Genomic DNA, 47,027 nt, shown 5'->3' with positions numbered 1-47,027 from the left:
CATCACAACATACAAACAGGGCTGTATGTTAATTCCTGATGTTTGACAATCGTAGATCACGCACCGTAAGGCCGCAATCCACCCCAATCACGGATTCGTGATGAGGGACCTCAACGTATCGCCCGGCCATTGGCGTCGAAACGATGCGTCTGGCCGGCCGCCGGCGTGGCATAGACCACGTCGTCGACGGCATAGTGATGCTCGCCGAACAGGCGGACGGTGATGAGGCCGACCTTCTCCGATTCGATATAAACGATCGTGTCGGCGCCGAGGTGCTCGACATGCACCACCTTGCCCTTCCACTCGCCGGCGTCGCGCGAAAGCGCCAGGTGTTCCGGGCGAACACCGATGGTCTTGGCGTCGGTCACGCCAAGGCGGCTTGCGTCGATGAAATTCATGGCAGGCGAGCCGATGAAGCCTGCGACGAACAGGTTGGCCGGCTTGTTGTAAAGCTCCATCGGCGAGCCGACCTGCTGGATGACACCGGCATCGAGCACCACGATCTTGTCCGCCAGCGTCATCGCCTCGACTTGGTCATGCGTGACGTAGATCATGGTTGCCTTCAGCTCGCGATGCAGCCTGGCGATCTCGAGGCGGGTGTTGACGCGCAGCGCCGCATCGAGATTGGAGAGCGGCTCGTCGAACAGGAAGAGCTTCGGTTCACGCACGATGGCGCGGCCGATGGCGACGCGCTGACGCTGACCGCCGGACATTTCCGCCGGGCGACGGCCGAGATACTTTTCAAGCGACAGCATGGCCGAGGCCTTGGCGACACGCTTCTCGATCTCCTCCTTCGGAGCGCCGGCCTGCTTGAGGCCGAGACCCATATTGTCCTTGACCGTCAGGTGCGGATAGAGCGCGTAGGACTGGAACACCATGGCGATGCCGCGCTTGGCCGGCGGCACGGTGACGACGTCGGCGCCGTCGATGGTGATCGAGCCCGACGTCGCGTCCTCGAGACCGGCGATGATGCGCAGCAGCGTGGACTTACCGCAGCCCGAGGGCCCGACGAAGATGACGAATTCGCCGTCCTTCACGTCGAGGTCGATACCCTTGATGACATCGACGTTGCCGAAGGACTTGCGTATGGATTTAAGTTGAAGAGAGCCCATTCGATTTCCCCTTAAAGCTTGACCGTCTGACCGGTTCTGACACTTTCATCGGCCGCCAGGCAGATCCTGAGCGACTGCACCGCGTCGTCCATGTGCCGCGTAAGGTCGATGTCTTCGCGAATGGCCTTCAGCACGAAGGCCTGTTCACGATCGCAGAGTTCCTGGTGGCCGGGCTCGCCCGCCATCTTCAGGTCCTCGTCCGGTGACAGGAACTTGCCGTCGGGGCCGGTGGCCGCGTTGTGAACGCGGATGACCGCGGTCTTGGTGTGCGTGTCGATATCGTCGGACTTTGCATTCGGGTCCATGACGATCGAAACGGAGCCATTCGGTGACATGACATCCTTCACGAAGAATGCGGTTTCGGAGATCATCGGACCCCAGCCCGCCTCGTACCAGCCGAGCGAACCGTCGTCGAACAGCACCTGGAGATGGCCGTAATTGTACATGTCCGGCTTGATCTCGTTCGACAGGCGCAGGCCCATGCCGCGTACCTCGACGGGCTTGGCATCGGTGATCTGGCACATCACGTCGAGATAGTGCACGCCGCAGTCGACGATCGGCGGGGTCGTGTCCATCAGCGCCTTGTGGGTCGCCCAGGTCGGGCCGCTCGACTGCTGGTTCAGGTTCATGCGGAACACGTAGGGACCGCCCAGCTTGCGGGCTTCCTCGATGAGGCGGATCCACGAGGGATGGTGGCGCAGGATATAGCCGACGACCAGCTTGCGACCGTTCGCCTTGGCGCAGGCCACCACCCGTTCGGCGTCGGCGACCGTGGTCGCCAGCGGCTTTTCGAGGAAGACATGTGAACCGGCTTCGAGGGCTGCGATCGCATATTCGGCATGGCTGTCCGAATAGGTGCTGATCGAGCAGAGTTCCGGCTTGAATTCATGCAGCGCATCGAGGAACGACGGGTGGATCTCGTAGCCTTCCAGCCCGGCCGGGACCGGAACCTTGGAGCGGTTGACGAGGCCGACGATCTCGTAGCCGGGGTTTTCGTGATAGGCGAGCGCATGGCTTCTGCCCATGTTGCCGAGGCCGGCGGAAAGAACGCGAATGGGGGTCATGGCTGAACTCACTTGACTGCTCCGGAGGTGATGCCGCGGATCAACTGCCGCGAGAAGACGAGGTAAAGGACGAGGACGGGGAAGATCGCCAGCGACAGGGCTGCGAGAACCGCGTTCCAGTTGGTGACGAACTGGCCGATGAAGATCTGCGAGCCGAGCGTCACCGTCTTGGTCGCCTCGCTCGGCGCCAGGATGAGCGGGAACCACAGGTCGTTCCAGATCGGGATCATCGTGAAGACCGCGACCGTCGCCATGGCCGGGCGCACCAGCGGCAGGACCAGGCGGAAGAAGATCGAGTATTCCGAGAGCCCGTCGATACGCCCGGCATTCTTGAGGTCGTCGGAGACGGTCCGCATGAACTCCGAGAGGATGAAGACGGCGAGCGGAATGCCCTGCGCGGTATAGACCAGGACCAGCGCCGTCAGCGTGTTGACGAGGCCGGTCGCCACCATGCCCTGCAGGATCGCCACCGTGCCGAGACGGATCGGGATCATGATGCCGATGGCGAGGTAGAGCCCCATCAGCGTGTTACCGCGGAAACGGTATTCCGAGAGCGCGAAGGCGGCCATGGCGCCGAACAGCAGCACGAGAGCGATTGCCGCCACCGTGACGATGAAGCTATTCTGGAAGTAGGTCGCAAAGTCGCCCTGCCCCAGCACCGTATAGTAACCGACGAGATCGAAGGTCTTCGGGCTCGGCAGTTGCATCGGGTTGCGGAAGATCGCGTTGCGATCCTTCATCGAGTTGATGATCGTCAGGAACACCGGGAAGACGGAGATGATCGCATAGCTGATCAGCGCCAGGTGAACGAGAGACGAGCGGGTGAGAGAAGCGCGTGCTTTAGACATGGTTTGCCCTCCCGATCAGAACTGGTAGCGACGCATGCGCCGCTGGATGACGAAGAGATAAAGCGAGACGCCGGCGAGGATGATGAGGAACATGACCGTCGCGATCGTGGCACCCATCGAGCGGTCGCCGAGCTGGAGCTGGAAACCGAAGAAGGTGCGGTAGAGCAGCGTGCCAAGGATATCCGTCGAACCGTCAGGCCCGGCCAACGCGCCCTGCACGGTGTAGACCAGGTCGAAGGCGTTGAAGTTGCCGACGAAGGTCAGGATCGAGATGATGCCGATGGCCGGCAGGATCAGCGGCAGCTTGATCTTGAAGAACTGGCTCCAGCCGGTGACGCCATCGCATTCGGCCGCCTCGATGACCTCCTCGGGAATGTTGAGGAGAGCCGCATAGATCAGCATCATGGGGATGCCGACATATTGCCAGACCGAGATCAGCGACACGGCGATGAGGGCCGAGCCGGGCCTGCCGAGCCAGGGCGAAAACAGCGACTTCAGGCCGACGAGATCCAGAAGGAAGGGCGAAACGCCCCAGATCGGCGAGAGGATCAGCTTCCAGATGAAGCCGACGATCACGAAGGACAAGAGCGTCGGCAGGAAGATCGCTGTGCGGTAGAACGAGGCGAAGCGCAGCTTCGGCAGCGAGAGCATCGCGGCAAGCGCCACGCCCATCGGGTTCTGCACCAGCATGTGGATCACGAAGAAGACGAAGTTGTTCTTCAGCGCGTTCCAGAAGTCATGCGCCCAGCGCTCGTCGCCGAACAGGACCTTGAAATTGCCAAGGCCCACGAAGGTCGACTGGCCGTCCACGGTGTTGAACAGCGACAGACGCAGCGTTTCGATGAGCGGCAGGATCATGACCGCCGAATAGACGATGAAAGCCGGCAGCAGGAAGACGACGATATGCCAGCGCGTCGGGCGCTTGATCACAGGTCCTGTTGCATCATGGGTAGAAGGTGTGTTGCTCATGGCCCAGCCTGCCCCTCCGTTTGTTGTCGTTAAATCCGCATGCGCGAACGCCCTGCGCGGCAGCGTCAGCCGCACATGACAAAATCAGCATACACATTAGTGACGGGGTCGCGCCCCGAATTTGCCCTTCGGCACCCTCTGTCCACCGGGACGAAAAGGGACAACGCAGGCGCAGGACAGTTCAAGCCGCGCCGCCTGGAATTCCTCCCCCCGATTTTTATGGGGGGAGGATCGGAACGGGGCGATGCCCGCGCCTCAAGCAGAATTCAGCAGCCGGAAACCGGGCTTACTTGGCTGGCTTGTACCAGCTGTCGAGGCCCTTCTGGAGCTTCTCGCCAGCCACTTCCGGCGTATCCGTGCCGTTGATGACGTTGGCCGATTCCGTCCAGGTCTCGTTTTCGAGGTTCGGCGTGCCGCGCGACAGAATCTGGTAGGTCGAGCGGATCGTCGGCTTGCACTTCTCACGCCAGGAAACGAATTCCTGCGCCAGCGGGTCGGCCATCTTCACGGCCGTCGAGTTCAGGCTGAAGAAGCCCGGCAGCGAGTTGGCGTAGATGTCGGCGAACTCGGGCGAAGCGACGAAGGTCAGGAACTTCTTGGCAGCTTCCGGGTTCGCACCCTTGGCGTTCAGGCCGACGCCGATGTCGTTGTGGTCAGAGATGTAGCAGGTGTCGCCAGCATTCTTCACCGGCGGCGGGAAGGCGCCCATCTTGAACTGGGCCTGCGTGTTGAACAGGCCGATTTCCCACGAGCCGGCCGGATAGATGGCAGCGCGGCCGAGCGTGAAGAGGTTCTGGCTGTCCGGATAGGTCTGAGCTTCGAAACCGTCGCCGAGATAGTCCTTCCACTTGGCGAGAACGCGGTAAGGCTCGACCCAGGCGTCGTCGGTCAGCTTCTGCTCACCCTTGATGAGGGCAGCGCGGCCTTCTTCACCCTTCCAATAGGTCGGGCCGATGTTCTGGTAGCCCATGGTCGCGGCTTCCCAGAGATCCTTCGTGCCCATGGCCATCGGGATGTAGCTGCCTTCAGCCTTGATCTTGTCGAGGGCGGCGAAGAATTCGGCTTCCGTCGTCGGAACCGAGATGCCGAGCGTGTCGAAGGCATCCTTGTTGTAGATGAAGCCGTGGATAACCGAAGCCATCGGTACGCAGAACGTCGTCGCACCGTCGTCCGTCGTCCAGGCGGACTTGGCGACCGGCGAGAAGTTCTCCATGCCCGGCAGATCGTTCAGGCTGGCCAGGTGCCCCTTCTTGAAGAGTTCCAGCGAGGCGTCGAACGGACGGCAGGTGATGAGGTCACCGGCCGAACCGGCGTCCAGCTTGGCGTTCAGCGCGGCATTGTATTCGGTCGGCGCGGTCGGCGCGAAGACGACCTTGATGCCGGGGTTCTTGGCTTCGAAGGCCGGAATGATCTTTTCCTGCCAGATGGCAAGGTCGTCGTTGCGCCAGCTTTCGACGGTCAGCGTGACGTCGGCCGCCTGGGCAAGCCCGGCCGTGCCGAGGATGCTCGTGGCGAGCAGCAGACCCTTGATTGCGTTGCGTGTCATTGCATTCTCCCCTTTTATGCGCCGCAGCGCGTTTTGAGACTTGAATTATCCGAGAGCCTTGAGGGCGCGCCGGAGACTTTGCCCCGACCGGGTGAGCGCCGCCTTCGCGGCACTGGCATCCGGAACCCCCGCAGCCAACAGCACGGCTTCCTTGACCGAGCCTTCGGAGCGCGTGAGAAGGCGTTCTGCCTCGTCCAGACCGACACCCGAGATATCGGAGACGATGCGGCAGGCACGCCCTTTCAATTTGATATTGTCGGCCTTGAGATTGACCATGTGGCCGTCATGCACGTGGCCGAGCAGGATGCCGACCAGCGTGGAAAACATGTTGAAGGCGATCTTCTGCGCCGTGCCGGCGCCCATGCGCGTCGATCCGGAAATCACTTCCGGCGGCGTCTGCAAGAGGATCGAGACATCGGCGCCGTCGAAGAGAGCTGCACCCGGATTGTTGGCCATCGCCACGACCTTGGCGCCCTTCCCTTTCGCATAGGCCGCGATGGCCAGCGCATAGGGCGTGCTGCCGCTCGCCGAAACGGCGATCACACAGTCCTTGGCATCGACGTCAGCCGTTTCGGCATCGCCGACGGCGAGCGCACGGTCGTCTTCATAGCCGCCGGCCAGGTCTTCCAGGCTTGCGGCGCCGCCGGCGAGCAGGATGACGATGCGGTCGCGGGCAATGCCGTAGGTACCGGGAAGCTCGAGCGCATCGGCCATGGCCATCAGGCCGGAGCTGCCGGCGCCGACATAGACAAGGCGGCCGCCGGAAAGCAGCACATCGGCGGCAAGACGGGCAGCGGCGGCGATATCGGCAAGCGCGCCGTCGACCACGGCGGCTGCAGCCTTCTGGCCATCCGCAAGCACTTTCAGCGCGTCGAGAGGCTGACTTTCGTCCAGCCCCCTCGCCTGATCGTGCCTGCCTTCTGTCCTGCCTGCAGCCATCGTTCGCTCTCCTCTGGCCCAAATTAATGCCAAAAAAATACCAATTGTCCATAGGAAATTAATTTTTAGGACCACTTTTTTGCAGTCAATTATTTTTATAATTTAAAATCAATAATTTGTCGAAAAGCTCATGTTCGATACCACCATACCCCTTGGTTAATGGTATTTTTTTGGTATCGTTGCGCTCGGAGGTGCCCATGACAGATTACATTCTCGGTATCGACGGTGGGGGAACGAGTTGCCGTGCGGCGGTCGCAAGACCCGACGGTATTATTCTCGGGCGCGGCAAGAGCGGCGCGGCCAATATCCTGACCGACCCCAACAATGCCATCATCTCCATCACGGAGGCCGCCAAGGCCGCCTATCGTGACGCAGGGCTCGACGAGGCCGGCGTCAACGGCGCCACCGCGTTTCTCGGTCTGGCCGGCACCAATGTCGGCGATCTCACGCGCTATGTGCATGACCGCCTGCCCTTCCGCCGCACGGCCATCGACTCGGACGGCCTGATTGCCTTGCAAGGCGCGATCGGCGACGAGGACGGCGCGGTTGCGATCCTAGGCACCGGCTCCATCTATATGGGCCGCAAGGACGGCACCGTCCGCTATATCGGCGGCTGGGGCTTTACGGTCGGCGATCTCGGCGGCGGCGCGCGGCTCGGCCACGCCCTGCTCCAGGAAGCGCTGCTCGCCCATGATGGCGTGCATCCGCGCTCGCGCGTCACCGATGCGGTTATCAAGGAATTTAAGCACGATCCGCGCGGCATCGTCGAATTCGCCCGCCTGTCCAAGCCCGGCGATTTCGGCCGCTTCGCCCCCCTGCTGTTCGATCACGCCAGACAGGGCGACGCTCAGGCGATCGCCATCGTCAAGACGGGCGCTACCGCAGTCAACGAATCCCTCGACGCCATCATGGCGCTGGCCGGCGCGCCGCGGCTGTGCCTGCTCGGCGGGCTTGCGCCGCTCTATCCGCAATGGCTTTCGGAAAAGCACCGCTCGATCCTGGTGGAAGCCGAGGCCGATGCGCTGACGGGTGCCGTGGCGCTGGCCGCCAAGGGCTATAAAGAGCGTCAGGGAGCGGCGGCATGAGCACCTCCCTTTCCGCAATCCTGACGCCGGAGAGCCTGCAATCGGGCGTACCCGGCCCGCTCTACCTGAAACTGCGCCAGACGCTGGAAGAGGCGATCACCTCCGGCAAGCTGAACTATGGCGATGCCCTGCCCGCCGAGCGCGATCTCGCCGATCACGCCCAGGTCAGCCGCGTCACGGTGCGCAAGGCCGTCGACGATCTCGTCAAGGACGGCCTTTTGATCCGCCGCCACGGCTCCGGCACCTTCGTCGCCAAGCCGGTCTCTAAGGTGCAGCAGTCGCTGTCCCGCCTCACCTCGTTCACTGAAGACATGGCGCGGCGCGGCCTGACGACCCGCGCGGAATGGCTCGACCGCGGCCTGTTCCACCCCTCGCCGGACGAGATGATGATGCTCGGCCTGCCTGCCGATGCGCTGGTTGCCCGGCTCGGGCGCCTGCGCGTCGCCGACGACATGCCGCTCGCCATCGAGCGCGCCTGCATTTCCTCCGAATTCCTGCCGGACCCCATGCAGGTCCAGGGTTCGCTCTATGCGGCACTGGAAAAACACGGCTGCCGCCCGGTGCGCGCCGTGCAGCGCATCTCCGCCCATAACATGAAGGATCCGGATGCCTCGGTGCTCGGCGTGCCGCCTGGCTCGGCCGGGCTTTCCATCGAGCGTGTTTCCTATCTTCGCACCGGCCGGGTGGTCGAATTCACCCGCTCCATCTATCGCGGCGACGCCTATGACTTCGTCGCCGAACTGACATTGTCCGAGACGTGACTGTCTAATCGCAAAGGGAATTCCATGCAGACCAACATGCGCCGTGAAATCAATGAAATCCCCGAAGCGGCAGCCCGCGTCCTGGCAAATTCGTCAAGCGCCATCGCGGCCGCCGGCAAGGCACTGCGGGAGCGTGATCCGCAGTTCTTCGTCACCGTCGCGCGCGGCTCTTCCGACCATGCCGCACTCTTCCTGAAATACGCAATCGAACTCACCGCCGGCCGGCCGGTCGCATCGCTTGGGCCCTCGCTCGCCTCGATCTACGGCGCCAAGCTGAAGCTCGGCGGTGCGGCCGCCATCGCGATCTCGCAGTCGGGCAAGAGCCCCGACATCGTCGCCATGGCCGACGGTGCCACGAAGGGCGGCGCCATTTCTATCGCGCTCACCAACACGCTGCCCTCGCCGCTGGCCGACGCCTGCTCCTACTCGCTCGACCTTTCGGCCGGCCCGGAACTCTCGGTCGCCGCCACGAAATCCTATGTGAACTCCATCGTCGCCGGCCTTGCCGTGCTCGCCGAATGGACGGGCGACGCCGATCTCGATCGCGCCGTGAAGGGCCTGCCCGAGCAGTTCGCCAAGGCCGTCGCCCTCGACTGGTCCGACCTTGCGGGCGATCTCAAGGATGCGCAGTCGCTCTACGTGCTCGGCCGCGGCCCCGGCCTCGCCATTGCCAGCGAGGCTGCACTGAAGTTCAAGGAAACCTCCGGCATGCATGCCGAGGCCTATTCCTCCGCGGAAGTGCTGCATGGCCCGGTCGCTCTCGTCGGCCCGTCCTTCCCGGTGATCGCGCTTGCCGCCCGCGACGCGGCGGAAGCCTCCGTCACCGGCATGGCGGATAGCCTGGCCGACCGCGGCGCCTATGCCTGCGTCACCGCTTCCGGCGGCAAGAGTGCGCGAAAACTGCCGTTCGTCGCGACCGGCCACCCGATCACCGATGCGCTGGCGCTCATCGTGCCGTTCTATGGCTTCGTCGAAGCCTGGTCGCGCGGCAAGGGTCTCGATCCCGACAAGCCGGTCAACCTGAAGAAAGTGACGGAAACCCGATGACAGCGCTCACCGCCATTACCGGCGCCCGCATTTTCGACGGCGATCTCTGGCACGACGGCAGCGCGCTGCTGATCGAGGACGGCAAGGTCGCCGCCATCGCGGGCCACCGCGACGTGCCGACGGACGCCCGCACGGTGCCGATGGACGGGCTGTCGCTCGTCCCCGGCTTCATCGACCTGCAGGTGAATGGCGGTGGCGGCGTGCTGCTCAACGAGCGGCCCGATCTCGACGGCATCCGCACCATCTGCGCCGCACACGCCCGCTTCGGCACGACGGGCCTGCTGCCAACGCTGATCACCGACAATGTCGAGGTCACGACACGGACCATCGCCGCCGGCCTTGCCGCGCAAGCGGCCGATGTTCCGGGCTTCCTCGGCCTGCATCTCGAAGGCCCGCATCTTTCCGTCGCCCGCAAGGGCGCGCACGATCCGGCGCTCATCCGCCCGATGGAACAGGCCGATCTCGACCGCACCATCGCCGCCCGTAAGGGATTGACGGCGCTTTTGATGACGCTTGCGCCCGAAAACGCCACGAACGCCCAGATCGCCGCTCTCCATGCGGCCGGCGTCACCGTCAGCCTCGGTCATTCCGATTGCAGCTACAAGACGGCTGCCGGTGCCGTCGAAGCCGGCGCACGCATGATGACCCATCTCTTCAACGCCATGAGCCCGCTTGGCCATCGCGAGCCGGGCATGGTGGGTGCCGCCCTCGATCTCGGCCCCCTCAATGCCGGCCTGATCGCCGATGGCTTCCATGTCGATCCGGCCTCCATCCGCGTGGCGCTTCGGGCCAAGCGCGGCCCCGGCCGCATCTTCCTCGTCACCGATGCCATGTCGACCATCGGCACCGACATGACGAGCTTCTTCCTCAACGGCCGCGAAATTTTCCGCGAGGGCGGCCGCCTGACGCTCGCCGACGGCACGCTCGCCGGCGCCGATATCGATATGGCCTCCTGCATCCGCTATATGCGCGACGAAGTCGGCCTCGATCTGGAGGAAGCCCTGCGCATGGCGGCACTCTATCCCGCCGAAGCCATCGGCATGACCGGCCGCAAGGGCCGCCTCACCCATGGCCACGATGCCGACTTCGCCGTCATCGACGGCGACGTCAACGTCGTCTCCACCTGGATCGCGGGCACGCCGGTTTTCGCAGCCTGATGGGTGAACCGCCACAGTCCTTGCAGGCTGTGGCGGAATCGGTTCTACCCAACGCAAAGGATGCGTTTCGATCCGGGAGCGGTACATGCAATTGATCTTCGATGGCCACAACGACGTTCTCCTGCGTCTATGGGAGCATGCAAAAAAGGGCGCGGACCCGATCGCCGAATTCGTCGACGGCACGGACAAGGGCCATATCGACGCCCCGCGCGCCAAAAAGGGCGGCCTTGCCGGCGGCTTCTGCGCCATGTTCATCCCGCCGAACGAGGATTATCCGCCGCGTGAGGTCGATGAGAACGGCCATTACAACATCCGCATGGTCGGCCCGCTGGAGCAGCCCGCCGCCCTCCACACCGCGCTCGAAATGGCCGCCATCGCCTTCCGCCTGGAACGGGCCGGCGCGCTGTCGATCTGCCGCTCCACCGCCGATATCCGCGCCGCCTTCGCAGCCGGCCGCTTCGCCGCGATCCTGCATATCGAAGGCTGCGAGCCGATTGCCGAAGACCTCTCGACGCTCGAAACGCTCTATGCCGCCGGCCTGCGTTCGCTCGGCCCGGTCTGGAGCCGCCACAACACGTTCGGCCATGGCGTGCCCTTCGCCTACCCCTCCTCGCCCGACACCGCGCCCGGCCTTACGGAAGCCGGCGTCGATCTGGTCAAGGCCTGCGACAGCCTCGGCGTCATGGTCGATCTTGCCCATATCACCGAGCAGGGCTTCTGGGATGTCGCGCGCGTCAGCACGGCGCCGCTCGTCGCCACCCATTCCAATGCGCATGCTCTGACGCCGATCTCGCGCAACCTCACCGATCGGCAGCTCGACGCGATCAGTGAGCGCAAGGGCATTGCCGGCCTCAACTACGCCACGACAATGCTGCGCGCCGACGGCATGGAGAGCGCCGATACGCCGCTCTCCGACATGGTGCGCCACATCGATTACATGGTCGAGCGCATGGGCATCGATTGCGTGGCGCTGGGCTCGGATTTCGACGGCGCGACCATTCCCGCCGCCATCGGCGATGCCGCCGGCAACCAGGCGCTGGTCGAGGCGCTGCGTTCGGCCGGCTATGGCGAAGACGACCTTGCAAAACTCTGCCGCGAAAACTGGCTGCGGCTCCTGAAAACCGTCTGGCACGAAGCCTGACCAACCTGCGGATTCTCTCATGACCAAGCCCCTCATCGAACTTTGCGTCGAAGGCATCGACGGTTTCCTCGCCGCCCAGGAGGCCGGCGCCGACCGTGTGGAGCTCTGCGCAAGCCTGGTCGAGGGCGGCCTGACGCCGAGCCTGGCAACCATCCGCGCCGCGGTGAAAGCGGCCAAGATTCCCGTCCACGTCATCATCCGCCCGCGCGGCGGCGATTTCCTCTATTCCGAGACGGAATTCGAGACGATGGTCGAGGACATCAAGGCGCTGCGCAGCGAAGGCGTTGCCGGCGTCGTCATCGGCTGCCTGACGCCGGATGGCCGCATCGACGAGGCACGGACGACGGCGCTGGTCGAGGCCGCCCGCCCAATGTCCGTCACCTGCCACCGCGCCTTCGACATGACGGAAAATGCCCATGCGGCGCTGGAAGCGCTGATCCGCTGCGGCGTCAACCGCGTGCTGACCTCGGGCCAGCGCGAAACCGCCGTGGACGGCATCGCCATCCTGAAGGCCGCCGTCGAGCAGGGCGCAGGGCGCATCGTCATCATGGGCTGCGGGGCGCTCGACGCGGGCAATATCCGCACGGTGCGCGACGCGACCGGTCTTGTGGAAATGCATTTCGCCGCACTGACCACCGTGCCGAGCGGCATGGCCTTCCGCAACCCGCATGTCGGCATGGGCGGCACGGAAAAGGACCGCGAATACGAAATGACGCTGACCGACAGGGACGCCGTGCGCGCCACGATCGCAGCGGCAAAATCGTAAGTTCGGGTCTTGCAAGCGGCAGGCGGGCATCCTTACGTGTAAAGCGAACAAGGAGACCCGCCATGTCGCTGAAGACTTTCGTGCCCTCGCCGCTCCGCACGGCCATCGCTGCCGGCGTGATTGCGCTCGCCGCCCTGCCCGCAGCCGCCGAAACGGTCGGCAAGGTCGGCGTCGACTGGATCGGCAACGATATCTATATCGACGCCGTCACCGACCCCGAGGTGACGGGCGTCACCTGCCACGTCACCTATTTCGACCGCTCCGTCATCGATCGCCTCAAGAAGGGCAACTGGTTCGAGGACCCGTCGAACAACGCGATTTCCTGCCAGCAGACCGGCCCGATCAGCATCGGCGACATCGATCTGGGCAAGGGCGGCGAAGAGGTCTTCAAGTCGGGCCTGTCGCTGATCTGGAAGTCGCTGATCGTTACGCGCATCTACGACAAGAAGAACGACACGCTGATCTATCTCGCCCATTCGCGCGAACTGACCGAGGGATCGGCCAAGATGTCGATCTCCACCGTGCCGCTCTACGGCCAGACGGTGACCTGGACGAACGGCAAGCCGTAACCCCCATAGATACGCGAAAGCACCCGGCCGGAAACCGGCCAGGTGCTTCAAAACCCGAGATCCTTCCCCAAGTCGCGATCAGGCGGCCTGGGCGAGTTCGTCGGCGATGACTGTGTCGAGGTTGAGGAAGCAGACCATCGACTTCTCGAGCGCCACGATGCCGCGGCAGAAGGCGCGCTGGGCCTCCGGAATGATTTCCGGCGCCGGCTGCAAAGCCTCGCTCTTGATGGTCATCATGTCCGAAACCTGTTCGACCAGCAGGCCGACCAGCTTGCCGGCGATGTCGGTGACGATGATCGCCGAGCGCTCGGACGGTTCCGTCATCTTCATGCCGAGGCGGCAGGCCATGTCGATGACCGGGATCACGGCACCGCGCAGGTTGATAAGGCCGAGCACATAGGGCGGCGTGTGGGGCATCGGCGTCACGGGCGCCCAGCCGCGGATTTCGCGGATGGCCATGATGTCGATACAGAATTCCTGTTCTCCCAGGTGGAAGGAGACGATTTCGAGATAGGCGCCGGACTGTTTGATGGCATTGGACATTTTCAGAACTCTTCCCAGTTCTCTGCGGCGGCTTGGGCATTGCCCCTGACCGCTGCACTGCTGCTGAAAGCCCCGGCAACCTTGGAAACAAGGCTTCTTGCCGGAGACGGGGCGGGACGGGAGGCGGCGGAAACCGCCCTCGGGCTACCGACGGAGGCGCGCACGCCTTCGTGGATCTGGAACTGGCCGACAAGGCGCGTGAGGTTTTCCGCGTCCTGCGCCAGCGTATGGCTTGCCGCATTGGTCTCCTCGACCATCGCGGCGTTCTGCTGCGTCACCTGGTCCATCTGGTTGACGGCGACGTTGATCTCCTGAAGGCCGGCCGCCTGCTCGCGGGCGGCGGTGACGATGGAGGCCATGTGCTCATGAATGCGCAGCACGTCGCCGCCGATGCGGCCGAGCGATTCGCCGGTCGCCTGCACGAGGCGCGAGCCGGTCTTCACCTCGTCCGACGAGCGGGTGACGAGGCTCTTGATATCCTTGGCGGCGCCGGCGGCACGCTGCGCCAGCTCACGCACTTCCTGCGCGACGACCGCAAAGCCCTTGCCGGCTTCGCCGGCGCGCGCCGCCTCGACGCCGGCATTGAGCGCCAAGAGGTTGGTCTGGAAGGCGATCTCGTCGATGACGTTGATGATCTTGCCGATCTCGCTGGAGGCGCCTTCGATTCGGTCCATCGCAGCCATGGCATCGCTGACGATACGCTCGGATTCCACCGCGCTCGCCTTGGTCGAATCGACCATGCGGCCGGCTTCCTCGGCACGCGCGGTCGCCGTGCGCACCGTGGTCATGATTTCGTCGAGGGCGGCGGAGGTCTCTTCGAGTGACGCTGCCTGCTGTTCGGTGCGGCGGGCGAGATCGTCCGCGGCAGCGCGCATCTGGCCGCTGTTCGACTGGATGGAGCCGGTATTGTCCTTCACCTCGGCCATGACATTGCGCAGGCGTTCGACGGTGCCGTTGAAGTCGATGCGCAGCTGTTCGAGGTCGGCGCGGAAGGGTTCGAGGATGGCAACGCTGAGATCGCCGTCCGAAAGACGCGTCAAGCCACGGCCCAGCGCCTCGACCGCGGCACGAATCTGCCGCTCATCTTCGCGCGCCAACGCTTCCCGGTTGTGCCGCTCCGCGTCGTTGCGCGAGCGGCTTTCTTCGCTCGCCTGCTCCAGGCCGCGCTTTTCGACGGCGGCAAGGCGGAAGGCCTCCGCCGAGCGGGCCATGTCACCAATCTCGTCGCCGCGCGCCGTGGCGGCGACCACCGTATTGAGGTCACCGGAGAGAATGCGCTGCATGCTGTCGCGCACCGCGAAAATGCCCCGGCGCAGCATGTTGCCGTGATAGACGATCATGCCGAGCAGCGTGCCCATACCGAGAAGGCCGATGACGATCTGGTAGAACATGGATTGCCCGGAGGCGACTTGTGCATCGTTGACGCGCGCTTCCAGGAGCGCCGAGCCCTCTTCGGCCAGCGCACCGAGGGCTGCCGTCATGCGCTCGCCGCCGGCATCGACGGCGTCGTCGAGCGACGAGAACGCTTCCATGGGCGCACCGGCCTCGATCATCGTCTTGAGATCGACGGCAACGGCCTTTTCCATCATCTGCAAATCGCCGTCGAATGTTTCAAGCAACGCCGGCTTGCCGATTTCGGTGGCGAGCCTCCGGGCCGAGGCCGTGCCCTCCTTCAAGGTCTTCAGCGATTTCGCGATGATCTCAACGCGCTCCGGCTGGATGACCTTCTCGTCGCGATCGATGATGCTATCCATCGCCACGAGCACGAGATCGACATTGGCAAGCCGCATGGCGCCAACGGTATCGACCTCTTTCTGGATATTGACGGCGGCCTCGGAGGCCGCACCGATCGTCGCATTGCCGTACCAGCCGGCGGCGAGCATCGTGCCGAAGCCGAGGAACGCGGCGGCGCCGAGCGTTGCGAGACGAGAATTGACGGAAAGGGTCCGGCCCTTCACTGCATTTATCTGAGACATGATGCGGTTCGCCCGAGCCATGGCCCTCGCCACGGCATCCCCTTTTTGGATCCTGGGTGAAATACGCTTCCCGCCGTCTCCCCCGGTCGTGCAGGCATCATGCCCGATGAGCCGATTCCGGCCCTTTCGCGTATTCGGACCGTGACAAAGTAAGATTAAACAAAACCTAAGGAACCTGCCCCGGAACTTGCATTTTAGCAAAATTTGATAAATTCCGGCATGCCGGAATACCGGACGTTGCGAAAAACCGGCATGGTTCCAAAACCTGCCGTTACATGCTATCCTGACGGTATGAACAAGACCGCCCGCCGCTATACCGTCCTGCCCGTTGCGCTCATCGCGCTCGGCCTCGGCGTCATGGCCGCCACCGCCGCCTTTGCCGGCTGGATGGAGCATGGAACGGCGATCTTCCTCAGCCTTGCCGAATCCGGGATGTCCTGGTGCTTCTGATCACATTTGCGCGAGACCGCATGTCCAATGCCCCTTGCGGCATTTGGCGCGTTTGCGCGTGCTCCTGCGAGGGACTATGACACCCGCAGATATTCATCCGAAGGACTGCCATGAAGACCCTGCGCCTCGTACTCTGGATCGCCGTTGCCCTTGTCGCCGCGCTGCTCGGCTGGCTAACGCTGGAGGCGACGCGCACGAAGGATGAAGTCGCCGGCGGCCCGTTCGGCGTGCCCTTCACACTCGTCGCGCAGGATGGCAAGCCGATCACCGAAAAGGCCTTCACCGGCAAGCCGACGGCGCTGTTCTTCGGCTTCACCCATTGCCCGGAGGTCTGCCCGACGACGCTGTTCGAAATGAACGGCTGGCTCACCAAGGTCGACCCCGATGGCAGCAAGCTGCAGGCCTATTTCGTCACCGTCGACCCGGAGCGCGACACGCCCGAACTGATCGGCCAATATGTCGGCAACGTTTCCAAGCGCATCACCGGCATTTCCGGCCCGGCCGACAAGGTTCTGGAGATGGTCAAGGGTTTTCGCGTGTATTACCGCAAGGTGCCGCTCGATGAGGCCAAGCCCGACGGCGACTACACGATGGATCACACCGCATCCGTCTTCCTGCTCGATTCCACCGGCCGCTTCGTCGGAACGATCGCCTATGGCGAGAACCCCGACACCGCCGAGCAGAAGCTCGCCAACCTGATCAAGCGATAAGCGCAATCCGCCTTTGCCTCGGCTTTCGGACATGCTAGGCGAACCCTGAGACAACAGGGACCCCGGCCGTGAGCGAAATCCGCCTCTACATCACCACCACCGAGAAGCGCGCTGATATCGCGCTCTCGCTGATGACCGACGCCTTCGAGGAAGAAGGCTACGCCATCGCGACGATGGAGATCGACGAGAAGAACGATATCTGGGAAGCCTCCGTCTACATGTTCCGTGTCGACGAGGACGAGATCGCCGAACGCTTCACCGCCCTGCTGGCCGAGGATTTTCCGGACGCCGAGATCAAGCGCGAGGAACTGCCCGATATCGACTGGATCGCCAAGTCGCTCGAAGGCCTGAAGCCCGTGCGCGCTGGCCGCTTCGTCGTGCATGGCTCGCATGACCGCGGCACCGCCCGCCCCGGCGAAATCTCCATCGAGATCGATGCCGGCCAGGCCTTCGGCACCGGCCATCACGGAACGACAGCCGGCTGCCTTGAGGTCATCAACAGCGTCATGCGGTCCCGCAGAGTCAAGCGCGTGCTTGACCTCGGGACAGGCAGCGGCGTGCTCGCCATCGCCGCGCGAAAACTGTCGCCCGCCCAGGTGCTGGCGACCGACATCGACCCGATCGCCACGCGCGTCGCCCGTGAAAACGTCCGCATCAACGGCATCGCCTCGGGAATCGCGCTGGAAACCGCGCCGGGCTTCCACTCCACCGCCTTCGGCCGTCACGGCCCCTTCGATCTCATCATCGCCAATATCCTCGCCCGCCCGCTGATGCGCATGGCGCCGCAGCTTGCCGCGCAACTGACGCCGGGCGGCGATGTCATCCTGTCGGGCATTCTCGCCTCGCAGCGCTGGAAGGTGCTCGCCGCCTATAACGGCGCTGGCCTCAGCCATGTGCGCACCATCTGGCGCGAAGGCTGGGTGACGATCCATCTCGCCAAGCGCTGAGGTCGCTCTTCCGTGATCCCTGTATTCGAAACCGGGGATCACGCAGCGGAATAACGCAGAGTCACGAGAAAAGAAAAAGGCGGTGCCAGAGGCACCGCCTATGGGCCGGCAAGCCGACCTGTCCGCGAGCTTGAGGAGGAGGAGTGCTCAAGCGGACCTATGTGTTCCGAACGCCTTCCCGGAGGAGGGAGGAGGAGTGACCAGAAAGACGCCTGATCGGAACACCTAGTCTTTCGCCTTTCGGCGTTTCATGCACGAAACGAAGGACGGAAGGAACATTCACTTCATTTCGTTTGAAGCGCGTTTCAAGTTCGCTTCGTTGGCGCCGCTTATAATCGATTCAGAAAATCGCGATAGCGCTGATGCGGCATGGGTGCCATGCGCGAAACGCATAAGTCCAATCTCAGACCTCTTGAGACCACCTGATAGGACCGCAGCGCTTTGACGCGCCCCCGCGATGGGCTAGATTGCCGCCACGATTCATCGCCTGAGCGGAAGCATCCCATGTTCCAGAGTTTCGACGTCACCTCCACGCCCCAGTTCGGCCGCGAACGGGCCGATGCGCTGCGCGCCTCCTTCGATGCGCTCGGCATCGACGGCTTTCTCGTGCCGCGCGCCGATGAATATCAGGGCGAATATGTGCCGGCCTCGGCGGAGCGTCTGTCCTGGCTGACGGGCTTTACCGGCTCGGCGGGTGTGGCGCTCGTCATGCGCGGTCAGGCCGTGGTCTTCGTCGATGGTCGCTACGTCACGCAGCTCGCCGAACAGGTGGATGGCAGCGTCTATACCGGCGGCGATCTCGTCGGCGAGCCGCCGCATCTCTGGCTGCAGAACCATGGTCCCAAGGGTTTCCGGCTCGGCATCGATGCGTGGCTGCACACCGCGGCCGAAGTGCGCCGTCTGGAAAAGGCGCTCGCCACGCTCGGCGGCAGCCTCGTCTTCCTGCCCTATAACCCACTCGACAAGGCCTGGACGAACCGTCCGGCCGAACCGCTCGGCCGCGTGACCATCCAGGCCATCGACCATGCCGGCGAACTCGCGAAGGACAAGCTGGTGAAAATGGCCGAGGCCACGGCGAAGGCCGGCGCGGATGCGCTCGCCGTCACCGACCCTTCCTCCATCGCCTGGATCTTCAACATCCGCGGCAGCGACGTGCCGCACACGCCGCATCCGCTCGCCCGCGCCATCATCCCGGCGGACGGACGTCCCCTGCTCTTCCTCGACAAGCGCAAGACCGGCATAGAGCCCGAGGCCTATCTCACCCAGCTCGCCGATCTCCTGCCGCCGTCGGACTTCGACAACCGTATCGCCGCCCTCGCTGCCGAAGGCAAGCGCATCCTGATCGACCCCGATCAGGCGCCCTTCGCGCTCGGTGAGATCGTGCGCAGCAAGGGCAGCACGCTGGTGGAGGCCGTCGACCCCGCCCGCTTGCCCCGCGCCTGCAAGAACAGCGTCGAGCTGCAAGGCTCCGCCCGCGCTCATCTTCAGGATGGCGCTGCCATGGTGGAATTCCTCGCCTGGCTCGACGGCACGACGCCGGGCAGCCAGACGGAAATCACCGTTACGAAGAAGCTGGAAGAGGTGCGCCGCAGCGTCGGCGAGCGCCAGCAGAACCCGCTGAAGGACGTCTCCTTCGACAGCATCGCCGGCGCGGGCGCCCATGCCGCCATCATGCATTACCGCGTGACGACGGACACGGATGCAGTCATCGAGCCCGGCACGATGTTCCTCATCGATTCCGGCGCGCAATATATCAACGGCACGACCGACATCACCCGCACGGTCGCCATCGGTGCGGTGCCGGAAGAGCAGAAGCGCTTCTTCACGCTGGTGCTGAAAGGCATGATCGGCATCAGCCTTGCCCGCTTCCCCAAGGGCACGCGCGGCTGCGATCTCGATCCGCTCGCCCGCATCGCGTTGTGGAAGGCCGGCGCCGATTTCGCCCATGGCACCGGCCATGGCGTCGGCTCCTATCTCTCGGTGCATGAAGGCCCGCAGCGCATCTCGCGGCTTTCGACGCAGGAACTGCTGCCCGGCATGATCCTCTCGAACGAACCGGGTTACTACCGCCCCGGCGCTTTCGGCATCCGCATCGAAAACCTTGTGCATGTTCTGCCGGCCGCTGCCGTCACGGGCGGCGATATCGACATGCTCGGCTTCGAGACGCTGACCTTTTGCCCGATCGACCGCCGCCTTGTCGTCGCAAACCTGCTGACGGACGAGGAGCTGATCTGGCTCAACGCCTATCATGCCGAGACCAACGAAAAGATCGCGCCGCTCCTTTCGGACGACGCGACCAAATCCTGGCTGGCGAAGGCGACGGCTCCGATCAGCCGGTAATGACGTGACGCAGCAGCATCACCACGACCCAGCCGACGGCCAGCATCGGCAGGAGTTTCAGGCGCAGCCCCACGAGAAAGGCGACCGCCATGGTGATGCTGACATCCCAGCCGCCCGTGACGGCGGCCGGCGCGACCAGTGTGGTCAAGACGGCCGCCGGAACGGCGTTCAGCGCCGCTTCGGCGCGCGGCGGAATGCGCTTCATGCGGGTGATGAAGACATAGCCGCCGACACGCGTGAGGTAGGTTGCGACCGCACCGGCGGCGATGATCAGCAGCGTCTGCATGTGGAACATGTTTTCCATGCTCACGCCTCCCCTTCCGCAACCGTGCCGGCGAGCGCCTCGTCTTCCTTGTCGAGCGGCAGCAGGGCCGCGACGGCGACGCCGGCAAGTGCGCCGAGGCTGACATGCCAGGGCGAGCCGACGAAATGCATGGCGAGCACCGAACCGACACCGGAGGCGAGCACGACCGGCAGCCAGTTCGCCCGACTACGGAAGCCCATCACCAGGCCCATGAAATAGACCGGCAGCAGCACATCGATGCCGATCGCCCTGGGGTCGCCGATCAGGTTGCCGAGCAGCCCGCCGACGACCGTCAGGCAAAGCCACGGCACATAGACGCTGAAGCCCAGCACCATCAGCCAGATATAGCTGACCCGAAGACCGGCATCCGCCCGCCTCTCGGTTTCGGCAAACTGCGGGTCGGTCAGCAGGAACAACGAGGTCGCCTTCTGCCAGAAGGTCAGGTGCCGGATATGCGGGGCGATGGCCGCCGAATAGAGCACGTGGCGGAAGTTGACGGCAAAAATCGAGAGCACGACGAGCCAGGGCGCGACATGATGATTGAACAGCTCGACACCGACGAGCTGGCTGGCGCCCGCATAGAGCGTCGCACTCATCAGGGTCGCTTCGGCAACCGTCAGGCCGTTGTCGATGGAAACGGCGCCGAACAACACGGCAAACGGCGATGCCGCAATGGCAACCGCGATACCACGCCGAAAGGCGTCGCGGATTTCTTCTTTTGTATCGGGGGTCATGGGTCTGCTCTATCCTAGGATAGGCAAGCCATAGAACAGGCACGGCCCACCCGCAAACCAATATGGCTGATGGACCGTTCAGCGCCGTTGATCAATCAGCGCCGATCCCTGACCGGCGCTGATTGATCAAACCTTCTTGAGCTGGAACGTGTGCTCCGGCGCTGGGAAGCTGCGCGCCTTGACCTCTTCCGCATAGGTCGCGAAAGCCTCGCTCATGACAGGCGCCAGGTTGGCAAAATGCTTGACGAAGCGCGGCTTGAAATCGGTGAAGATGCCGAGCACGTCGTCGACCACCAGAACCTGGCCGTCGCAGGCCGGCGAAGCGCCGATGCCGATGGTCGGCGCCTTCACCTTGCCGGTGATTTCGCGCGCCAGCGGCTCGACCGTGCCTTCGATGACGATGGCGAAGGCGCCGGCATCGTCGATGGCGGCGGCGTCCTTGCGGATCTTTTCCACTTCCTTATCGTTGCGGCCGAGCGAGCGATAGCCGCCCGTCGTGTTGATGAGCTGCGGCATCAGGCCGACATGGCCGAGCACGGGAATGCCGCGCTGCGTGAGGAAATCGACCGTCTCGGCCATTTCCGCGCCGCCCTCCAGCTTGATCGCCGAACAGCCGGTTTCCTTCAGCACGCGGGCAGCCGTCGCGAAGGCCTGCTCCTTGGACTGCTGGTAGGACCCGAACGGCAGGTCGACGACGACGCAGGCGTTGGACGAGCCGCGCATGACGGCCTGGCCATGGGCGATCATCATCTCGATCGTCACGCCGACGGTTGAATCCAGCCCGTAGAGCACCATGCCGAGGCTGTCGCCGACCAGCATGAAATCGACATGCGGGTCCATCAGCTTGGCGACCGGCGTCGTATAGGCGGTGAGGCTGACGATGGGGCGTTCGCCCTTGAGGGCCTTGATGTCGGACGGAGCCAGACGGCGCTTGGCGGTGTGTACGCTCATGTCACGCAACCTTCTTCTTTGGGCTGAGGACCCGGTTATCGAGGAGCTTCGTGCTTCCAAAGCGCACGAAAAGCAGCAAAAGGACCGGCCTGTCGCCGACCGTGTCGATTTCGGCCAGCGTGTCCGGATCCCTGATGGCGACGACCTCCGGCTTGGCCAGAGGCTCGCTGCGGAGGAAGGCCATCACGCCCGCCTCCAGTGTCTTCGCATCGGTCTCGCCGGCCGCGATCAGCCGTTCGGCCTTTTCCAGTGCGCGCGGCACGATGGCGGCGGCTGCGCGCTCTTCAGGCGAGAGATAGACGTTGCGCGAGGAACAGGCGAGGCCGTCGGCCTCACGCACCGTCGGCACGCCGATCACCTCGACGGGCTGGGCGAGATCGGCGACCATGCGGCGGATGATGGTGAGCTGCTGGAAATCCTTCTCGCCGAAATAGGCGCGGTCGGGACCGGCAATGTTGAAGAGTTTCGTCACGACCGTCGCAACGCCGGCGAAATGGCCGGGGCGCACTGAGCCTTCGAGTTCCGCGCCGAGCTTCGGCACATCCACCACGGTCTCCATCGGCCGCGGATACATGTCCGCGACGCCGGGGGCGAAGAGGTAATGCACGCCCTCGGCCTCCAACATCGCCTGGTCGCGGGCGAGATCGCGCGGATAGCGCGCGAGATCCTCGTTCTGGCCGAATTGCAGCGGATTGACGAAAATGGTGGCGACGACGATGTCGTTGTCGGCGCGGGCGCGGCGCGCAAGCTCCATATGGCCGACATGAAGATAGCCCATGGTGGGCACGAGGCCGATCGTGCGGCCATCCAGCCGGTGCGGCGCCAGAGCCGCGCGCAAATCCGCGATGGTGGTGAACGTCTTCATCGGCGGTTCCTCCTTGCTCTCGCCCTCTCCCGCGGGCGATGCTCCCATGTCGTCTCTGCGGACCACTTTCCGGGGGCGCCGTTTTCTATCTTGTGCAGCGCAAAAAGACAATCGGGAAAGACTTTTGCCCGCCATCGCTTAACCCGCTGGGCAGCATTGCATTTTGCGCACTGTACATTTTGGCCAAGGAGCAGTAGAGAGCGCACAACACGCTCGTTAGGTACGGGCTTGCGAGTGCGACGCCAGATCGTCGCTGAACCCGAATTCCGAAAGACCCCACATGACGAGTTTCGACAGCCTCGCTCCGGCGATGGCAAAGGCGTTGGAAAAACGCGGCTATACCACTTTGACGCCGGTGCAGATCGCCGTCTCCGACCCCAAGATCGGCGATTCCGATGCGCTGGTTTCCGCGCAGACCGGCTCCGGCAAGACCGTTGCCTTCGGCCTGGCGCTCGCGCCGACGCTGCTTTCCGGCGAAGAACGTTTCGACCGCGCGGGAAGCCCGCTTGCGCTCGTCATCGCCCCGACGCGGGAACTCGCCATGCAGGTCAAGCGCGAGCTGGAATGGCTCTATGAACTGACCGGCGCCGTCATCGGCTCCTGCGTCGGCGGCATGGACGTGCGCAACGAGCGCCGGGCGCTGGAACGCGGTGCCCATATCATCGTCGGCACACCGGGCCGCCTGCGCGACCACATCACGCGCGGCAATCTCGATCTCTCCGCCATCCGCGCCGTCGTGCTCGACGAGGCCGACGAGATGCTCGACCTCGGCTTCCGCGAAGACCTCGAATTCATCCTCGAGGCAGCCCCGGAAGACCGCCGCACGCTGATGTTCTCGGCCACCGTGCCGAAGGAAATCGCAGCGCTTGCCAAGAACTACCAGCGCGATGCCATGCGCATCTCGACGGCGGCCGAACGCGAGCAGCATGTCGATATCGAATACCGCGCGCTCATCTGCACCCCCTCGGATCGCGAGAACGCCATCATCAACACGCTGCGCTTCTACGATGCGCAGAATGCGATCGTCTTCTGCTCGACGCGCGCGGCCGTAAACCACCTGACGGCCCGCTTCAACAATCGCGGCTTCTCGGTCGTGGCTTTGTCCGGCGAACTCAGCCAGAACGAACGCACCCACGCGCTGCAGGCCATGCGCGACGGCCGCGCCCGTGTGTGCATCGCCACAGACGTCGCCGCCCGCGGCATCGACCTGCCGAACCTCGAACTCGTGGTACATGCCGACCTGCCGACCAACCCGGATACGCTGCTGCACCGTTCGGGCCGCACGGGCCGCGCCGGCCGCAAGGGTGTCAGCGCCCTCATCGTGCCGCTCAGCGCCCGCCGCAAGGCCGAGCGCCTGTTGCAGATCGCCAACCTCAAGGCCAACTGGGCGACGCCGCCGTCGGCCGAAGAGATCCTGCGCCGCGACGACGAGCGCCTGCTCGCCGATGCGACGCTGACCGAGACGATCGGCGAAGACGAAATCGAGACGATCGACGCATTGGTCGAAAAATTCGATTCCCGCCAGCTCGCCGCCGCCGTCGCGCGCTACTTCAAGGCCGGCCGCTCCGCACCGGAAGACCTGATCGAGGTCTCGCTCGAACAGCGCAAGCCGCGCGAGCGCGGCAACGATGCCATTCCGGCCGAGACCAAGCGCCCGCGCGACAGCTTTGCCCGCAGCACCTGGATTTCCGTCTCGGTCGGCCGTAAGCAGCGCGCCGAGCCGCGCTGGCTGATCCCGATGCTTTGCCGCAACGGCAACATCACCAAGAACGAGATCGGCGCCATCAAGATGCAGCCGGAGGAGACCTTCATCGAGCTCTCCGCCGATGCCTCCGACGGTTTCATGGGCGCGCTCGGCCCCAACAGCATGCTGGAGCGCGGCATCCGCGTGACCGTGCTCGAAGGCATGCCCGACCTGACCCCACAGTTCTACGAGCGGACGCCGGGCGAAAAGACCCAGCGCTACGACAAGCCGGTGCGCAGCGAAGAACGCCGCGCCGACTGGAAGCCGCGCGGCGAGTTCGACAAGAAGCCCGGCTTTGCCAAGAAGAAGGACTTCGACAAGAAGCGTGAGTTCGACAAGCCCGAAGGTGCGGCAGCCAAGCCGCACTGGAAGGATCGCAACGACAGCGCCGACAAGAAGCGCGAGTTCGACAAGCCTGAGGGTGCGGCAGCCAAGCCGGCGCACTGGAAGGATCGCGACGCGAGTGCTCAGAAGCCGGGCAAGCCCTTCGGCGGCCCGAAGCCCTTCAAGGGCAAGCGCGACGAAAAATTCGCCAAGCCGGAAGGCGGCCCGAAGAAGCCGAAGCCCAAGAAGTTCGACCGCCCCTAAGCGGTTGGCGGCGCGGAACTTTTTGCTCCGCGCCGCATTTCCCCCGCGCTTGTTGCCAGGGGGGTACAGCGATGGCAGGCGAGACCACATCCGCTGACGACGCAAAAAACCAATTCAACAGCTTCGTGACCGGCCTCGGCCGCGGTGTCGCCGGCGCGCTTTTCCTGGCGCTGCCCATGCTGATGACCATGGAAATGTGGTATCTCGGCTTCACCATTGCGCGCGAGCGACTGCTGTTGCTTCTCCTCCTCAACATCCCCCTTCTCATCCTGCTTGCCCACCGCATCGGCTTCGAGGAGACGTTCACCTGGAGCGAGGCGATCCGCGACGCGATCATCGCCTATGGCATCGGCATCGTGACCAGCGTTATCGTGCTCGCCGCGCTCGGCCTGCTGCATGCCGACATGCCGGCGAGCGAAGCCGTCGCCAAGATCGCCCTGCAATCCGTGCCGGCTAGCATCGGTGCCATGCTCGGCCGCAGCCAGCTCGGCCACGACGAGACCGACGACGAGGACAAGGAAACGCCCTATCACGGCGAACTGCTGATGATGGCCGCCGGCGCCCTCTTCCTCTCGCTCAACATCGCGCCCACCGACGAGATGATGGTGCTCGCCTACAAGATGTCGATCTGGCATGCGATCGTCGTCACCCTGCTCTCGATCACGCTGATGCACGGCTTCGTCTATGCCGTCTCCTTCATCGGCGGGCACGAGCTTGAGCCGGAAACGCCGTGGTGGCACGCTTTCATTCGGTTCACCCTGCCCGGCTACGTCATCGCACTCGCGATCAGCGTCTTCGCCCTCTGGATCTTCGAGCGGCTGGGCGACAGTTCCGCCGTCGAGATCATGCTGTCCGTCATCGTGCTCGGCTTCCCGGCATCGCTGGGTGCCGCTGCCGCCCGCCTGATCCTGTGAGGCTTTCATGACCAAATCCGAACAGGGCCGCCATCGCGAGCGCCAGGATCCGCACTGGATCGAATGGCTGACGGGCATCGTCTCCGCGCTCCTGGTCGCCGCCATGCTCGGCTGGCTGACCTGGGAGGCCTTCACCCGCGCGGCGACGCCGCCGGACCTCGCCGTGACCGTACTGACGACCGAAAAAACCTCGGCAGGCCACCGTGTCGCCTTCGACATCTACAACACCGCAACGACGACGGCAGCCGCCGTCACCGTCGTCGGCCGGTTGATGGAGGGCGATCGGGTGATCGAGGAAAACGAAGTGGTCTTCGACTATGTCGCCGCCGAATCCAAATCGACGGGCGCCATTCTCTTCCAGACCGATCCGGCCGGCCGTACGGTCGATATCCATCCGGCCGGTTACACGGATCCTTAGGAAAGGCTGATAAGCTGTGGAAGAGATTCCGGAAAACGGAACCAATACCGTCGGCGCGGATTGAGCAGGGACAATATCCGTGTCCGCCGATGGAAGGGCATGGCAGACCCTGAAGGGTGGAACAATGGAACTTCCCCTGCTCATCCTCCTGACCACACAGGTTCTTCTGCCGATTTTCTTTTTGCTCTGGCTCTGGCTACCGCACCCGGCCGACCGCGTCGGCTGGCTAATGCGCGTCGTCTACGGCGCCTGCTACTTCGCCTTCATCGCCGTGATCGGCCGCTGGGATTTTCTGAGCACGGTACTGGCGGTGGTGCTGCCTGTCACCTTCGCCGTTTCGGCAGCGCTCGCCTATAGGCGCGTCCGGCATCGGACCTGGAACCGCTCGCCCTCCCTCATGCGCAGCCACGGTTTCACTGCCGCCATGGCCGTCTTCTTCCTGGCGCTCACCGCACGAGCGCTGTCAGGCTATGGCTATCAGGACACCGCTGTCGACCTCACCTTCCCCTTCGCATCAGGCGAGTACTATGTCGGACAGGGCGGCAGCACGACGTCGATCAACAGTCACCATGCCGACCAAAGCCAGCGCTACGCGCTCGACATCGTCGCGCTCAACGGTTTTGGCGCGCGGGCGGCGGGGGTCATGCCAGACGATCTCACGGACTACGTCATCTATGGCCGCGAGGTGAAAAGCCCCTGCACGGGCGTCGCCATCTCCATGCATGACGGGATCGACGACAACAGGATTTTCGAAACGAACACGCAGGAACCGGCCGGCAACCACATCATTCTCGCCTGCGGCACGGCACGCGTTCTGCTTGCGCATCTGCGCAAAGGCTCGATCGCGATCAAGGGTGGCGAACTCGTCACCGCGGGCGAAACGCTCGGCCGCGTCGGCAATTCCGGCAATTCCTCCGAGCCGCACCTGCACATGCACGCCTATCTCGGCGGCACATTGGACTATAATGCCGGAGAAGGCGTGCCGATGACCTTCAGCGGCCGCTTCCTCGTGCGCGGCTCGACCGTCACGATCCCTTGATGAGCTCGAACCAGCCGTCCTCGTCGATCACCTCGACGTTGAACTCCTTGGCCTTGTCGAGCTTGGAACCCGCACCCGGACCGGCCACGACCAGATCCGTCTTCTTCGAAACCGACCCCGCGACCTTCGCGCCCAGCCGCTCCGCCATGGCCTTCGCCTCGTCGCGAGTCATCTTCTCCAGCGAGCCGGTGAAGACCACCGTCTTGCCGACGACGGGGCTCGACGTCGCAACGAACGCCTCAGCCGCTTCCGGCGTCACTTCCTGAAGCAGCCGGTCGATCACATCGACATTGCGCGGCTCCTTGTAGAATTCCACCATCGCGCGGGCGACGACCTCGCCGATGCCGTCGATGCTGTTGAGCTCCGTCCAGGCCTCGCCCGAGAGCGAGACGGAAGCCTTCATCGCCTCCTCGAAGGCGGCATAGGTGCCATAGGCGCGTGCCAGCAGCTTGGCATTGGTCTCGCCGACATGGCGGATGCCGAGCGCATAGATGAAGCGGTTGAGGGCAATCGACCGGCGGGCGTCGATGGCATCATAAAGCTTCCGCACGCTCACCTTGCCGAAGCCATCGATGTTTTCGAGTTTGGTCAGCGAACCCGCCTGCCGCTTTTCCAGCGTGAAGATATCGGGAGCCGTGCGGATCGTCAGCGACGGATCCTCCGCCTCGAAAAAGAAATCGATCTGCTTGGAGCCGAGGCCTTCGATATCGTAGGCGTTGCGCGAGACGAAGTGCTTCAGGTGCTCCACCGCCTGTGCGCGGCAGACGAAGCCGCCGGTGCAGCGCGTCACGGAATCGAGCCGGCCCGTCTTCTCGTTGCGCTCACGCACCGCATGGCTACCGCAGACCGGGCAGGTTTTCGGGAATTCGTAGCGCTGAGCGTCCGCCGGGCGCTTCTCCATGACGACATCGAGCACCTGCGGGATCACATCGCCCGCGCGCTGCACGATGACCGTATCGCCGATGCGGATGTCGTGATCCTCGGCCCGGATGCGCTCGCCGCTATTGCCGATGCCTTCGATATAATCCGCATTGTGCAGCGTCGCATTGGTGACGACCACCCCGCCAACCGTGACAGGCGTCAGGCGCGCAACAGGCGTCAGCGCGCCGGTGCGGCCAACCTGGATGTCGATCTTCTCGACGATGGTGAAGGCCTGCTCCGCCGGGAACTTGTGCGCCGTCGCCCAGCGCGGCGAGCGCGAGCGGAAGCCGAGGCGCTCCTGCAGCGCCAGCTCGTCCACCTTGTAAACGACGCCGTCGATATCGTAGTCGAGATCCGGGCGGGCAAGGCCGATCTCGCGATAATGCGCGATGATATCCTCGACGCGCGACAGCCGCTTCGTCATCGGATTGACCGGAAAGCCCCAGGATTTCAGCACGCCGATCATGCCGAACTGGGTATTGTCAGGCATCGCGGACATCTCGCCCCAGGCATAGGCGAAAAAGCGCAGCTTGCGGCTTGCCGTCACCGAGGCATCGAGCTGGCGCAGCGAGCCCGCCGCGGTGTTGCGTGGATTGACGTAGGTCTGCTTGCCCTCCGCCGCCATCTTCTCGTTCAGCGCGAGAAAATCGCTCTTGGCCATATAGACCTCGCCGCGCACCTCAACGACCTCGGGCACGCCAGCCGGCAGCCGATTCGGGATTTCGGCGATGGTCTGCACATTGGCGGTGACATTCTCGCCCGTCGTGCCATCGCCACGCGTGGCGGCCGTCACCAGGCGGCCGTTCTCATAGCGGATCGACATGGAAAGGCCATCGATCTTCGGCTCGGCGGTGAAGGCGATGGAATCGTCCGGCAGGCGGCCGAGGAAGCGATAGACCGAGGCAACGAAGTCCCGCACGTCCTCGTCGGAAAACGTGTTGTCGAGCGACAGCATCGGGCGGGAATGGGTGATCGGCGCAAAGGTTGGGAGCGGCGCGGAACCGACACGGCGCGACGGGCTGTCATCGCGTACCAGAGCCGGAAAACGGGCCTCGATTTGCTCGTTGCGCCGCTTCAGCGCGTCGTAGTCGGCATCCGAAATCTCCGGCGCATCCTGCCCGTGATAGAGCTCGTCATTGCGCGCGATCTCCGCCGCCAGAAAGGCAAGCTCGGCTGCTGCTTCGTCTTCGGTCAGGGTTTCGACAGGGGGTTTCGCGTTCGCCATGACATGCTCCGGGATTCGGAGAAGGTTTTAGAGCAAAGCTGACGAAAGGAAAGATGGAACGCCGTTACGTCCCGCCGGAAAGCAGCCGTGCGGCCGCGGCGCGCGCCTCGTCGGTCACGGAGGCGCCGGCCAGCATGCGGGCGATCTCTTCGGTGCGCGCACCCTCGTCCATGCGGGCGACACGGGTGGCGACGGTCTCGCTGCCCTCGACCGGCCCCTTGGAAATGAGGAGATGCGTCGCGGCGCGTGCCGCGACCTGCGGCGCATGGGTGACCGAGAGCACCTGCACGGTGGCAGACAAGCGCTTCAGCCGCTGGCCGATGGCATCGGCCACAGCACCGCCGACGCCGGTGTCGATTTCGTCGAAGACGAGCGTCGGCGCAGAACCGCGATCGGCCAGCGCCACCTTAAGCGCCAGCAGGAAGCGCGAGAGTTCGCCGCCCGAGGCGACCTTCATGATCGGGCCGGGGCGGGTGCCGGGATTGGTCTGGACGTGGAACTCGACCGTGTCGATCCCCTCCTCCGCCCCGCCGTCCGGATCGGTGGTGATCTCGACGGTGAAGCGCGCCCGCTCCAGCTTCAGCGCCGGCAGTTCCGCCATCACGGCGGCGGCGAGCGCGTCTGCCGTGTGGTGGCGCTTTTCGGAGAGCGACTTGGCGGCGATTTCGAAGGCGGCGCGCGCCTCGGTCAGCCGCGCCTGCAACTGCACCAGCTTTTCCTCGCCGGCATCGAGATCGGCAAGGTCGGCGATCATCTTGGCGGCCAGGGCCGGAAGACCGGTGACAGGTACGGAATATTTGCGGGCGGCGGCGCGCAGCGCAAACAGCCGCTCTTCCGTGCGCTCCAGTTCCTTGGGGTCGTATTCCGTCTTGCGCAGCGCCGTTTCGACGGCCGTCTGCGCGTCGGAAAGGTGGTTCAGCGCCAGATCGAGCAGTTCGACCGTCTCCTCCAGCAGGCCCGGCGCCTCATGGCTCTTGCGCTCCAACCGGCGCACGAGGGCGGCGATCAGCGGAACGGGCGAGGCATTGCCATTCAGGAATTCGCTCGCCTCGTTGATATCGCCGGCAATGCGCTCGGCCTTCATCATGCGGGCACGCACCTCCGCCAGCGCATCCTCCTCACCATCCTGCGGCGAGAGCACTTCCAGCTCCTCTACGGACGAGCGCAGATAGTCCGCCTCGCGGGCCGCCGCGTCCACCTTGTCGCCATGGCGGCGCAGCGTGCGCTCGGCTTCCTTCCAGTGATGATAGAGCGTGCCGACATCGGCCGCCGCCTCGCTCAGGCCACCGAAGGCATCGAGCAGCAGGCGGTGCGCGTCGGTATCGACCAACGCCCGGTCGTCGTGCTGACCGTGGATTTCGACGAGAAGCTGACCGGCCTGGCGCATGAGCTGCACCGACACCGGCTGGTCGTTGACATAGGCCTTGGTGCGGCCATCGGCCGATTGCTGGCGGCGGAAGATGAGGTCGCCGTCATCGTCGATGCCGTTGTCGCGCAATAGCGCACGCGCCGCATGGGTCATCGGCACGTCGAAGACGGCCGTCACCTGGCCGCGTTCGATGCCGTGGCGCACCAGCGAACCGTCGCCGCGCCCGCCGAGCGCCAGCGAAAGACTGTCGAGAAGAATCGATTTGCCGGCGCCCGTCTCCCCCGTAAGCACGGAGAGACCCGGCTCGAACGCAAGGTCGAGCCGTTCGATCAGGACGATATCGCGGATCGATAGCTGCGCCAGCATGGCACGTATCTCTTGGTTCAGGCGCCGATCAGCTTCTTGCCGGCGCGCGAAATCCAGGAACCGTTGTTCTCACGCGGCTCCAGGCCCTTCGACTGCAGCAGCTTGTAGCTGTCGGCATACCACTGGCTGTCCGGATAGTTATGGCCGAGAACGGCGGCCGCCGTCTGCGCTTCGCTGGCAAGACCCATAGCGTAATAGGTCTCGACGAGACGCGCCAGCGCTTCCTCGATCTGGTTGGTCATCGGATAGGTTTCGACGACCACGCGGAAGCGGCTGACGGCCGCGATGAATTCCTTGCGCTCGAGATAATAGCGGCCGATCTGCATTTCCTTGCCGGCGAGCTGGTCGCGGGCAAAACGCATCTTGGTCTGGGCATCCTCGACATATTCCGAGTCCGGATAGTTGTCGACGACGGCCTTCATCGCTTCGAGCGTCTGCTGCGAGGTGCGCTGGTCCTGCGTCACGCTCGGGATCTGCTTCCAGTAGGCGAGGCCGATGATGTACTGCGCGTAGGCCGCGTCGGAGGATTCCGGATAGAGGTTCAGGTAGCGCTTGCCGGCCGTGATGGCCTCTTCATAGGCGCCCTGGCGATAGCTGGTGAACGCGCTCATGACGAGCGCCTTGCGCGCCTGGTCGGAGAACGGGTTCTGCCGATCGACGGCCGCGAACTTGCGGTTCGCCTCGCCCACCTTTCCGGCCTGCAGGTTTGCCAGACCCTGATTGTAGAGCGTATCGGCGGATTCGGTCTCGCCCGACAGCTTCGTGATATCGATGTCGGGATCAGACTGGCAGGCAGAAAGACCAATCGAAGACGCCGTAGCGACAAGCGTAAGATAGACAATGCGCGCCGTCTTCTTCACACCAACAGACCCTGCAACAACCATGTGATAATCCCAGTTCAACGGCGCCCCATGCGGACGGGCCGCACATGCGCCCCGCGTTGTATCTCCAAAAGCGTGAAGATCGCAACGCCATGCCCACGCATTAACGCATTTTTATGGCATTCGTGTCGGGAAAGAAAAAGGAATGCGGCCCGGCCTCAGAGAGACCAGGGCGCAAATTCCGGTGCGTTGACGGCGATCAGCTCGCGCTGGCCGGCGCGCGAACGCGGTGCGGCGGCTTCGACCACTTCATAGGCCGAGCGGTCGCTGAGCAGCGCCTTGAGAGCATGCGCATTCATCTTGTGGCCGCCGCGATAGGAGCGGTAGCAGCCGATGAACTGCGCGCCGGCAAGCGCCAGGTCGCCGACGGCATCGAGCGTCTTGTGGCGCACGAACTCGTCCTTGGCGTAACGCAGGCCTTCGACATTGATCACGGTATTGTCATCGGAAATGACGACCGAGTTTTCCAGCGAGGAACCGAGCGCCAGGCCAGCGGCCCAGAGACGCTCGACATCGCGCATGAAGCCGAAGGTGCGGGCGCGTGACAGTTCGGTGCGGAAGGTGGCGGGCGAAAGATCGCCCTTCCAGGACTGGCGGCCAATGAGCGGGCAGTCGAAATCGATCTCGACTTCGAATCGCGTGCCGTCATAGGGCGAGAACTCGGCCCAGGAGGCGCCAGCCTCGACACGAACCGGCTTGATGATTCGGATGTAGCGGCGCTTCACGGCAAGCGGGATCAGGCCAACCTCGTCGATCGCTTCGATGAAGGGCGCGGAGCTGCCGTCCATGATCGGCATTTCGGCGCCGCTGACTTCGATCAGCGTGTTGTCGAGGCCAAGCGCGTAGAGGGCGGCCATGACATGCTCGACGGTCGCAATCGAGGTCGCCGGCGAGAAGCCGAGCACGGTGCAGAGATCGGTGCTGCCAACCTGCGAGGAGACCGCGCGGTATTCGCTGACGGTGCCGTCGGCGAACTGGCGCTGGAAGACGATGCCGCTGTCGGCTTCGGCCGGATTGAAGGTGATCGACACCGGCACGCCGGAATGCACGCCCGTGCCGGAAATCGTCACCGGGTTTGCAATCGTGGTCTGGAAACCGAGCATCGTCATATGCATTCGCCTCGTCTTATTGCCGGCTCATTCTTCGCCGACACTTTCAATTCTTGGCCCAAGTAAGGCCTGTGGCCGGACGCTCAGCGCCCGCCGACAAAGTTTGCCTGATCGTCTGGAGTGGCTTGATGCGCTCCGGCTCATGCCGGCGATCCGAATCCTGACTGGCCCCTGTGCCTACCCTAAATCTAGTAGGTCCCTCAGCGTCTTACAAATCACTGTTTCTTTCGCTTTGTTACGCTTTTATTCCATACGTAAGCCATTGAAACAAAAACAGAAACAAAAATGCCCGGATCGTGATCCGGGCATTTTGTTACCAAGCCGTGTCTGGCCTCAGTTCGACTGGCGGCGCAGGAAGGCCGGAATCTCCAGCTGGTCTTCCTCGTGCAGCGAGCGCGGCTGCGGGTTGGCGCGGCCGTGATCGTCGAGCTGGCCGCGGCGCGGCGCGTAGAGGCTGGCTTCCGGCGACAGCGCGCGGCGCTGCTGCTGGGCGACCGGCTCCTGCTGGACAGGCTGCTGCGGCTCTTCGTGGCGGCCGAGCGACGAGGTCAGGCGCTTGAGGAGACCCATCGGGCCGCGCTCTTCGCTGTGGGTCGCGACCGGCTGCTGGGCCGAGCGGTGATCGATTTCAGCCTGCACGACCGGCGGGAAGTCTTCGATCTTCGGCATGCGCATGGTCTGCGGCTCCTGACGGATGATCGGAGCGGCGGGCTCGACGCGCTGCTGCAGAACCGGAGCGGCCTGCTGTACCGGCTGCTGGACCGGGGCGACGCGCTGGACAACCGGTGCTTCGGCCGGGGCCGAGAACAGGCGGTTCTGCAGGCGCGGCTCTTCCTGAACCTGGGCGACCGGCTGGGCCGGAACCGGACGGCTCACCGGAATGGCCAGTTCGCGTTCCAGGCTTTCTTCCGAGGCGCGGATGGCTTCGGCGATCGGGTCGATGACCGGCTGCTGGGCAACCGGCTGCTGCAGCACGGGCTGCGGCTGCTGGAGGACCGGCTGGGGCTGCGGGGCTACGGCGACCGGCTGGGCCGGAATGGCGGCGGACGGGCGAACTACCGGCTTGCTGAGGCTGCGAAAGTCAGCATTCCGTGCAGCCACCTCCGAGGCCGCGCGATCGATACCGGTTGCAACAACGGAAACGCGGATCAGGCCTTCGAGCTCTTCATCGAAGGTAGCACCGAGAATGATGTTTGCGTCCGGATCGACTTCTTCGCGGATACGGGTTGCCGCTTCGTCGACTTCGAAGAGGGTGAGGTCGCGACCGCCGGTGATGGAGATCAGGAGGCCCTGCGCGCCCTTCATCGAGGTTTCGTCGAGCAGCGGGTTGGCGATGGCGGCTTCGGCAGCAGCCATTGCACGGCCCTCGCCCGACGCTTCGCCCGTACCCATCATGGCGCGGCCCATCTCGCGCATCACCGAGCGAACGTCGGCGAAGTCGAGGTTGATGAGGCCTTCCTTGACCATGAGGTCGGTGATGCAGGCAACGCCCGAATAAAGAACCTGGTCGGCCATCGCAAAGGCGTCGGCAAACGTGGTCTTGTCGTTGGCGATGCGGAAGAGGTTCTGGTTCGGAATGACGATCAGCGTGTCGACCGACTTCTGCAGTTCCTGAATACCTTCTTCGGCGAGACGCATGCGGCGGCCGCCTTCGAAGTGGAACGGCTTGGTGACGACGCCGACGGTCAGGATGCCCTTGTTACGGGCGGCCTGGGCCACGACCGGAGCCGCGCCCGTGCCCGTGCCGCCGCCCATGCCGGCGGTGACGAAGCACATGTGGGTGCCGTTCAGGTGATCGATGATCTCGTCGATGCACTCTTCAGCAGCCGCGCGGCCGACTTCCGGCTGCGAACCGGCGCCGAGACCTTCCGTGACGGCGACGCCCATCTGGATGATCCGCGTCGCCTTGGTCATGGTCAGCGCCTGGGCGTCGGTGTTGGCAACGACGAAGTCGACGCCCTCAAGGCCTGCGGTGATCATGTTGTTGACGGCGTTGCCGCCACCGCCACCGACACCGAAGACGGTGATGCGCGGCTTCAGCTCGGTGATGTCCGGCTTCTGGAGCTTGATAGTCATTGCAGTGTTCCTTTCGTTTCCGGCCGCTTCGCCCAGCCGGTCTATTCCCAAAACTCAGTTGTCGGTCTTTCCCGGCACTCTCTACGCCGCCGGAAAACCCGTCAGAAACTTTCCTTCAGCCACTGGCCCATGCGGGCTATGCGGCCATTGCCACCCGTCAGCTGCGAGAGCATGCCGCCCTGCACAGCGTGTTCTTCCAGTTCCGCGACCTGCGGATAGATCATCAGGCCGACCGCCGTCGAAAAGGCCGGGCCCTTCGCCGCCGTCGGCAGGCCGGACACGCCGAGCGGGCGGCCGATGCGGACATTGCGGGCGAGGATGCGGCGGGCCGCTTCCGGCAGGCCCGTCAGCTGGCTGGCGCCGCCCGTCAGCACGATCCGCTTGCCGACGATCGGCGAGAAGCCGGAGCGCTGGATACGGTCGCGAATGAGTTCGAGCGTCTCTTCGATACGGGCCCGTACGATGCGCGAGATGAGCGCACGCGGCACATGCGTCGGCTGGTCGCGGTCGTCCTCGCCGATCGGCGGGACGGTGAGGATATCGCGCTCGTCGCCGGCATTGGCCAGCGCCGAACCGTGCACGACCTTCAGCCGTTCGGCGTCCTCGATACGGGTCGAGAGGCCGCGGGCAAGGTCGGTGGTGACGTGATGGCCGCCGAGGGACACCGCGTCGGAATGCACCAGCTTGCCTTCCGCGAAGACGGAGATCGTCGTCGTGCCGCCGCCCATGTCGATGCAGGCGCAGCCGAGTTCGACTTCGTCGTCGACCAGAGCCGAAAGGCCGCTGGCATAAGGCGTCGCGACCATGCCCTCGACCGAGAGGTGAGCACGGTTGATGCAGAGTTCGAGATTCTTGAGCGAGGTGCGCTCCGCCGTCAGCACGTGCATGTCGACGCCAAGGACGTCGCCGAACATGGAGAGCGGATCGCGAATGCCGCGCTCGCCGTCGAGCGAGAAGCCCGTCGGCAGCGAGTGCAGGATGGCACGGTCTTGGCGCAGCGACTGCTGGCCGGCGACGGCAAGCACCTTGCGCAGATCGTTGGCATCGACTTCCTGGCCGCCGAGATCGATGGTCGCGGTGTAGATGTCGCTCTGCAGGCGGCCCGCCGAGACGTTGACGATGAGGCTTTCGATGGTGAGGCCGGCCATGCGCTCGGCCGCATCGACGGCGAGACGGACGACGCTCTCGGCGGCATCGAGATCGGCGATGACGCCGTTCTTCACGCCGCGGGATTTCTGGTGGCCGATGCCGATGATTTCGACATTGTGCGTGCGGCCCGGAAGGATCTCGCTCTCGGCGCGCGGCGTCAGCCGGCCGATCATGCAGACGACCTTGGTGGAACCGATGTCGAGGACCGAAACGACGTGAGCCCGCTTGGAAGACAGCGGCTTCAAGCGCGGCAGGCCGAAATGGGACGAACCGAAAATGCTCATGTGCGCTTCGCTGCCTTCTTCAGGTCCTTGGCCCTCTGCTCGACCGCCTTATTACGGCGTTCGAGCGCTCCTTCCGTCAATTGAACCGTCGTGCGGTCTTCGAGACGCAGATCGACGGCTGCGATGTCGCGCTCCAGAAGCTGCTCGCTCGCATCGAGCGAGGCCAGCATGTCCATGGCCCGCGGCACATTGTGTTCCGGCAGCTTGACGACGATGCCGTTTTCGAGACGCAGATCCCAACGGCGCCCGGCGACCCGGATATAGGCCTTCACCCGCGACTTGAGCTCCGGCCAGCTGTCGAACTCGTCGGCAAAGCTTGCCGCCGCGGTTTCGGCATCGCGACCGACGAACAGCGGCAGCGAGGAAAATTTGTTGTCGCGCAGCGGTGCGATCACGCTGCCGTTCTTCTCGATCAGCGACAGGTCGGTGCCATGCTGCCAGATCGCGAAAGCTTCGCGTTCCTTGAGTGCGATCTCGATCGTGCCCGGATAGACCTTGCGGACAGAGACGTCCTCGACCCAGGGCAGCTCGGTGAGCCGCTGGCGGGCTTCCTTGACGTCGAGGGCGACCAGCGAGGTGGTGCCGTCGAGGCCAAGGCGCTCGAGAATGTCGATTTCCGAGGTCTCCCGGTTTCCCGAGACCTTCACATCCTCGATGGCAAAGCCGATCGCGGTCGTCGACGCCTGGGCGACATCCTGCGAGTGGCCGCCGAGCGACATGCCGTAGAGTCCCGTCGCGCCGATGAAGGCGGCGGTGGCGACGCTGCCGGTATGGCGCGGAATGTTGATTCGGCCAGCCGCGAGGCTGACGAGGAAGCGGACGATACGGCGCAGCGGACGCGGCAGCACGCGACCGGCTTCCGGCTCTGCGAGGCCTGCGGGACGAACCCTGCTCTTCTTGACGCTCAACGCAAACACGACGCGTCCTCCACCATCCACTTCAAGAATTCACCAAAGGAATGGCCGGCATGATCGGCCATTTCGGGCACCAGGGAGGTGGGGGTCATGCCGGGCTGGGTGTTGATTTCCAGCCAGATCAGCTCGCCATTCTCGGAGAAACGATCGTCGTAACGGAAGTCGGAACGGCTGACGCCACGGCACCCGATCGCTTGATGCGCCTTGAGTGCGAGTGTTTGTACTTTTTGGTAAATATTTGGTGAAATCTGCGCCGGGATGACGTGTTTCGAACCACCTTTTACGTATTTGGAATCATAGTCGTAGAAGGCGTGGCCCTGCGGCACCACTTCGGTCACGCCAAGCGCCACATCGCCCATGACGCCGCAGGTGAGTTCGCGGCCATAGACGTAGCGCTCGACCATGACACTGTCGCCATAGCGCCACTCCTGCGAGGTGATGATCTGCGGCGGATGCGACTGATCCTCCTTGACCATGACGACGCCGAAGGAGGAGCCCTCGCGCACCGGCTTCACCACGTAAGGCGGCTTCATCGGATGGCTGGAGGTGAATTCGAATCGGTTCATCAGGCGCTGTTCGGCGACCGGAATGCCGGCGGCCTTGGCGACGATCTTCGCCTGCGCCTTGTCCATGGCGAGTGCGGAAGCGAGCACGCCGGAATGGGTGTAGGGAATTTCGAGATATTCGAGCACGCCCTGAATGGTGCCGTCTTCGCCGAAGGGACCATGCAGCGCGTTGAAGGCGACGTCGGGCTTCAGTTCGGCGAGCACGCTGGCGATGTCATGACCGACATCGACGCGGGTGACCTTGTAGCCGACGGCCTCAAGCGCATCCGCGCAGGCGTTGCCCGACGAAAGGCTCACCGGCCGTTCCGACGAAAAACCACCCATCAACATCGCGACGTGCTTGACGCTCATGAAACCCTCAACTGAATACCGCACACTGCCCCTCGTCGCTTGTGCGGACCTGATTTTCTCTGCGGATCCGACTCGGCGAGCGAGATGGGACCACTAGAGCGGCATTAAGGTTAATGAAGCGTTTACTTTCGTTAACCTGACCCGTCGCGGGACGAATTTTCCTGCTCCGAATCAAGTCCCGCTTCGATTCCTCTTCTGGAATCAGAGAGTTGCGATCGACGCAAGAAAAACCAAAAAATTAGAAGATGCTGAGCAAGCAGCCCCGAGCATGCAATAAGCCCGGAAGCGTTGGTAAACACCGGGAAACTTGCGAAGACCGAAAAGTACGATTTTTCATCCGAGAACGACCTTTTGTTGTTTCATCGACCGTTCGGTTGACGTAATAGATCGCCGCTGCCTCCCAAGACGGCAAACAAGAAACATGAAAAGGCACCCACGATGAGTGAGACACTCGCTTCCGGGTCGCCGACCGCAACGCATTCCAACCGTGCCGGGCTGAACTCCCCGGCGCGTGTTCTTTTTGCAAGCCTGGTCGGAACGACCATCGAATTCTTCGATTTCTACGTTTACGCCACCGCCGCCGTGCTGGTCTTCCCGACGCTGTTCTTCACGAACAACGATCCGACGACAGCGCTGCTCGCCTCCTTCGCGACCTTCTCGATCGCCTTCTTCGCCCGCCCGCTCGGCGCCATCGTCTTCGGACATTACGGCGACCGCATCGGCCGCAAGGCGACGCTGGTCGCAGCGCTTCTGACCATGGGCGTCTCGACCGTGATCATCGGCCTCCTGCCCTCCTACGAAACGATCGGCGTGCTAGCACCGCTGCTGCTCGCGCTGTGCCGCTTCGGCCAGGGTTTTGGGCTTGGCGGCGAATGGGGCGGCGCGGTGCTGCTCGCCACGGAAAACGCCCCTCCGGGCAAGCGCAGCTGGTACGGCATGTTCCCGCAGCTCGGCGCACCGGTCGGCCTGTTCCTCTCCTCCGGCATCTTCTGGCTGCTGCTGCACGTCATGTCGCAGGAAACGCTGCTCGCCTGGGGCTGGCGCATTCCCTTCGTCGCCTCGATCGTGCTGATCGCCGTCGGCCTGTGGGTCCGCCTGTCGATCACCGAAACGCCGGCCTTCCAGAAGGCCATCGAGAAGCAGGAGCGCGTCGAAGTTCCGGTCGTGGAGCTTTTCCGCAACCATAAACGCAGCCTGGTCCTCGGCACCTTCGTGGCGCTCGCCACCTTCGTGCTGTTCTACATCGGCTCGGCCTACCTCCTGTCCTACAACGTCAAGGTTCTCGGCATTCCGTTCGTCGAGGCACTGGAAGTCCAGCTCCTGGGCTCGGTGCTCTTCGGTATCTTCATCCCGATCGCCGGCAAGCTTGCCGAGCGTTTTGGCCGCCGCGAGGTGCTGATTCTCACGACCGTCCTGATCGGCGTCTTCTCGTTCTTCCTGCCGGGCCTGATGACCGGCGGCGAAGCATCGATCTTCGTCTTTGTGATCTTCGCAATGGCGCTGATGGGCATGACCTACGGCCTGATCGGCACGGCGCTGGCCGCGCCCTTCCCCACCACGGTGCGCTATACCGGTTCGTCGATCACCTTCAACTTCGCCGGCATCTTCGGCGCCTCGCTCGCGCCCTATATCGCGACCTGGCTGCAGGCGAATTACGGCATGACCTATGTCGGCTATTACCTCGGCATCGCCGCCGTGATCACGCTGGCCTGCATCCTGCTCTCGGGCAAGGAAGAGGTCTGAGCCTTTTTTTCCAAAAGGCTACGAATCAAAAACCCGCCGTGGCGACACGGCGGGTTTCTTTTTACCTTGGAACGATCAGTCGTTCTCGCCGACGATCTTCCAGATCACGCCGCCGATGACGGCGCCGACGATCGGAGCCACCCAGAACAGCCAAAGTTGCGACAGCGCCGCCGTATCGGCAAACAGCGCCACACCCGTCGAGCGGGCCGGGTTCACCGAGGTGTTGGTGACCGGGATCGAGACGAGGTGGATCAGCGTCAGGCCGAGGCCGATGGCGATCGGCGCGAAGCCCACCGGCGCACGGCCATGGGTCGAACCGAGGATGATGATGAGGAAGAACGCCGTCAGCACCACTTCGGCCACCAGCGCCGCCGTCAGCGAATAGCCGCCGGGCGACAGCTCGCCATAACCGTTCGAGGCGAAGCCACCGGCGGCGAAGCCGGCCTTGCCGGAGGCGATAAGGTAGAGCACCGCAGCCGCGGCGACAGCACCGACAACCTGCGCCACGATATAGGGCACGAGGCTGGAGGCCGGGAACTTGCCGGCAACCGTCAGCCCGACGGAGACGGCCGGGTTGAAATGCCCGCCCGAGATTCCGCCGACGGTATAGGCCATGGTCAGCACTGTCAGGCCGAAGGCGAAGGAAACGCCGAGCAGGCCGATACCGACTTCAGGAAAAGCGGCCGCCAGAACAGCGCTGCCGCAACCGCCGAAGACGAGCCAGAACGTGCCGAGAAATTCGGCAGAAAGTTTTTTAAACATGAGTGCCCCCTATCCATGCCCCGCTGGAGCGAGGCCAGTCGCGCAACCATAGCACGACTGGGGCTAGATTTCGCTAAACCTTTCTGAATGAAAGCTGAATGAAACCAGAATCTTTGCGCTTTCTAATGAAAGGCGCATTTTTCGCCTTCATTCCCTCTCGCCGATCGCCTTCCAGACCAGCGTGCCGATGACGGCGCCAAGCATCGGGGCAAGCCAGAACAGCCAGAGCTGCGACAGGGCCGCCGTATCGGCAAACAGCGCAAGCCCCGTCGAACGGGCCGGGTTCAGCGACGTGTTGGTGATCGGGATCGAGACGAGGTTGATGGCCGTCAGACTGAGGCCGATGGAGACGGGCGCGAAGCCGGCCGGGACGCGCGCATGGATGGAGCCGAGGATGACGAAGAGGAACAGCGCCATCAGCACCACCTCGGTCACCAGCGCCGCCCTCAGCGAATAACCGCCGGGCGAGAGTTCGCCGTAGCCGTTCGCGCCAAAACCGCCTGGCACGAAACCGGCCTTGCCGGAGGCGACGAGATAGAGCGTCGCCGCGGCCGCCGTCGCGCCCGCCACCTGCGCCACGGCATAGGGCAGAACCTGCGCGGCGGGAAATTTTCCCGCGACGGCAAGTCCGACGGAAACGGCCGGGTTCATATGGCCGCCGGAAACGCCGCCGATCGTATAGATCATGGCCATCAGTGCAATGCCGGCGGAAAAGGAAATGCCGACGATGCCGATCCCGATCTCCGGAAAGGTGGCGGCCAGGATGCCGCTGCCGCTGCCGATGAAGACGAGCCAGAAGGTGCCGATGAATTCGGCGGTCAATTTTTTGAACAAGAATGCCCCCATCGCCCCGCAAAGCAGGGCCGCGCGCCACGTCGGCGCGCGATGTCACAAGTTTTGGATGGACTTGCCTGTGGGGGAGAGGGAGTGCGCGGCCCATGAGGCGCCCGGGAACTCCCCAGCAAGGATAGACGGATCAGGCCGTTGCGCGGCCCAGAAACTCCTTGACCTCATAGCCCGGCATGAAATTGCCGAGACGCTTGATTTCCCATTGCAGCAGGATGCCGGACTGCTCCAGCACGCGGCTGCGCACGGTTTCGCCGAGATATTCCAGCTCGTAGCCGGTCGCCTGCCCCGTATTGATCATGAAGTTGCAGTGCATCGGCGACATCTGCGCGCCGCCGATCAGCATGCCGCGGCAGCCCGCCTCGTCGATGAGCTTCCAGGCCGAATGGCCCTCGGGATTCTTGAAAGTCGAGCCGCCAGTCTTTTCGCGGATCGGCTGGACCGTCTCGCGGTGCTGGCGCACGGCATCCATCCTGGCGCGAATCTCGTCCTTGTCGCCCGCCTGCCCCTGGAAAACGGCATGCGTGAAGATCAGGTCGCTGGGGGCGGTCGATTTACGATAGCTGTAGCCCATGTCCGCATTGGAGAGCACATGCTGGTTGCCCTTGCGGTCGATGGCATGGACCTCGACGACCAGATCCTTGGTCTCGCCGCCGTTCGCGCCGGCATTCATGCGCAGCGCGCCGCCGATCGAGCCGGGAATGCCGTAATAGAACTCGAAACCCGCAATGTTGTGGTCGAGCGCCATGGCGGCGATGTTCTTGTCCGGGCAGATGCCGCCGGCCTTGATCGTGTTGTCACCGACGAGCTCGACATCGCCAAAACCCTTGGCCGACAGACGGATGACGATGCCTGGAATGCCGCCGTCGCGAACCAGGAGGTTCGAGCCGACACCCGTCACGGTCAGCGGCACGTCTTCCGGCACCAGCTTCAGGAATGTCGCGAGGTCTTCGACGTCATGCGGATGGAACATCAATTCGGCAAGGCCGCCGGCGCGGAACCAGGTCACGCGGTCCATCGGCGCATCCGGCGTCAGACGGCCGCGCACCTGTTTGATGCCCTCGCCCAGCGACGCCAGAAGTTTTGCTCCATCGACCGTTCTCATGCCACCTCACCCGAAATGCCTGCCAATTCCTTCGGCAGCGCCTGCGCCCAATGCGTGATGCTGCCAGCCCCCAAGAGAACCACGAAATCGCCGGGCTTTGCAATGCCGGCGACGATCTCTGCCAGCCCTTCCGGGGAAGCCAGGAACCGCGCATCGCGATGACCGGCCGCCTTGATGCGGGAAACCAGTTCTTCCGCGGTCACGCCATCGATGGGGTCTTCGCCGGCCGCATAGATCGGCGGGATCATGATCGTGTCGGCATCGTTGAAGCAGCCGGCGAACTCCTCGAAGAGGCTCGCGACGCGGCTGTAGCGGTGCGGCTGGTGAACCGCGATGATGCGGCCCGCGCATGCCTCGCGCGCGGCGCGCAGCACGGCCTTGATCTCGACGGGGTGGTGGCCGTAGTCGTCATAGACGCTGACGCCGTTCCAGCTGCCGGTGAAGGTGAAGCGGCGCTTGACGCCGCCGAAGCTCGCAAGGCCCTTGGCGATCAGCTCCGGCGAGATGCCGAGGCGCTGGGCGACAGCGATGGCGGCGGTGGCGTTGGAGACGTTGTGGCGGCCGGGCATCGGCAGGCGCAGGTCTTTCAGCGAAATCACCTGGCCGGTACGGCGGCGGCGGATTTCGACATCGAAGACGGAGGTCGCGCCATCCATGCGGATGTTGGAAAAGCGCACGTCGGCCTGCGGGTTCTCACCGTAGGTGATGACCTTGCGGTCTTCGATGCGGCTGACCATGGCCTGAACCTCGGGATGATCGAGGCACATGACGCCAAAGCCGTAGAACGGCACGTTCTCGACGAACTGGCGGAAGGCCGCGCGCACGGCGTCGAAATTGCCGTAGTGGTCGAGATGCTCGGGGTCGATATTGGTGACGATGGCGATCTCTGCGGGCAGCTTCAGGAAGGTGCCGTCCGATTCGTCCGCTTCCACCACCATCCACTCGCCTTCGCCCATGCGGGCGTTCGTGCCATAGGCGTTGATGATGCCACCGTTGACGACCGTCGGATCGAGGCCGCCGGCTTCGAGCAGCGTCGCGACCATCGAGGTCGTCGTCGTCTTACCGTGGGTACCGCCGACGGCGATGGCATTGCGGAAGCGCATCAGTTCGGCGAGCATTTCTGCGCGGCGCACGACGGGCAGCAGCTTTTCGCGCGCCGCGACGAGTTCCGGGTTGCCCTTCTTGATGGCGGTGGAAACGACGACGACTTCGGCGTCACCAAGGTTTTCCGCCTTGTGGCCGACGAAGACTTCGATGCCCTTGTCGCGCAGACGCTGCACATTGGCGCTTTCCGCCTGGTCGGACCCCTGCACCTTGTGGCCGAGATTGTGCAGCACTTCGGCAATACCGCTCATGCCGATACCGCCAATGCCGATGAAATGAACGAGCCCTATGCTCTGCGGCATCTTCATGGCCGTTCTCCCTTGAATTGTGCCCCCTTGAATTGGGCGATGGTCTTGCCGCCCGCAATAGCCTCAACCATCAAGGCGAGCAAGCGCGCGGCATCCGGTTTGCCCGCCTTTCTGGCATTCGCGGCCATGGCCGCCATGCCAGAAGGATCGTGCATGGCCTTGGAAACGATGCTCGCAAGGCGCTCCGTCGAAAGCTCCGATTGCGCGATCACCTTCGCCCCGCCGCCCGAAGCAAGGGCTGCGGCATTCGCCGCCTGGTCATGATCGAGCGCATAGGGATAGGGCACCAAAACGGACGGACGGCCGATGACGGAGACTTCCGAAACCGTCGAGGCGCCGGAGCGGCTGATGATCAGATGTGCGTGACCGATACGCGAAGCCATATCGGTGAAGAAGGGCGAGACATCGGCGGGAATGGCAAGATCGGCATAGGTGCGCACCACCTCGTCACGATCCTCGGGCCTTGCCTGCTGGGTGATCTTCAGCCGCGCGCGATCGACCGGCTCCAGTGCCGCAATCGCCGAAGGAATGGCCTTGGAGAAGAACTGCGCGCCCTGGCTGCCGCCGAACACGACGAGACGGAATTCGCCATCCGTCGAGGCTTCGTAAGCGATATTGGCAGCTTCGAGCACGGCCGGACGCACCGGGTTGCCCGTCGTCACCGTCTTTTCCGAATATTGTCCGCCCGTCTCCGGCAGGAAGCCGCCGGCAATCGCCTTCACGCGCGCGGCGAGCGCCTTGTTGGCACGGCCCATCACGGCGTTCTGCTCGTGGATCATCGAGGGGATGCCCATGCCGGTCGCGGCCAGAAGCGGCGGCACCGTGGGATAACCGCCGAAGCCGACGACGACCTTCGGCTTCAGCCGCGCCATCAGCTTGCGCGCGACGCGAATGCCCTTCCACAGCGTGAACAGCGACTTGGCGACGCTGATCGGGTTCTTCGAGCCGATCGTCGCCGAGGGAACGACATGGATTTCGTCCGCCGGGAATTTTCCGGCAAAACGCTCGGCGCGGCTGTCGGTGACGAGATGCACCGACCAGCCGCCGGCCTTCAGCTCATGCGCCAGCGCCTCTGCGGGAAACAGATGGCCGCCGGTACCACCGGCGGCGAGAAGAACGATACCTTTGGTCATGCGAAACCCTTATTCAGCAGGCGCCATGATGCCGCCGCGGAAGAGGCTGCGCTCGGAGGCGCGCTTTTCGGGGCGGTGGCGGGTCAGCGCCAGGATGAAGCCGGCCGTCACGCAGATCGCGATCATCGACGAGCCGCCATAGGAGATGAGCGGCAGCGTCATGCCCTTGGCCGGCAGCAGTTCGAGGTTCACGCCGATATTGATCATCGACTGGATGCCCATCTGCAGCACGAGGCCGGCGACGGCGAAGCGCGTGAAGTCGTTGCGTTCCTTGAAGGCATGGTTGAGGCCGCGCATCACCACGAAGGCGAAGATCAGCACGATGACCATGCAGAAGATGATGCCGAACTCTTCCGCCGCGACGGAGAAGATGAAGTCGGTGTGGCTGTCCGGGATAATGCGCTTGACGGTGCCCTCGCCCGGTCCCTGGCCGAACCAGTTGCCGCGGATGATGGCCTCGCGCGCCGTGTCCATCTGGAACGTATCGCCCTCGCCGGTCATGAACTTGTCGATACGGCCCGCCACGTGCGGCAGGAACGTATAGGCGGTCAGCAGGCCGCCGACGGCAGCACCGCCGAGCACGATGATCCACAGCCACGGCATGCCGGCCATGAAGAACATGCCGCCCCAGACGGCGGCCGTCAGGATGGTCTGGCCAAGGTCGGGCTGGGCGACGAGCAATGCGGCGACGATGCCGAACAGGATGATGGCGAAGAGATTGCCGGGGATTTCCGGCTGGCGGGCATGCTCGGAAAACAGCCAGGCGCAGATGATGACGAAGGCCGGCTTCATGAATTCCGACGGCTGGATGGAGAGGCTGCCGATGGAGATCCAGCGCCGCGAACCCTTCACCTCGACGCCGAAGAACAGCGCCAGCACCATGGCGCCCAGCGACACGATCAGCAGGATCATCGCCGCCCGGCGCACCTGGCGCGGCGACATGAAGGAGATGCCGAACATGATGGCGATCGCCGGCACGAGGAACATCGCGTGGCGTCGCACGAAGTGGAAGCTGTCGAGCCCGATGCGCTCGGCAACCGCCGGGCTTGCCGCGAAGGACAACATGAAACCGAGGCCCATCAAAAGAATAAAGGCCGCGAGGAAGTACCGGTCTATCGTCCAGAACCAGTCCGCCAATGCACCACGTTCGGCACGACTAACCATTTTTCCGTTCCTTCGCTAAGCGGTTCCGGGTTTGCGCCCCTGCTCCCCTCCTCTCCGTCATCCTCGGGCTTGACCCGAGGATCCACGCGGCACGCGCGGCGTCAATGGATCCTCGGGTCAAGCC

General features: G+C 64.0%; 42 protein-coding genes. 16 read left to right on the top strand and 26 right to left on the bottom strand.

Translation table 11 applies throughout. The features are described 5' to 3' along the window. Positions 1 to 110: 110 nt before the first annotated feature. From ACOZK4_RS08480 to ACOZK4_RS08455, 6 genes are all read right to left on the bottom strand, one after another. Positions 111 to 1,112 carry an ABC transporter ATP-binding protein gene (locus ACOZK4_RS08480; protein ID WP_421591502.1) on the bottom strand — a complete coding sequence of 334 codons (1,002 nt, stop codon included), beginning with the start codon at positions 1,110 to 1,112 and terminating at the stop codon, positions 111 to 113. 11 nt (positions 1,113 to 1,123) lie between these two features. Beyond that, positions 1,124 to 2,176, bottom strand: coding sequence for a Gfo/Idh/MocA family protein (locus ACOZK4_RS08475; protein ID WP_421591501.1), 1,053 nt, complete (start codon positions 2,174 to 2,176; stop codon positions 1,124 to 1,126). An 8-nt stretch (positions 2,177 to 2,184) separates the two neighbouring features. Next, positions 2,185 to 3,024, bottom strand: a complete 840-nt coding sequence (locus ACOZK4_RS08470) for a carbohydrate ABC transporter permease (RefSeq protein WP_313531392.1) — start codon at positions 3,022 to 3,024, stop codon at positions 2,185 to 2,187. Positions 3,025 to 3,039: 15 nt separating this feature from the next. Beyond that, a complete protein-coding gene (locus ACOZK4_RS08465; RefSeq protein ID WP_421591500.1) occupies positions 3,040 to 3,993 on the bottom strand; it encodes a carbohydrate ABC transporter permease in 954 nt (317 codons plus the stop codon). Between the two features lie 286 nt (positions 3,994 to 4,279). Continuing rightward, entirely contained in the window at positions 4,280 to 5,539 is a 1,260-nt protein-coding gene (locus tag ACOZK4_RS08460; protein WP_313531388.1) for an ABC transporter substrate-binding protein, read from the bottom strand. A gap of 45 nt (positions 5,540 to 5,584) precedes the next feature. Further along, positions 5,585 to 6,478 (bottom strand): N-acetylmuramic acid 6-phosphate etherase, encoded by an 894-nt coding sequence (locus ACOZK4_RS08455; RefSeq protein WP_421591499.1) that lies wholly within the window; start codon positions 6,476 to 6,478, stop codon positions 5,585 to 5,587. 197 nt (positions 6,479 to 6,675) lie between these two features. On the opposite strand from ACOZK4_RS08455, the gene ACOZK4_RS08450 reads away from it, so the two are divergent. The 7 genes from ACOZK4_RS08450 (at position 6,676) to ACOZK4_RS08420 (ending at position 13,004) form a co-directional block, all read left to right on the top strand. Next, positions 6,676 to 7,563, top strand: a complete 888-nt coding sequence (locus ACOZK4_RS08450) for a BadF/BadG/BcrA/BcrD ATPase family protein (protein WP_421591498.1) — start codon at positions 6,676 to 6,678, stop codon at positions 7,561 to 7,563. Then, positions 7,560 to 8,324, top strand: coding sequence for a GntR family transcriptional regulator (locus ACOZK4_RS08445; RefSeq protein ID WP_421591497.1), 765 nt, complete (start codon positions 7,560 to 7,562; stop codon positions 8,322 to 8,324). The genes ACOZK4_RS08450 and ACOZK4_RS08445 overlap by 4 nt, the downstream gene beginning before the upstream one ends. A 24-nt stretch (positions 8,325 to 8,348) precedes the next feature. Then, positions 8,349 to 9,371: an SIS domain-containing protein gene (locus tag ACOZK4_RS08440; RefSeq protein WP_421591496.1), complete on the top strand. Its 1,023-nt coding sequence runs from the start codon at positions 8,349 to 8,351 to the stop codon at positions 9,369 to 9,371. Continuing rightward, complete coding sequence (gene nagA / locus ACOZK4_RS08435; protein WP_421591495.1) at positions 9,368 to 10,528, top strand: N-acetylglucosamine-6-phosphate deacetylase; 1,161 nt, start codon at positions 9,368 to 9,370, stop codon at positions 10,526 to 10,528. The genes ACOZK4_RS08440 and nagA overlap by 4 nt, the downstream gene beginning before the upstream one ends. Positions 10,529 to 10,613: 85 nt before the next feature. After that, complete coding sequence (locus ACOZK4_RS08430) at positions 10,614 to 11,669, top strand: dipeptidase (protein ID WP_421591494.1); 1,056 nt, start codon at positions 10,614 to 10,616, stop codon at positions 11,667 to 11,669. A gap of 19 nt (positions 11,670 to 11,688) precedes the next feature. Continuing rightward, on the top strand, positions 11,689 to 12,435 hold the full coding sequence (locus tag ACOZK4_RS08425; protein WP_421591493.1) for a copper homeostasis protein CutC: 747 nt from the start codon (positions 11,689 to 11,691) through the stop codon (positions 12,433 to 12,435). Between the two features lie 62 nt (positions 12,436 to 12,497). Next, the gene (locus ACOZK4_RS08420; RefSeq protein WP_421591492.1) at positions 12,498 to 13,004 is read left to right on the top strand and encodes a CreA family protein; all 507 of its coding nucleotides are present in this window, start codon (positions 12,498 to 12,500) and stop codon (positions 13,002 to 13,004) included. A 78-nt stretch (positions 13,005 to 13,082) separates the two neighbouring features. Here ACOZK4_RS08420 and ACOZK4_RS08415 read toward each other — a convergent pair whose 3' ends face one another. Together ACOZK4_RS08415 and ACOZK4_RS08410 are read right to left on the bottom strand one after the other, a co-directional pair. Beyond that, entirely contained in the window at positions 13,083 to 13,547 is a 465-nt protein-coding gene (locus ACOZK4_RS08415; RefSeq protein ID WP_117366518.1) for a chemotaxis protein CheW, read from the bottom strand. 2 nt (positions 13,548 to 13,549) lie between these two features. Beyond that, positions 13,550 to 15,523, bottom strand: a complete 1,974-nt coding sequence (locus ACOZK4_RS08410) for a methyl-accepting chemotaxis protein (protein WP_421591491.1) — start codon at positions 15,521 to 15,523, stop codon at positions 13,550 to 13,552. Between the two features lie 252 nt (positions 15,524 to 15,775). Here ACOZK4_RS08410 and ACOZK4_RS08405 point away from each other — a divergent pair, with 252 nt between their 5' ends. The 4 genes from ACOZK4_RS08405 (at position 15,776) to ACOZK4_RS08390 (ending at position 19,970) form a co-directional block, all read left to right on the top strand. Further along, positions 15,776 to 15,973 carry a hypothetical protein gene (locus ACOZK4_RS08405; RefSeq protein WP_421591490.1) on the top strand — a complete coding sequence of 66 codons (198 nt, stop codon included), beginning with the start codon at positions 15,776 to 15,778 and terminating at the stop codon, positions 15,971 to 15,973. 110 nt (positions 15,974 to 16,083) lie between these two features. Further along, positions 16,084 to 16,683, top strand: a complete 600-nt coding sequence (locus ACOZK4_RS08400; RefSeq protein ID WP_421591489.1) for an SCO family protein — start codon at positions 16,084 to 16,086, stop codon at positions 16,681 to 16,683. Between the two features lie 68 nt (positions 16,684 to 16,751). Further along, complete coding sequence (locus ACOZK4_RS08395) at positions 16,752 to 17,630, top strand: 50S ribosomal protein L11 methyltransferase (RefSeq protein ID WP_421591488.1); 879 nt, start codon at positions 16,752 to 16,754, stop codon at positions 17,628 to 17,630. A 504-nt stretch (positions 17,631 to 18,134) separates the two neighbouring features. Continuing rightward, positions 18,135 to 19,970, top strand: coding sequence for an aminopeptidase P family protein (locus ACOZK4_RS08390; RefSeq protein ID WP_421591487.1), 1,836 nt, complete (start codon positions 18,135 to 18,137; stop codon positions 19,968 to 19,970). Here the strand turns inward: ACOZK4_RS08390 and ACOZK4_RS08385 are convergent. The 4 genes from ACOZK4_RS08385 to panC form a co-directional block, all read right to left on the bottom strand. Next, positions 19,960 to 20,274 carry an AzlD family protein gene (locus tag ACOZK4_RS08385; RefSeq protein ID WP_421591486.1) on the bottom strand — a complete coding sequence of 105 codons (315 nt, stop codon included), beginning with the start codon at positions 20,272 to 20,274 and terminating at the stop codon, positions 19,960 to 19,962. The two genes, ACOZK4_RS08390 and ACOZK4_RS08385, sit on opposite strands and share 11 nt — an antisense overlap. A gap of 2 nt (positions 20,275 to 20,276) precedes the next feature. Then, a complete protein-coding gene (locus ACOZK4_RS08380) occupies positions 20,277 to 21,008 on the bottom strand; it encodes an AzlC family ABC transporter permease (RefSeq protein WP_421591485.1) in 732 nt (243 codons plus the stop codon). A 126-nt stretch (positions 21,009 to 21,134) separates the two neighbouring features. Continuing rightward, positions 21,135 to 21,959: a 3-methyl-2-oxobutanoate hydroxymethyltransferase gene (gene panB, locus ACOZK4_RS08375; protein WP_421591484.1), complete on the bottom strand. Its 825-nt coding sequence runs from the start codon at positions 21,957 to 21,959 to the stop codon at positions 21,135 to 21,137. 1 nt (position 21,960) lies between these two features. Then, positions 21,961 to 22,824: a pantoate--beta-alanine ligase gene (gene panC, locus ACOZK4_RS08370; protein ID WP_421591483.1), complete on the bottom strand. Its 864-nt coding sequence runs from the start codon at positions 22,822 to 22,824 to the stop codon at positions 21,961 to 21,963. A gap of 280 nt (positions 22,825 to 23,104) precedes the next feature. Here panC and ACOZK4_RS08365 point away from each other — a divergent pair, with 280 nt between their 5' ends. The 4 genes from ACOZK4_RS08365 (at position 23,105) to ACOZK4_RS08350 (ending at position 27,527) form a co-directional block, all read left to right on the top strand. After that, positions 23,105 to 25,156 (top strand): DEAD/DEAH box helicase, encoded by a 2,052-nt coding sequence (locus tag ACOZK4_RS08365; protein WP_421591482.1) that lies wholly within the window; start codon positions 23,105 to 23,107, stop codon positions 25,154 to 25,156. Positions 25,157 to 25,227: 71 nt separating this feature from the next. After that, positions 25,228 to 26,070 (top strand): TIGR02587 family membrane protein, encoded by an 843-nt coding sequence (locus ACOZK4_RS08360; protein WP_421591481.1) that lies wholly within the window; start codon positions 25,228 to 25,230, stop codon positions 26,068 to 26,070. Positions 26,071 to 26,077: 7 nt separating this feature from the next. Continuing rightward, a complete protein-coding gene (locus ACOZK4_RS08355; RefSeq protein ID WP_421591480.1) occupies positions 26,078 to 26,488 on the top strand; it encodes a TIGR02588 family protein in 411 nt (136 codons plus the stop codon). Between the two features lie 124 nt (positions 26,489 to 26,612). Next, positions 26,613 to 27,527, top strand: a complete 915-nt coding sequence (locus ACOZK4_RS08350) for a M23 family metallopeptidase (protein ID WP_421591479.1) — start codon at positions 26,613 to 26,615, stop codon at positions 27,525 to 27,527. Here the strand turns inward: ACOZK4_RS08350 and ligA are convergent. The 8 genes from ligA to ACOZK4_RS08310 form a co-directional block, all read right to left on the bottom strand. Next, on the bottom strand, positions 27,514 to 29,673 hold the full coding sequence (ligA, locus tag ACOZK4_RS08345) for an NAD-dependent DNA ligase LigA (protein ID WP_421591478.1): 2,160 nt from the start codon (positions 29,671 to 29,673) through the stop codon (positions 27,514 to 27,516). The two genes, ACOZK4_RS08350 and ligA, sit on opposite strands and share 14 nt — an antisense overlap. Positions 29,674 to 29,737: 64 nt before the next feature. Next, complete coding sequence (gene recN, locus ACOZK4_RS08340) at positions 29,738 to 31,408, bottom strand: DNA repair protein RecN (RefSeq protein ID WP_421591477.1); 1,671 nt, start codon at positions 31,406 to 31,408, stop codon at positions 29,738 to 29,740. Positions 31,409 to 31,425: 17 nt separating this feature from the next. Next, positions 31,426 to 32,292 carry an outer membrane protein assembly factor BamD gene (locus tag ACOZK4_RS08335; RefSeq protein WP_313532365.1) on the bottom strand — a complete coding sequence of 289 codons (867 nt, stop codon included), beginning with the start codon at positions 32,290 to 32,292 and terminating at the stop codon, positions 31,426 to 31,428. A 155-nt stretch (positions 32,293 to 32,447) separates the two neighbouring features. Continuing rightward, positions 32,448 to 33,404 carry a UDP-3-O-acyl-N-acetylglucosamine deacetylase gene (lpxC, locus tag ACOZK4_RS08330; RefSeq protein ID WP_313532363.1) on the bottom strand — a complete coding sequence of 319 codons (957 nt, stop codon included), beginning with the start codon at positions 33,402 to 33,404 and terminating at the stop codon, positions 32,448 to 32,450. Positions 33,405 to 33,731: 327 nt separating this feature from the next. Then, positions 33,732 to 35,474 carry a cell division protein FtsZ gene (gene ftsZ / locus ACOZK4_RS08325; RefSeq protein WP_421591476.1) on the bottom strand — a complete coding sequence of 581 codons (1,743 nt, stop codon included), beginning with the start codon at positions 35,472 to 35,474 and terminating at the stop codon, positions 33,732 to 33,734. A gap of 101 nt (positions 35,475 to 35,575) precedes the next feature. Beyond that, positions 35,576 to 36,907, bottom strand: a complete 1,332-nt coding sequence (ftsA, locus tag ACOZK4_RS08320; RefSeq protein ID WP_298099189.1) for a cell division protein FtsA — start codon at positions 36,905 to 36,907, stop codon at positions 35,576 to 35,578. Next, positions 36,904 to 37,824 carry a cell division protein FtsQ/DivIB gene (locus ACOZK4_RS08315; RefSeq protein WP_409530354.1) on the bottom strand — a complete coding sequence of 307 codons (921 nt, stop codon included), beginning with the start codon at positions 37,822 to 37,824 and terminating at the stop codon, positions 36,904 to 36,906. Before ACOZK4_RS08315 ends, ftsA begins: the two co-directional genes overlap by 4 nt. Beyond that, on the bottom strand, positions 37,812 to 38,738 hold the full coding sequence (locus ACOZK4_RS08310; RefSeq protein WP_117366537.1) for a D-alanine--D-alanine ligase: 927 nt from the start codon (positions 38,736 to 38,738) through the stop codon (positions 37,812 to 37,814). The genes ACOZK4_RS08315 and ACOZK4_RS08310 overlap by 13 nt, the downstream gene beginning before the upstream one ends. Positions 38,739 to 39,176: 438 nt before the next feature. Between ACOZK4_RS08310 and ACOZK4_RS08305 the strand changes: the two genes are divergently transcribed. Beyond that, the gene (locus ACOZK4_RS08305; protein ID WP_421591475.1) at positions 39,177 to 40,481 is read left to right on the top strand and encodes an MFS transporter; all 1,305 of its coding nucleotides are present in this window, start codon (positions 39,177 to 39,179) and stop codon (positions 40,479 to 40,481) included. Positions 40,482 to 40,556: 75 nt separating this feature from the next. On the opposite strand, the gene aqpZ (ACOZK4_RS08300) is transcribed toward ACOZK4_RS08305, so the two are convergent. The 6 genes from aqpZ (ACOZK4_RS08300) to ftsW form a co-directional block, all read right to left on the bottom strand. Then, positions 40,557 to 41,243 (bottom strand): aquaporin Z, encoded by a 687-nt coding sequence (aqpZ, locus tag ACOZK4_RS08300; RefSeq protein WP_421591474.1) that lies wholly within the window; start codon positions 41,241 to 41,243, stop codon positions 40,557 to 40,559. A 147-nt stretch (positions 41,244 to 41,390) separates the two neighbouring features. Further along, positions 41,391 to 42,077: an aquaporin Z gene (gene aqpZ, locus ACOZK4_RS08295; protein ID WP_421591473.1), complete on the bottom strand. Its 687-nt coding sequence runs from the start codon at positions 42,075 to 42,077 to the stop codon at positions 41,391 to 41,393. Positions 42,078 to 42,219: 142 nt separating this feature from the next. Continuing rightward, entirely contained in the window at positions 42,220 to 43,194 is a 975-nt protein-coding gene (gene murB, locus ACOZK4_RS08290; RefSeq protein WP_313525914.1) for a UDP-N-acetylmuramate dehydrogenase, read from the bottom strand. Beyond that, positions 43,191 to 44,606, bottom strand: coding sequence for a UDP-N-acetylmuramate--L-alanine ligase (gene murC / locus ACOZK4_RS08285; RefSeq protein ID WP_421591472.1), 1,416 nt, complete (start codon positions 44,604 to 44,606; stop codon positions 43,191 to 43,193). The genes murB and murC overlap by 4 nt, the downstream gene beginning before the upstream one ends. Continuing rightward, the gene (gene murG, locus ACOZK4_RS08280) at positions 44,603 to 45,739 is read right to left on the bottom strand and encodes an undecaprenyldiphospho-muramoylpentapeptide beta-N-acetylglucosaminyltransferase (protein WP_421591471.1); all 1,137 of its coding nucleotides are present in this window, start codon (positions 45,737 to 45,739) and stop codon (positions 44,603 to 44,605) included. Before murG ends, murC begins: the two co-directional genes overlap by 4 nt. Positions 45,740 to 45,748: 9 nt before the next feature. Beyond that, on the bottom strand, positions 45,749 to 46,903 hold the full coding sequence (gene ftsW, locus ACOZK4_RS08275; protein WP_313525906.1) for a putative lipid II flippase FtsW: 1,155 nt from the start codon (positions 46,901 to 46,903) through the stop codon (positions 45,749 to 45,751). Positions 46,904 to 47,027 lie beyond the last annotated feature (124 nt).

It is taken from the genome of Shinella sp. M27, assembly GCF_049199905.1.
Lineage (GTDB): Bacteria > Pseudomonadota > Alphaproteobacteria > Rhizobiales > Rhizobiaceae > Shinella.
The sequence above is the reverse complement of the archived record's forward strand: the minus strand, read 5'-3'. Positions and strand labels throughout refer to the sequence as shown.

Coding starts and splice junctions, on each gene's coding strand:
- ACOZK4_RS08480 (WP_421591502.1), bottom strand. CDS start 1,112: ATGGGCTCTCTTCAACTTAAATCCATACGCAAGTCCTTCGGCAACGTC.
- ACOZK4_RS08475 (WP_421591501.1), bottom strand. CDS start 2,176: ATGACCCCCATTCGCGTTCTTTCCGCCGGCCTCGGCAACATGGGCAGA.
- ACOZK4_RS08470 (WP_313531392.1), bottom strand. CDS start 3,024: ATGTCTAAAGCACGCGCTTCTCTCACCCGCTCGTCTCTCGTTCACCTG.
- ACOZK4_RS08465 (WP_421591500.1), bottom strand. CDS start 3,993: ATGAGCAACACACCTTCTACCCATGATGCAACAGGACCTGTGATCAAG.
- ACOZK4_RS08460 (WP_313531388.1), bottom strand. CDS start 5,539: ATGACACGCAACGCAATCAAGGGTCTGCTGCTCGCCACGAGCATCCTC.
- ACOZK4_RS08455 (WP_421591499.1), bottom strand. CDS start 6,478: ATGGCTGCAGGCAGGACAGAAGGCAGGCACGATCAGGCGAGGGGGCTG.
- ACOZK4_RS08450 (WP_421591498.1), top strand. CDS start 6,676: ATGACAGATTACATTCTCGGTATCGACGGTGGGGGAACGAGTTGCCGT.
- ACOZK4_RS08445 (WP_421591497.1), top strand. CDS start 7,560: ATGAGCACCTCCCTTTCCGCAATCCTGACGCCGGAGAGCCTGCAATCG.
- ACOZK4_RS08440 (WP_421591496.1), top strand. CDS start 8,349: ATGCAGACCAACATGCGCCGTGAAATCAATGAAATCCCCGAAGCGGCA.
- nagA (WP_421591495.1), top strand. CDS start 9,368: ATGACAGCGCTCACCGCCATTACCGGCGCCCGCATTTTCGACGGCGAT.
- ACOZK4_RS08430 (WP_421591494.1), top strand. CDS start 10,614: ATGCAATTGATCTTCGATGGCCACAACGACGTTCTCCTGCGTCTATGG.
- ACOZK4_RS08425 (WP_421591493.1), top strand. CDS start 11,689: ATGACCAAGCCCCTCATCGAACTTTGCGTCGAAGGCATCGACGGTTTC.
- ACOZK4_RS08420 (WP_421591492.1), top strand. CDS start 12,498: ATGTCGCTGAAGACTTTCGTGCCCTCGCCGCTCCGCACGGCCATCGCT.
- ACOZK4_RS08415 (WP_117366518.1), bottom strand. CDS start 13,547: ATGTCCAATGCCATCAAACAGTCCGGCGCCTATCTCGAAATCGTCTCC.
- ACOZK4_RS08410 (WP_421591491.1), bottom strand. CDS start 15,523: ATGTCTCAGATAAATGCAGTGAAGGGCCGGACCCTTTCCGTCAATTCT.
- ACOZK4_RS08405 (WP_421591490.1), top strand. CDS start 15,776: ATGGTTCCAAAACCTGCCGTTACATGCTATCCTGACGGTATGAACAAG.
- ACOZK4_RS08400 (WP_421591489.1), top strand. CDS start 16,084: ATGAAGACCCTGCGCCTCGTACTCTGGATCGCCGTTGCCCTTGTCGCC.
- ACOZK4_RS08390 (WP_421591487.1), top strand. CDS start 18,135: ATGTTCCAGAGTTTCGACGTCACCTCCACGCCCCAGTTCGGCCGCGAA.
- ACOZK4_RS08385 (WP_421591486.1), bottom strand. CDS start 20,274: ATGGAAAACATGTTCCACATGCAGACGCTGCTGATCATCGCCGCCGGT.
- ACOZK4_RS08380 (WP_421591485.1), bottom strand. CDS start 21,008: ATGACCCCCGATACAAAAGAAGAAATCCGCGACGCCTTTCGGCGTGGT.
- panB (WP_421591484.1), bottom strand. CDS start 21,959: ATGAGCGTACACACCGCCAAGCGCCGTCTGGCTCCGTCCGACATCAAG.
- panC (WP_421591483.1), bottom strand. CDS start 22,824: ATGAAGACGTTCACCACCATCGCGGATTTGCGCGCGGCTCTGGCGCCG.
- ACOZK4_RS08365 (WP_421591482.1), top strand. CDS start 23,105: ATGACGAGTTTCGACAGCCTCGCTCCGGCGATGGCAAAGGCGTTGGAA.
- ACOZK4_RS08360 (WP_421591481.1), top strand. CDS start 25,228: ATGGCAGGCGAGACCACATCCGCTGACGACGCAAAAAACCAATTCAAC.
- ACOZK4_RS08355 (WP_421591480.1), top strand. CDS start 26,078: ATGACCAAATCCGAACAGGGCCGCCATCGCGAGCGCCAGGATCCGCAC.
- ACOZK4_RS08350 (WP_421591479.1), top strand. CDS start 26,613: ATGGAACTTCCCCTGCTCATCCTCCTGACCACACAGGTTCTTCTGCCG.
- ligA (WP_421591478.1), bottom strand. CDS start 29,673: ATGGCGAACGCGAAACCCCCTGTCGAAACCCTGACCGAAGACGAAGCA.
- recN (WP_421591477.1), bottom strand. CDS start 31,408: ATGCTGGCGCAGCTATCGATCCGCGATATCGTCCTGATCGAACGGCTC.
- ACOZK4_RS08335 (WP_313532365.1), bottom strand. CDS start 32,292: ATGGTTGTTGCAGGGTCTGTTGGTGTGAAGAAGACGGCGCGCATTGTC.
- lpxC (WP_313532363.1), bottom strand. CDS start 33,404: ATGCATATGACGATGCTCGGTTTCCAGACCACGATTGCAAACCCGGTG.
- ftsZ (WP_421591476.1), bottom strand. CDS start 35,474: ATGACTATCAAGCTCCAGAAGCCGGACATCACCGAGCTGAAGCCGCGC.
- ftsA (WP_298099189.1), bottom strand. CDS start 36,907: ATGAGCATTTTCGGTTCGTCCCATTTCGGCCTGCCGCGCTTGAAGCCG.
- ACOZK4_RS08310 (WP_117366537.1), bottom strand. CDS start 38,738: ATGAGCGTCAAGCACGTCGCGATGTTGATGGGTGGTTTTTCGTCGGAA.
- ACOZK4_RS08305 (WP_421591475.1), top strand. CDS start 39,177: ATGAGTGAGACACTCGCTTCCGGGTCGCCGACCGCAACGCATTCCAAC.
- aqpZ (WP_421591474.1), bottom strand. CDS start 41,243: ATGTTTAAAAAACTTTCTGCCGAATTTCTCGGCACGTTCTGGCTCGTC.
- murB (WP_313525914.1), bottom strand. CDS start 43,194: ATGAGAACGGTCGATGGAGCAAAACTTCTGGCGTCGCTGGGCGAGGGC.
- murC (WP_421591472.1), bottom strand. CDS start 44,606: ATGAAGATGCCGCAGAGCATAGGGCTCGTTCATTTCATCGGCATTGGC.
- murG (WP_421591471.1), bottom strand. CDS start 45,739: ATGACCAAAGGTATCGTTCTTCTCGCCGCCGGTGGTACCGGCGGCCAT.
- ftsW (WP_313525906.1), bottom strand. CDS start 46,903: ATGGTTAGTCGTGCCGAACGTGGTGCATTGGCGGACTGGTTCTGGACG.